The sequence below is a fragment of the Vibrio sp. 10N.286.51.C3 genome, from assembly GCF_003050065.1.
Taxonomy (GTDB): domain Bacteria; phylum Pseudomonadota; class Gammaproteobacteria; order Enterobacterales; family Vibrionaceae; genus Vibrio; species Vibrio crassostreae.
This window is the reverse complement of the sequence record NZ_PIGC01000016.1, coordinates 1-57,671: the sequence shown is the minus strand read 5'-3', so window position 1 is coordinate 57,671 and position 57,671 is coordinate 1. Positions and strand designations below refer to the sequence as shown.

47 protein-coding genes (1 of these 47 running past the window's edge) are annotated in these 57,671 nt (G+C 44.0%); 22 read left to right on the top strand and 25 right to left on the bottom strand.

The genetic code is table 11. The features are described 5' to 3' along the window. The 8 genes from CWO27_RS16955 to CWO27_RS16920 all read right to left on the bottom strand — a co-directional run. Positions 1-201, bottom strand: the 5' portion of a protein-coding gene (locus CWO27_RS16955) for a hypothetical protein (protein ID WP_102478494.1). 15 nt of this gene lie to the left of the window's left edge; the window shows 201 of its 216 coding nt (coding positions 1-201); the start codon lies at positions 199-201; its stop codon lies off the left edge, out of view. Positions 202-438: 237 nt separating this feature from the next. Further along, positions 439-912: a DUF2947 domain-containing protein gene (locus CWO27_RS16950; protein ID WP_102432738.1), complete on the bottom strand. Its 474-nt coding sequence runs from the start codon at positions 910-912 to the stop codon at positions 439-441. A gap of 138 nt (positions 913-1,050) precedes the next feature. Then, a complete protein-coding gene (rimJ, locus tag CWO27_RS16945; RefSeq protein ID WP_048658426.1) occupies positions 1,051-1,638 on the bottom strand; it encodes a ribosomal protein S5-alanine N-acetyltransferase in 588 nt (195 codons plus the stop codon). Between the two features lie 18 nt (positions 1,639-1,656). Beyond that, positions 1,657-3,201, bottom strand: a complete 1,545-nt coding sequence (gene tyrR / locus CWO27_RS16940; RefSeq protein ID WP_102478495.1) for a transcriptional regulator TyrR — start codon at positions 3,199-3,201, stop codon at positions 1,657-1,659. Between the two features lie 123 nt (positions 3,202-3,324). Next, a complete protein-coding gene (locus CWO27_RS16935; RefSeq protein WP_107899258.1) occupies positions 3,325-4,377 on the bottom strand; it encodes a YcjF family protein in 1,053 nt (350 codons plus the stop codon). A gap of 14 nt (positions 4,378-4,391) precedes the next feature. Further along, the gene (locus CWO27_RS16930; protein WP_107899257.1) at positions 4,392-5,765 is read right to left on the bottom strand and encodes a YcjX family protein; all 1,374 of its coding nucleotides are present in this window, start codon (positions 5,763-5,765) and stop codon (positions 4,392-4,394) included. Positions 5,766-5,982: 217 nt separating this feature from the next. Beyond that, the gene (locus CWO27_RS16925) at positions 5,983-6,168 is read right to left on the bottom strand and encodes a hypothetical protein (protein ID WP_004734731.1); all 186 of its coding nucleotides are present in this window, start codon (positions 6,166-6,168) and stop codon (positions 5,983-5,985) included. 163 nt (positions 6,169-6,331) lie between these two features. Then, entirely contained in the window at positions 6,332-7,849 is a 1,518-nt protein-coding gene (locus tag CWO27_RS16920) for a fumarate hydratase (protein ID WP_009847029.1), read from the bottom strand. Between the two features lie 244 nt (positions 7,850-8,093). Between CWO27_RS16920 and pabB the strand changes: the two genes are divergently transcribed. Further along, positions 8,094-9,473, top strand: coding sequence for an aminodeoxychorismate synthase component I (pabB, locus tag CWO27_RS16915; RefSeq protein ID WP_107899256.1), 1,380 nt, complete (start codon positions 8,094-8,096; stop codon positions 9,471-9,473). A 162-nt stretch (positions 9,474-9,635) separates the two neighbouring features. Here pabB and CWO27_RS16910 read toward each other — a convergent pair whose 3' ends face one another. Together CWO27_RS16910 and CWO27_RS16905 are read right to left on the bottom strand one after the other, a co-directional pair. Beyond that, positions 9,636-11,354: an ATP-binding protein gene (locus CWO27_RS16910; RefSeq protein WP_102432743.1), complete on the bottom strand. Its 1,719-nt coding sequence runs from the start codon at positions 11,352-11,354 to the stop codon at positions 9,636-9,638. Between the two features lies 1 nt (position 11,355). After that, a complete protein-coding gene (locus CWO27_RS16905; RefSeq protein ID WP_102432744.1) occupies positions 11,356-11,898 on the bottom strand; it encodes a heme NO-binding domain-containing protein in 543 nt (180 codons plus the stop codon). Between the two features lie 304 nt (positions 11,899-12,202). Here CWO27_RS16905 and CWO27_RS16900 point away from each other — a divergent pair, with 304 nt between their 5' ends. From CWO27_RS16900 to CWO27_RS16890, 3 genes are all read left to right on the top strand, one after another. Further along, positions 12,203-12,802 (top strand): CoA pyrophosphatase, encoded by a 600-nt coding sequence (locus tag CWO27_RS16900; protein ID WP_081228700.1) that lies wholly within the window; start codon positions 12,203-12,205, stop codon positions 12,800-12,802. Positions 12,803-13,111: 309 nt separating this feature from the next. Then, the gene (locus tag CWO27_RS16895; protein ID WP_048658418.1) at positions 13,112-14,365 is read left to right on the top strand and encodes an aromatic amino acid transport family protein; all 1,254 of its coding nucleotides are present in this window, start codon (positions 13,112-13,114) and stop codon (positions 14,363-14,365) included. Between the two features lie 120 nt (positions 14,366-14,485). Further along, entirely contained in the window at positions 14,486-15,847 is a 1,362-nt protein-coding gene (locus tag CWO27_RS16890; RefSeq protein WP_048609201.1) for an L-serine ammonia-lyase, read from the top strand. Between the two features lie 105 nt (positions 15,848-15,952). On the opposite strand, the gene CWO27_RS16885 is transcribed toward CWO27_RS16890, so the two are convergent. Together CWO27_RS16885 and CWO27_RS23495 are read right to left on the bottom strand one after the other, a co-directional pair. Then, a complete protein-coding gene (locus tag CWO27_RS16885) occupies positions 15,953-17,095 on the bottom strand; it encodes an amino acid permease (RefSeq protein ID WP_102432745.1) in 1,143 nt (380 codons plus the stop codon). Positions 17,096-17,176: 81 nt separating this feature from the next. Then, complete coding sequence (locus CWO27_RS23495) at positions 17,177-17,374, bottom strand: hypothetical protein (protein WP_123923953.1); 198 nt, start codon at positions 17,372-17,374, stop codon at positions 17,177-17,179. Positions 17,375-17,821: 447 nt separating this feature from the next. Between CWO27_RS23495 and CWO27_RS16880 the strand changes: the two genes are divergently transcribed. Next, the gene (locus CWO27_RS16880) at positions 17,822-19,444 is read left to right on the top strand and encodes a methyl-accepting chemotaxis protein (protein WP_048668647.1); all 1,623 of its coding nucleotides are present in this window, start codon (positions 17,822-17,824) and stop codon (positions 19,442-19,444) included. A gap of 88 nt (positions 19,445-19,532) precedes the next feature. Here the strand turns inward: CWO27_RS16880 and CWO27_RS16875 are convergent, their stop codons facing one another. Further along, complete coding sequence (locus CWO27_RS16875) at positions 19,533-21,023, bottom strand: SulP family inorganic anion transporter (RefSeq protein WP_107899255.1); 1,491 nt, start codon at positions 21,021-21,023, stop codon at positions 19,533-19,535. Positions 21,024-21,581: 558 nt separating this feature from the next. Between CWO27_RS16875 and asnS the strand changes: the two genes are divergently transcribed. Further along, complete coding sequence (gene asnS / locus CWO27_RS16870) at positions 21,582-22,982, top strand: asparagine--tRNA ligase (RefSeq protein ID WP_017060416.1); 1,401 nt, start codon at positions 21,582-21,584, stop codon at positions 22,980-22,982. Between the two features lie 138 nt (positions 22,983-23,120). Here the strand turns inward: asnS and CWO27_RS16865 are convergent, their stop codons facing one another. Beyond that, complete coding sequence (locus CWO27_RS16865) at positions 23,121-23,327, bottom strand: hypothetical protein (protein WP_107899254.1); 207 nt, start codon at positions 23,325-23,327, stop codon at positions 23,121-23,123. Positions 23,328-23,454: 127 nt separating this feature from the next. Continuing rightward, positions 23,455-24,858: an aminotransferase-like domain-containing protein gene (locus tag CWO27_RS16860; RefSeq protein WP_107899253.1), complete on the bottom strand. Its 1,404-nt coding sequence runs from the start codon at positions 24,856-24,858 to the stop codon at positions 23,455-23,457. A gap of 218 nt (positions 24,859-25,076) precedes the next feature. Between CWO27_RS16860 and CWO27_RS16855 the strand changes: the two genes are divergently transcribed. From CWO27_RS16855 to CWO27_RS16845, 3 genes are all read left to right on the top strand, one after another. Continuing rightward, positions 25,077-25,376 (top strand): hypothetical protein, encoded by a 300-nt coding sequence (locus tag CWO27_RS16855; RefSeq protein ID WP_017060414.1) that lies wholly within the window; start codon positions 25,077-25,079, stop codon positions 25,374-25,376. 275 nt (positions 25,377-25,651) lie between these two features. Beyond that, positions 25,652-27,154 (top strand): HD-GYP domain-containing protein, encoded by a 1,503-nt coding sequence (locus CWO27_RS16850; protein ID WP_107899252.1) that lies wholly within the window; start codon positions 25,652-25,654, stop codon positions 27,152-27,154. 202 nt (positions 27,155-27,356) lie between these two features. Continuing rightward, on the top strand, positions 27,357-28,547 hold the full coding sequence (locus CWO27_RS16845; RefSeq protein WP_102432748.1) for an amino acid aminotransferase: 1,191 nt from the start codon (positions 27,357-27,359) through the stop codon (positions 28,545-28,547). Positions 28,548-28,670: 123 nt separating this feature from the next. Here CWO27_RS16845 and CWO27_RS16840 read toward each other — a convergent pair whose 3' ends face one another. Beyond that, positions 28,671-29,312, bottom strand: coding sequence for an outer membrane beta-barrel protein (locus CWO27_RS16840; RefSeq protein ID WP_048664801.1), 642 nt, complete (start codon positions 29,310-29,312; stop codon positions 28,671-28,673). Between the two features lie 150 nt (positions 29,313-29,462). On the opposite strand from CWO27_RS16840, the gene CWO27_RS16835 reads away from it, so the two are divergent. After that, positions 29,463-31,352: a DUF294 nucleotidyltransferase-like domain-containing protein gene (locus CWO27_RS16835; protein ID WP_048658410.1), complete on the top strand. Its 1,890-nt coding sequence runs from the start codon at positions 29,463-29,465 to the stop codon at positions 31,350-31,352. A gap of 5 nt (positions 31,353-31,357) precedes the next feature. Continuing rightward, complete coding sequence (locus CWO27_RS16830) at positions 31,358-32,074, top strand: 3'-5' exonuclease (protein WP_048658409.1); 717 nt, start codon at positions 31,358-31,360, stop codon at positions 32,072-32,074. Between the two features lie 79 nt (positions 32,075-32,153). Here the strand turns inward: CWO27_RS16830 and CWO27_RS16825 are convergent, their stop codons facing one another. Further along, positions 32,154-32,846, bottom strand: coding sequence for an MOSC domain-containing protein (locus CWO27_RS16825; RefSeq protein ID WP_102432749.1), 693 nt, complete (start codon positions 32,844-32,846; stop codon positions 32,154-32,156). A 136-nt stretch (positions 32,847-32,982) separates the two neighbouring features. Between CWO27_RS16825 and CWO27_RS16820 the strand changes: the two genes are divergently transcribed. Beyond that, on the top strand, positions 32,983-33,795 hold the full coding sequence (locus CWO27_RS16820; protein WP_107899251.1) for an AraC family transcriptional regulator: 813 nt from the start codon (positions 32,983-32,985) through the stop codon (positions 33,793-33,795). A gap of 86 nt (positions 33,796-33,881) precedes the next feature. Here CWO27_RS16820 and serC read toward each other — a convergent pair whose 3' ends face one another. Together serC and CWO27_RS16810 are read right to left on the bottom strand one after the other, a co-directional pair. Then, complete coding sequence (serC, locus tag CWO27_RS16815) at positions 33,882-34,976, bottom strand: 3-phosphoserine/phosphohydroxythreonine transaminase (protein ID WP_102478241.1); 1,095 nt, start codon at positions 34,974-34,976, stop codon at positions 33,882-33,884. A gap of 163 nt (positions 34,977-35,139) precedes the next feature. Then, complete coding sequence (locus CWO27_RS16810) at positions 35,140-36,402, bottom strand: DUF945 family protein (RefSeq protein WP_048658405.1); 1,263 nt, start codon at positions 36,400-36,402, stop codon at positions 35,140-35,142. A 183-nt stretch (positions 36,403-36,585) separates the two neighbouring features. Here CWO27_RS16810 and CWO27_RS16805 point away from each other — a divergent pair, with 183 nt between their 5' ends. The 3 genes from CWO27_RS16805 (at position 36,586) to CWO27_RS16795 (ending at position 39,849) form a co-directional block, all read left to right on the top strand. Further along, a complete protein-coding gene (locus tag CWO27_RS16805) occupies positions 36,586-38,529 on the top strand; it encodes an ATP-binding protein (protein ID WP_102530233.1) in 1,944 nt (647 codons plus the stop codon). Continuing rightward, entirely contained in the window at positions 38,522-39,019 is a 498-nt protein-coding gene (locus CWO27_RS16800; protein WP_048664795.1) for a response regulator, read from the top strand. The genes CWO27_RS16805 and CWO27_RS16800 overlap by 8 nt, the downstream gene beginning before the upstream one ends. A gap of 287 nt (positions 39,020-39,306) precedes the next feature. Continuing rightward, complete coding sequence (locus tag CWO27_RS16795; RefSeq protein WP_019822601.1) at positions 39,307-39,849, top strand: hypothetical protein; 543 nt, start codon at positions 39,307-39,309, stop codon at positions 39,847-39,849. Positions 39,850-39,980: 131 nt separating this feature from the next. On the opposite strand, the gene CWO27_RS16790 is transcribed toward CWO27_RS16795, so the two are convergent. After that, the gene (locus CWO27_RS16790; RefSeq protein ID WP_017060401.1) at positions 39,981-40,562 is read right to left on the bottom strand and encodes a TfoX/Sxy family DNA transformation protein; all 582 of its coding nucleotides are present in this window, start codon (positions 40,560-40,562) and stop codon (positions 39,981-39,983) included. Between the two features lie 358 nt (positions 40,563-40,920). Here CWO27_RS16790 and CWO27_RS16785 point away from each other — a divergent pair, with 358 nt between their 5' ends. The 5 genes from CWO27_RS16785 to CWO27_RS16765 all read left to right on the top strand — a co-directional run bounded on the left by CWO27_RS16785 (position 40,921) and on the right by CWO27_RS16765 (position 46,480). Continuing rightward, complete coding sequence (locus tag CWO27_RS16785) at positions 40,921-41,841, top strand: HDOD domain-containing protein (RefSeq protein WP_048609215.1); 921 nt, start codon at positions 40,921-40,923, stop codon at positions 41,839-41,841. A 54-nt stretch (positions 41,842-41,895) separates the two neighbouring features. Then, complete coding sequence (locus CWO27_RS16780) at positions 41,896-42,801, top strand: lysine exporter LysO family protein (RefSeq protein ID WP_107899250.1); 906 nt, start codon at positions 41,896-41,898, stop codon at positions 42,799-42,801. Positions 42,802-42,975: 174 nt separating this feature from the next. Continuing rightward, the gene (locus CWO27_RS16775; protein ID WP_107899249.1) at positions 42,976-43,503 is read left to right on the top strand and encodes a hypothetical protein; all 528 of its coding nucleotides are present in this window, start codon (positions 42,976-42,978) and stop codon (positions 43,501-43,503) included. Positions 43,504-43,622: 119 nt separating this feature from the next. Next, complete coding sequence (gene panP / locus CWO27_RS16770) at positions 43,623-45,266, top strand: pyridoxal-dependent aspartate 1-decarboxylase PanP (protein WP_102480569.1); 1,644 nt, start codon at positions 43,623-43,625, stop codon at positions 45,264-45,266. A gap of 359 nt (positions 45,267-45,625) precedes the next feature. Then, positions 45,626-46,480, top strand: coding sequence for a MurR/RpiR family transcriptional regulator (locus CWO27_RS16765; RefSeq protein WP_004734686.1), 855 nt, complete (start codon positions 45,626-45,628; stop codon positions 46,478-46,480). Positions 46,481-46,608: 128 nt separating this feature from the next. Here the strand turns inward: CWO27_RS16765 and CWO27_RS16760 are convergent, their stop codons facing one another. Beyond that, the gene (locus CWO27_RS16760; protein ID WP_107899248.1) at positions 46,609-47,898 is read right to left on the bottom strand and encodes an iron-containing alcohol dehydrogenase; all 1,290 of its coding nucleotides are present in this window, start codon (positions 47,896-47,898) and stop codon (positions 46,609-46,611) included. A gap of 406 nt (positions 47,899-48,304) precedes the next feature. On the opposite strand from CWO27_RS16760, the gene CWO27_RS16755 reads away from it, so the two are divergent. Continuing rightward, positions 48,305-48,568 (top strand): GrxA family glutaredoxin, encoded by a 264-nt coding sequence (locus tag CWO27_RS16755; protein WP_009847069.1) that lies wholly within the window; start codon positions 48,305-48,307, stop codon positions 48,566-48,568. 250 nt (positions 48,569-48,818) lie between these two features. Beyond that, on the top strand, positions 48,819-50,501 hold the full coding sequence (locus CWO27_RS16750; protein WP_017630384.1) for an aspartate:alanine antiporter: 1,683 nt from the start codon (positions 48,819-48,821) through the stop codon (positions 50,499-50,501). A gap of 271 nt (positions 50,502-50,772) precedes the next feature. On the opposite strand, the gene fabV is transcribed toward CWO27_RS16750, so the two are convergent. The 4 genes from fabV to CWO27_RS16725 form a co-directional block, all read right to left on the bottom strand. Then, the gene (gene fabV / locus CWO27_RS16745) at positions 50,773-51,975 is read right to left on the bottom strand and encodes an enoyl-ACP reductase FabV (protein ID WP_102480572.1); all 1,203 of its coding nucleotides are present in this window, start codon (positions 51,973-51,975) and stop codon (positions 50,773-50,775) included. Positions 51,976-52,185: 210 nt separating this feature from the next. Next, positions 52,186-54,468: an acyl-CoA dehydrogenase gene (locus CWO27_RS16740; protein WP_107899247.1), complete on the bottom strand. Its 2,283-nt coding sequence runs from the start codon at positions 54,466-54,468 to the stop codon at positions 52,186-52,188. A 55-nt stretch (positions 54,469-54,523) separates the two neighbouring features. Beyond that, positions 54,524-55,153, bottom strand: a complete 630-nt coding sequence (locus tag CWO27_RS16735) for a TetR/AcrR family transcriptional regulator (RefSeq protein ID WP_017065403.1) — start codon at positions 55,151-55,153, stop codon at positions 54,524-54,526. A gap of 447 nt (positions 55,154-55,600) precedes the next feature. Beyond that, positions 55,601-57,671 (bottom strand): VCBS domain-containing protein (locus CWO27_RS16725; RefSeq protein ID WP_107899246.1); only part of this gene is annotated, 2,071 nt, incomplete at its 5' end.

The following is a 57,671-nucleotide window of genomic DNA, read 5'->3' as shown; positions in this document are numbered from 1 at the left end:
GGTTGGGTTAATTGGAAATTCGGTGTTTTCATAGATGTCTGATAACTTTTTCGGTTTCTTCTCTTTCTCTCCATTCTTAGATTGATTATGAGTTTCGCTTAAAAGCCATTGCTCATGCATTCTTGCCGAATCCAGAAAATCCGGATCCTCCATTGCTTCCTTGCGAAGTTTATTTACACGTTCGAGAGTATCCCAAATCATAATACTTCACCTCCACTAAGGCAGTACTATAAAGATAGCCCAACACCATAAAACTTCAACTAAGCCAATGAGATAGCGATCTCAATTTCGTGAATTTCCGTTTTTAAACGAGTAGGAATTCGATTCAATTTTCAGGTTCAAACAGTGGGTGTTTCGCAACGATCTTCAAAGATCCACCGACACAAAAAAAGCGAGCACTAGGCTCGCTTTTATACAGCTATACATACGTTCTAAAGCTTAAGCTCGGTTACCGATTTTCACCGTGCCATTTGTAGCAAACCAAAGTGCTTCTGAACGACGACGACCGAGTAGAATTGGACCGTCATCGTAGAACAAAAAGTTCTTCCAATGCTTCTTGAAAATCGCCCACTTTGTTTCAAGAACATTATATTTTTCGTAACAAAAATAAACAGTTACGTCATCTTGCCAATCGATAAAATTAAGAATCTCTTCTGGCATATCAGGCTCATCCGCTTCCCAATGCGCCATCCAGCTGATCTCTTCATTCCAGTTCGATGCTTTGCTTGGCCAGTCTTGCGAGCTTAGTCGTTCTGCGTCTGGGCTTTGAGGGCTCACGTTCTCTTTCCAGAACTGAGATGCTCTTGCCTGTGTCATTGGCTTAATCTTTTCCAAGTCCTCTGCTGGAAGCGGCATTGACTGGTGGGTGAAAATCCATTTTCTTTGGTATTCGTCCAAAGTTGTGTATGACATCAAAATTCCTCAAATATCTTCTCAGGCTGATGGATTACCATGCCTATCTGTTCTTTTTGATACAGCGGCGATTAGAGATCGCTTGATATTCGCTGCCTTTAAATTCGTTGTTAGCTTGTGCGCTTAAATACTATTTATTTAAACCGTGCGTCTGTCTTCCCAGTTTGGGTTAACCAACGCGGTCAGCACATGGTCTTCCCATTTACCGTTAATCTGTAGGTAGTCTTTGGCAAAGCCTTCTCGAACAAAACCAAGATGTTCTAATACACCCGCACTGCGTTCGTTGTGAGGCATGTAGCCCGCCATTAAGCGGTGCATGTTCTGCACATCAAACATGTAGTCCTTCGCCATGCTCAAGCCCCTGCGCATGTAACCGTGCCCCTGTGCACTTTGAGCCAATGAGTAACCGACATTACAAGCGTAGAACGGAAAACGAGACAAATTACTGAACGATATGGTGCCTAACATTTCATTAGAGTCAGCGTTAATCAGTAAACAGTAATAGCCTAGCCCCATTTTATGAAGCTCGTTTAACTTGATCAGTCGCTGCGCCCAACTCGCTCTATCAAAGAACGCATCTTCGCGAATCGGTTCCCAAGGTTTCAGGTACTCTCTGTTAACCTGAAAGTACTCGCTGATCATGCCAGCGTCATCAATTTCAGCCGTGCGTAGAATCAGATTACCATCATGCTTATAAATGCGCTCTGGTGTACTCAAATCTTCCATAATCTTGTTCTTATTCGATCAGTTCTTTCTGATACCGTAATCACGAAGCTTATTCGCAATTGAGGTGTGAGATACATTCAAACGCTTTGCAAGCTTACGGCTTGATGGGAAAGACTGATAAAGCTTCTCTAGAATCTGAGATTCATAGTCTTTCATGATCTCATCCAGAGAACCATCTAAGCTTAAGTTCGCCATTCCTGCTGTCATGGTTTCAAGCTTTGGCAAGTGGAATTGCTCAACCGTTAGCGTGTCTGAATCCAACTCTGTTAATGCGCGTAGAACCATGTTGTCTAACTGACGAATGTTGCCCGGCCATTGGTAATTACCAAGCTGGTCGATTAGTTCTTGAGTCAGTTTTGGTTTTAACATACCTAATTGCTGCGCGTACTTTGCAACGAACAGTTCCAACAGCGGCGCTACGTCGTTTGAGCGTTCACGCAATGCAGGGATAGACAGAGTCAGTACATTCAAGCGGTAGAACAAGTCTTCACGGAACGAGCCGGAGTCTGCTAATTCAGAAAGACGATGGCGCGTTGATGCAATAATACGAACATCCGCGTGCATCTCTTCTTCTTCACCCACACGACGGAATGAACCATCTTGTAGGAAACGCAGCAGTTTGATTTGTAGATGTGGGCTCATTTCGCCAATTTCATCTAAAAATACCGTGCCGCCATTCGCTTGCTCGAAAATGCCTTTATGCCCTTGTTCATGGTTAAACGAACCCGGTGCATGACCAAACAATTCGGTTTCCGCTACGTCATCAGGCATTGATGCACAGCTTAGAATCAAGAATGGGAAAGAAGAACGATTTGAACGGTTATGACACGCTTTTGCTAGCATCTCTTTACCCGTACCCGTATCGCCTTCAATTAATAGAGGCTGATCCAGCATAGCCAATTTCTTAGCTTGACTGATCAAAGCTTTATGGCGATTAGAGACACCAACAAAGTGTTCGAAACCTAGGTTGTTCTGTTCTGGAATTGAATCTGGCGAGTTCATCTCTTGATTACAAGAACGAATCGTCATTACTGCACTTGCCAGTACCGCTTCGTTGACATCACCACCAAGGTAAATTGGTAGGATTTCAATCGAGAAATCTAAACCATCCAACACGACAACTTCACGATGGCGCGTTACATCGCCTTCAATCCAACGAACAAAGTTAAAGCTAGGAACGAACGTCGCTAACGGTTCACCGATGACTTCGTCTTCTTGCTTGTTGAAGAGGTTCAGTGCAGCGTGGTTAGCCATGTCGACTGAGCCTTTAAGGTCAATCGCAATCACAGGGTCAGGCAGGTTTGCCAGCAGAGCAATCAGCTCTGTGTTATGCCTTTCGCTTGGCATAAATTGGATTTTACGTACATCCTTCACACCTGAAATTCGGCGAATTTCAGCCATAAGCTCACTAAAAGCATCAAAATCGATATCAGGGCAGTTTAGGTAGATAATGCCTTTAACATCAATTTCGATTCCTCTTAAATCAATGCTTTTTGAGGCCAAGATATCGAGCAACTCACGCGTTAAGCCGAGTCTGTCTTCACACAATACTTCAAGACGCACAAATAGTCCTATTATAGGTGTCAGGATAAGTTGACAGTAGTGTGGATTAAGCTCTGAGTTCAGTCAAGAAGAAGAGTAAACATATGTTTACTCTTCTTCTCAAACTATTGACCTTTCAATGCTTTATTTGAGAGTAATACGCTTTATTTCTGAAAGGACGGCTTTGCGGAGGTCTGCCAGTTTTACTTTTCGTTCGTTATGCCAAGGCATAGGACGCAGTAATGTCATGGCTTTTAAGCCCAGTCTCGCCGTAAGGATACCGACACCTAGCCCCTGCCCTGCTCGAGCTGAGACTTTGCCTGCAAGGTCCATCGAGACGAGATCCATGCTCGCATCAATCGCGAGTTCACTGGCTCCTGCAGCAGCCATGTTGATTAACACCAGTTTAAATAGCTTAATACGAGACCAGTAGCCAAGCTCGATACCATACACATCAGCAAGCTTGTCTATCATGGTGAAATTACGCCACGCCACCAGCAACATATCAGCAGCAGCCAATGGACTCACTGCAACCAAAGCCGCCGATTCGGTTGAGAACTTAGTGACGATTTGAGTAGCCACTTTATCTTGCTGAGCAACAACCAACGCATCGTACATATCCAACACTTCTGCATCACTGTGTGCTGGGTTAATGCTGTTTTGCCACTTATCGTACGAAGGTGACTCAGCAATAATACCGCCTTGCTTGGCGATGTTTTCACAGAACGCTTTACCCTTGCCGACACTTTGGCTTTGCAAGAGCTCTTCACTCTGCTCTTGCACACTAAAGTGGTCTTTAAGCGAGCGCAGTTTCCATAGCTCTTTGCCTATTGCGCCTAAACCCAATGAAGCAATGGCAGCAATAAAGCCTGCCCAACCTAATGCAAGCCACTCAGCAGTTTGAATCGCGGTAATGACCGAATCAATTGCTTGCCATCCAACGAGGCCAGAAAAAGCGATCAATAGACCCGTTCCAAACCACTTCTTCTTTTTACTCGGTCGAATCACTTGTTCCAATTGCTGTTCAGCTTCACCATCAAGGTCGGTTTCCACTTGTGGCGCGACGGGTACAAACTTCTCTTGTACCGTAAATAGCTTTTGAGCACCCAAATCAGGGGTAACTTCACTCTTATCAGGCTCGTCGAACGAGGTCTTCAACGGTTCATCAAAGACCTGCTTTGTTTTTAATTCACTCATTTTGATTGCCTCAATTACTTCAACTTGTCGCCAATGAGATACTCTAAAACCTTGTCGACTCTCAGATGCTGACAAGGCTCATCGGAGTGTTGCTCCATTGGCCTAAAGCTCGTGAAATCAAATTGGTTGGTTTCCCAATACTGTTTGTTCGGCAGTTTGCGCGGCACCTCACCCGGATACATGGTTTGAGGCTCGTTATTTAAAGTGACACCTTGCAGTGCTGGAACATTGTCTGAACCCGACGAAATATATCCCGCACTGGTCGCTTGAATAGACGCGATGCTCATACAACTCATGTCGATATGTTCAAACGCCGCCTGTTGCCAAGCAGGGTGTACCATCTGCTGTAACAGTGATACTAAGTTCGGATGTTGATCCGGTGTCACGTGATCGGCCTTGGTTGCGGCGAACAAAATCTTGTCGATCTTCGGCGCAAACAAGCGTCTTAGCATATTGCTTCGCCCGTACTTAAAGCTCTTCAATAACTGTTCTAACGCACCACGCATGTCCATGAAAGAGTCATAGCCTGCGTTAAGTGGTTGTAAGCAATCCACCAGCACGATTTGTCTGTCGAACGTGGCAAAGTGATTCTTATAGAACGCCTTTACGACCTTCTGTTGATACTCTTCATAACGCGCTTTTAAAACCGCATAGTTGCTGGTTTTCGAGAATTTACCCTCGGGCGCAGCACACGGGAAGAATTGCAGCACAGGCGCACCTTCAAGCTCACCCGGCAATACGAATCGACCCGGCTGTACCCAATGCAGTCCGTTACTTTTACAAGTATGAAGGTACTGGGTATAGCTATCGGCAATCGCGACCAGTTTCTTTTCGTCCGCTTCTGCTAGCAAATCGATATCACCACGCATTGCGTTCCACTGTTGCGAGTAGGTTTCTCTATCGCCTTTGAGTGCGGCGAATTGGGATTGGCTCCAAGTATCAAAGTCCATATCCAGCAAAGGTAAATCAAGTAGCCACTCACCTGGATAATCGACAATATCGAGATAAAGGGTGCTGTTTTTGCTCAGCAGCTTCTTTGCGCCTTTAGCTGGCTTATATTTGATGGCTAGACGAATCTCACTGACATCGCGCGTCGGCACTGGCCATTCTGGTGGCTGCGCATTCAAAGATTCCATCGCCTCATCATAAGAGAAGCGTGGGATCATCATGTTGTGTTGCGGGATGCGCTTTGCGCCAATAATTCTTCCATCTCTCGCTGATGCAAGTAGAGGCAGATTTTTGTGGGTAGACGTATGAAGAAGCTGATTAACCAGCGAAGTAATGAAGGCTGTCTTACCCGCACGAGAAAGTCCAGTGACCGCTACTCGAATGTGAGAATCCGTTCCTCTGCTTATAAAGTCACTCATTTCTTGAGTTAGGTGTTTCATTTGAACGACTCCGTGATAGTTAGGCTAGCTGATTATGATAATAGAGAGGCAAGCCTATGTTCTTTCCCTGTTGGGATAATATGTATGCTTTTGCTTTTGCTTGTTCTTTTACTAATAGTAATGAGTATGCAATACACATTCTTAATGCTAGATGAATAAAAGCCCCTGACTACATTCATAATCAGGGGCTTTAGAATTTTTCTGCGATATCCGACTCTTAATCGTCTTCAATCAACTTGTAGATAACAAACAGTGCAATCTCTGCGATTAGCCAAAGTGCACAGGTAATCGTCACGTATTTATTATCAAAGATACTGATCCCTTTCAAGATCAGGTCGTAGCCAACAAAAGCACCAATCACCACTGCCAAGATAATCTGTAGGATCTGAATAAAACGAGGCATTCCTCTCTCCTATATTCTTATATCAAACTATGTGTTTATCACTATATCATTGATAATATGACAAAAGTGCAGATAATGCTGCACTTTTGTCTTTAACTTTCTGTCAAAAATTGCAATTCAAACGCTGAAGCTAGCGCCTGTTACGACTTTTGACTTCGGTAAATTATGCTTTTTCAGCTTCAGCAATTTTCACTTTCCACGTGTCAGGGCCGATCTGGTGCGCGTTCACGCCGTTCGAGTCAACAGCAACCGTTACCGGCATGTCTTCAACTTCAAACTCGTAGATCGCTTCCATACCGAGATCTTCAAACGCAACCACACGTGCTTTTTTAATTGCTTTAGCCACTAAATAAGCTGCACCACCAACCGCCATCAGGTAAACCGATTTATGTTGTTTGATTGACTCAACCGTTGCAGGGCCGCGCTCTGCTTTACCAATCATGCCCATAATGCCGGTTTCTTCTAACATCATGTCGGTGAACTTATCCATACGAGTAGACGTTGTTGGGCCAGCAGGACCTACCGCTTCATCGCCTACTGCATCAACAGGGCCTACGTAGTAAATGAACTTACCTTTCAGGTCGACACCTTCTGGTAAACCTTCACCACTTTCAAGCATGCCTTGAATACGCTTATGCGCTGCATCACGACCGGTTAAGATCTTACCTGATAGAAGAACCGTTTCGCCGGTCTTCCACTCTTGAACGTCTTCTTTAGTAATTTCATCAAGGTTAACACGGCGAGTATTTGCACCTGCTTCCCAAGTAATATCTGGCCACTCTTCTAACTTAGGTGGTGTTAGCTCTGCAGGGCCGCTGCCGTCTAATGTGAAATGTACGTGACGTGTTGCTGCACAGTTCGGGATCAAGCAGACAGGCTTAGAGGCTGCGTGCGTTGGCGCTGTTTTGATTTTCACGTCAACCACAGTTGTTAGACCGCCAAGACCTTGTGCGCCAATACCCAGTTTGTTTACACGGTTGAAGATATCTAAACGAAGCTCTTCTTCAGCGTTCTCTGGACCTTTGTCGATAAGCTCTTGAATATCGATGTGCTCCATCAGAGATTCTTTTGCTAGTACTGCTGCTTTCTCTGCCGTACCGCCAATACCTATGCCTAGCATGCCCGGTGGACACCAGCCCGCACCCATGGTCGGTAAGGTCTTCTCTACCCACTCTGCAATATCGTCAGAAGGGTTCAGCATAACCATCTTAGTTTTGTTCTCAGAACCGCCGCCTTTCGCTGCGATTTGGATTTCAACTTTGTTGCCCGGAACCATATTAATGTGAACAACCGCTGGTGTGTTGTCTTTGGTATTAATACGCTTACCTGCAGGGTCCATTAGGACAGATGCACGCAATGGGTTATCTGGGTTGTTGTAAGCTTGACGAACGCCTTCATCAACCATCTGTTGTACTGTTTGATCCGTTTCCCACCTAACATCCATACCGATGTTCACGAAACAAGTAACAATACCCGTATCCTGACAAATTGGACGATGGCCTTCCGCAGACATACGCGAGTTGATAAGAATCTGAGCGATCGCATCTTTAGCTGCTTGGCTCTCTTCTTTCTCGTACGCTTTTTCTAGGGCTTGGACAAAGTCTAAAGGGTGATAATAAGAAATGTACTGAAGTGCGTCAGCGACACTGCTGATCACATCTTGCTTACGAATAACCGTCATTGCATGCCTCTTTATTGTTCTGGTTCCATGTGGGTTCACAGTTTGGCTATATATGCCAAATCGAATTAGGTGGTTTAGCTTTTTATTGTGTTGAGCTGTATTTAGTTGCTTTAGCAATCGCTTGCATAGCTTTAAACTAAACCACTTGGATTAATCAAGAACCCATTTTATTTTCAATTTATGATACTCTTGCTTCCTCTCACACGCCATGCAGTGATCGAACTCTTTGTCACAAATTAAACAAATGAATAACAACGAATTTCGCTCTATCCAAATCAAGCCGCTTGAATATCAATCAACTTTAGCTAAACAGCTGTTTTCCCATGTTGAAAATCTGCCGTGGGCAATGCTATTACGCTCCGCTTCAGAAAGCCACGTTGATAGTCGATACGATATTTTAGTTGCTCAACCCATCGCCACCTTCGAGACAATCGGTGCAAAAACGACCGTTAATGTTAATGAGACGTGCGAGGTTTCAGACTCTGATCCTTTCGAGCTACTCGACCAATATCAGCAACAATTATTGCCTGTGACTAAAGAGCATGCTGAGTTGCCATTCATTGGCGGCGCTTTAGGCTACTTTAGTTATGATTTAGGCCGCAGAGTCGAGACTCTGCCTTCACGCGCAAAGCGCGATATTGAAGCACCAGACATGGCGGTTGGCTTGTATGAATGGGCTGTTATCGTTGATCACCAACTGAAAACGGCGTGTATTGTCGGTAAAAATATCGATGAACATCATGATTGGCTGATGCAGAAAATGGGTCAATCACACCTAACACATGCGCCCTTTGGATTAACCACACCGTGGAAATCCAATATGAGCGAAGAGAGCTACGCCACCAAGTTCGATAGCGTTCAAGAATACCTGTTATCCGGGGACTGCTATCAGATCAACTTAGCTCAGCGCTTCAATGCTCAATACCAAGGCAGTGAATGGCTGGCTTATGACAAGTTAGAGCAGTACAACTCAGCACCCTTTTCGGGTTTCATCCGTTTGGCCGACTGCGCAATCATCAGTGTTTCGCCAGAGCGTTTCTTAGAACTCAAAGACAACGTCATTGAAACCAAGCCAATTAAAGGCACACGACCTCGTTCTGAGAACCCGATGATTGATGATGCTAACGCGCAAGATCTGGCAAGCGCCGATAAAGATCAGGCGGAAAACTTGATGATCGTCGACCTACTTCGTAATGACATTGGCCGAGTGGCAAAATCGGGCACAGTGCATGTACCAAAGTTGTTCGATATTGAGAGCTTCCCTGCCGTGCACCACTTGGTAAGCACGATACGAGCAGACCTTGATGAACAATATTCTGCGACTGACCTTCTGAGAGCGTGTTTCCCTGGCGGTTCGATTACTGGCGCACCAAAAGTTCGCGCGATGCAGATCATTGAAGAGTTAGAACCGCATCGACGTTCAGCGTACTGCGGCAGTATTGGCTACATCAGCCGAAATGGAAGAATGGATACCAGTATTACCATTCGTACATTAGTCGCCGAGAACAATACGCTTTATGCATGGGCTGGCGGTGGTGTGGTATTTGATAGTGATTGTGCTTCTGAATACCAAGAAACTCTGGATAAGCTGAGTCGAATTCTACCGGTACTTGAAGATTGCTAAACCTAGCGTCATTAACTGCGAGTTCCGCGATTTAATGACGAGTTCTGCGGCTTAACGCTCAGCAAAAACTCGATATAAAAAGAAACCGAAGGATCGCAAGATCACTTCGGTTTTTTAGTCTTTGAACTAGAGTGCATTGCTCACAACGCATTATTAGCGTGTTTAAGCGACCTTCACCGCAGAGACACCCCACTTCTTAAGCATCTCTTTAAGATCATTGGCGGTGTAAGGTTTACTCAAAATGTCATCCATTCCACACTGAATACAACGTTCCCGCTCTTCAAGTGTCGTTCCGGCGGTCAGTGCCACAATAGATTTAACGTAACCCTTCTCTCTTAGTTTCTCTGTCGCTTCAAAGCCGTCCATAACGGGCATTCTGCAATCCATGAATACAATGTCGTATTCATTGTCTGACGCGAGCTCAAACCCTTCGACACCATTACTTGCGATAGCCGGTTCAATCTCATGTTTACGAAGCATTTGCTGGATGATGATCTGGTTCATCTTAATATCATCAACCACCAACACTTTAAGTAGTGACAATTCCGCCTCAGACTCAAAGCCCTTGGTAACACTATCACTCTCAGCCGGAACATCGACAACTTGAAGAGGAATCGAGATGGTAAAAGTCGTGCCTGAGCCAACAACACTGGTCACGCTAATATCACCGTGCATCAAACCTACTAGCTTACGACAGATGGCGAGACCAAGCCCAGTCCCTTCGTAGTTTCGGCTACTTGAATTATCCGCTTGAGTAAAAGGTTCAAACAGCGTCTTATGAGAGGATTGAGCGATCCCAACTCCAGTGTCCTCTACGGAAAAAATAAATTGGTCTCTCAACCATTTAATCTCAACGCTCACATGTCCTTTATCCGTGAACTTGATGGCGTTTCCAATCAAGTTTACGAACAGTTGAGTAATACGCTCTAAGTCACCATAGAAATGGCTCGGTACACCTTTGTCTACATCAACATCAAACTTAAGCTGCTTTTCAAGTGCTCGATTGGTAAAGATACTATCGATAGTATTTCTCAAATCATGAAGCGCGAACTTCTTCGGTATTAACTCCAACATTCCCGCGTTGATTTTACTGTAATCCAATAGGTCATTAATGATGGTTCTGAGAAACTCTCCAGATTGACTTAAGTTGTTCACTATTTCACGTTGAGAACTATTCAGTTCGGTATCGCTAATCAATTCGGCACTACCTAGTAGGCCATTAAGCGGGGTTCTTAATTCATGGTTGATCATTGCGACAAAGTCACGCGTTGCTCTTTCAGATTCTTCTGCTCGTTTACGTGATTCAATGTTTCGATTGATAGCAAGCTGGTGGGTTAAGGCACTACAAATAAGGTCGGTAACTAACAACAGTTGGCTTTGGATGAATTCGAAATCTTGGTCTAATACCCTGACCTTCACAATTAACGCGCCGACTATGACCTTTTCAACCTCTAATGGTACGGTAAGGTGGTTGCCTTGCCAATGAGGCTCTTGAATATCTTGCTCTATCACCTCGACGGTTTCGTCACCATAGTCATAAGTGTGTAATTGAGGGAGCAGCTTGGGAGGCAAAATCAAACGACTGGCTTCAATCAGATAACTGTTGGTCACACTTGTCGTCAATTGTGACAACATGACGTCATCAAGATCATTACTCAGAAAAGCGCGTCCGAAATCAATCAACAGGTTGTCGATTTGTTCTTGGAATTCAATGCGACGTATGTTTGCATTGGAACGCTTCTCTAACTGACGCAGTGCAAGCTCGAGTTGGTGGTTGGCCTCAAAAAGTTCAAGGCTCTTTTGTTCCAACAAGGCTTCTGCTGCTTTTCGCGCAGCAATTTGGCGTTTAAGTTTTTTCTCTAGGGCTGAGGCCAGATCCATATCACTTTTCTACTTTGAGATTAAACCTAACCACGCTCTGGTCATCATTTTGTGGCGTCATCTCCACCGCAATAGATTCACCGTGGTATTCAGCGCACCCTTCGATAAGCCCTAAACAAACATGAGACATACATCTTGCGCTTTTGTAGTCAAAAACAAGTTGTGCTTCGGTCGTGGTGATAAAACTGAATTCAGGTGGCTCAGCATCTGGATAGAGCTTCTTCACTTCAACGTGAATGTAGCGCTCTACGTGCTGAATAAATTGAAAGGTGGTATTGCTGTGAGCAATGCTAGCTTTATTCGGCAATGAGGCTAATAAGTTCTTAAATACGGACTGCCCGAAAACGCGTTGCAAGCTTGCTGCATCTATATCGGTTTTTTTGCTCAGATTAATGATGAGTTTAACCAGATCTTTGTGGTCGTAACTTCCGACAGATGTGTAGATCCCTTCATCTTCTGACGTCTCTAGAACTTCTTCCAAAAGCTCTAACCCAAACTTGTCTTCAACAAGCTCTAAAAATTCGGTGAATATGATTCCTTTCATCTCATACCTTTTCTTCTATTTCTTTTTAGAATGGTTCACTAAGTCATTGTTATCAAATTCTTAAACACAAAATCTACGCTCCGTAACCCAATTTTATGACATGGGTAACGCTTACTCGCAGATGCGTACATATTGAATATAGCAAAAACCGGCATTTTAAGGATGTCAGTAACTACGTGGCCCTTAATTACGCCTAGTTAATAGCTAAACTAAAGGTAAGTAAATGAAGACACACTCAAAATTGGTAATCAGCCCACTGTTATGTCTATACTTAAAATCATAATAATCAATATATTGGCTTGATATGAATAAAGAAAACTTCCTTCAACAATTCCAACTAAACCCTACCGTTGGCTATCACCCAGAGTCAGTAGAGCGTGTTTCGCATATCAGTGGCGATCAATTACGTAAAGCGGCAGTGGTGGTAGGTTTAGTTGAAAGAGAAGATGGTTTACATGTCATTTTTACTAAAAGAGCCGCTCATTTAAAGCATCATCCTGGCCAAGTCAGTTTTCCTGGCGGTAAACATGAACTCTCTGACCCTTCTATGCAATTTACTGCACTTAGAGAGCTCCATGAAGAGGTAGGAATTCGATCGGATCAAGTTAAAATTGTTGGGCAATTACCCGCTTTGAGTACTATTAGTAAATTTTCTGTGACACCGATTGTTGCTCTGGTCGATCCTGACTATGAAGCCATCATCGATGAGAATGAAGTTGCCTCTATTTTTGAGGTGCCTGCCACCTATGTTTTAGACCAAGCCAAGTTACACAGCCACACTGTTAACTTCAAACAAATCAAGCATCGTGTTTTTGCGATGCCCTTCCAAGAGCACCTAATTTGGGGCGTTACGGCGCAAATTATCCAATCTCTGCAGCAGCATGTAGTGCAACAAATCACATAGCAACTACGTTTTGTTTAATCTCTGTTAACAAATCGCAAGCTTTGTATGGAACAGAATTATTAATGCAATTTTACGCAAACGTTTCCCTGGTATAAATCTGAACAACCCCGCCTTTCGCATAATAAAAACTAATACCTAGCATGAGCATAAATCACCTGTAGCACGCCAATTTCGTGATCAAAAATCCGTTTTTCGCATATCATGTGACACGCCGTTTCATTACATGATTTAGATCTATTTTTTGTAGAAGAAAATTCTGCAGAATTAGCCCCGACTTATTTCCTGTTCCCAAAAAATGAGTAATTTAACATGAACACAACAACTTCTTCGGCAAATGCCGTTAAAGATTCAAGCAAGTTTAACTATAAAGATTTTACCTGGTGTTTATCACTATTCGGTACAGCAGTTGGTGCTGGCGTACTATTTCTTCCAATCAAAGCTGGTGCGGGTGGTTTTTGGCCATTAGTTATCCTAGCTCTAATCGCGGCACCGATGACTTGGTTCGCACACAAATCTCTAGCTCGCTTCGTACTGTCAGCTAAAAACCCTGAAGCAGATATTACAGACACAGTTGAAGAGCACTTCGGTAAGACTGGCGCAAACATTATTACTTTTGCTTACTTCTTCGCTATCTACCCAATCGTTCTTATCTACGGTGTTGGTATCACAAACACGGTTGATTCTTTCCTAGTAAACCAAATGGGTATGGAATCTATTCCACGTCCTCTTCTTTCTGGTGCACTTATCCTTGCTATGACAGCAGGTGTTGTATTCGGTAAAGAGCTGATGCTTAAAGCAACGTCAGCGATGGTTTACCCACTAGTATTCATCCTACTAGCACTATCTTTCTACCTAGTTCCTGATTGGAACACTTCAATGATGGACGTAAGCCCAGAATGGTCAACAATGCCTTCTATTATCTGGCTTGCTATTCCAATCATCGTGTTCTCTTTCAACCACAGCCCAATCATTTCACAGTTCTCTAAAGAGCAACGTCGTGTATACGGTGAAGACGCAGTTAAGAAAACTGACCAAATCACTGGCGGCGCAGCAATGATGCTGATGGGCTTTGTAATGTTCTTCGTATTCTCTGTAGTACTTTCTCTATCTCCAGAGCAACTAGCAACAGCACAAGCACAGAACATCTCTGTTCTTTCTTACCTAGCTAACGTACATGAGTCTCCACTTATCTCTTACATGGGTCCTCTAGTAGCGTTCGCAGCGATTACTTCAAGCTACTTCGGTCACTTCCTAGGTGCTCACGAAGGTCTTGTTGGTCTAATCAAGTCTCGCTCTGGTTCTTCAATCTCTAAGATTGAGAAAGCTTCTCTAGCGTTCATCGTTGTTACAACTTGGATTGTTGCGGTAGTTAACCCAAGCATCCTAGGTATGATTGAAACAATGGGTGCTCCAATGATTGCAGCTATCCTGTTCCTAATGCCTGTATTCGCAATGAACAAAGTACCAGCAATGGCTAAGTACAAAACTTCAGCACCTGTACAAATCTTTACAGCTTTATGTGGTCTAGCGGCTATTAGTTCTGTAATCTACGGCGCTCTTTAATCTCAAGCCCTTTTTATAAGATGGCATCCATCTTATATCGCGAGATTAAACAAAAAATATAATGATAATAAATGAGCCTCCCTACTCCCCTTGGGAGGCTCTCTTTTTGAGGTAATCGCTATGATTAGTGTATTTGATATCTATAAAATCGGTGTTGGTCCATCGAGCTCACACACAGTTGGACCAATGAAAGCGGGTAAAGAGTTTATTGATGACCTACGTTCAATGGGAAAATTGCGCGACATCACTAAAATCACCGTGGACGTATATGGATCACTATCACTGACAGGGAAAGGTCACCACACAGATATCGCAATCATCATGGGTCTTGCTGGCAATACTCCTGAGCGTGTTGATATCGATTCTATTGCAGGCTTCATTGCTCGCGTAGAAGAAACTGAGCGCCTTCCTGTTGGCATGCACTGTCATACAGTATCGTTCCCACGCGATGGCGGTATGAACTTCCACACTAGCAACCTTTCTCTACACGAGAACGGCATGAGCATCCATGCATGGGTTGGTGACGAAGTTGCATACTCAAAAACGTACTACTCAATTGGTGGCGGTTTCATCGTTGACGAAGAAAACTTCGGCAAAGAAGAAGAAAACCCAATCAAAGCACCTTACGAATTCACTACAGCTGAAGAGCTGGTTAATCAGTGTAAAGAAAGCGGTCTTTCTATCAGTACACTGGTTATGAAAAACCAAGCAGCATTCCACTCAGACGAAGAGTCTCGCACTTACTTCGCTAACATCTGGAAAACGATGCGTGAGTGTATGGATCGCGGTATGAATACTGAAGGTATCCTGCCAGGTCCACTGCGTGTACCTCGTCGTGCAGCAGCACTTCGCCAACAGCTGATCACTTCAGAAAAAACAACTAACGATCCAATGACGGTTGTTGACTGGGTGAACATGTTTGCTTTCGCAGTAAACGAAGAAAACGCAGCGGGCGGTCGTGTAGTAACTGCACCAACAAACGGCGCATGTGGCATCATCCCTGCGGTATTGGCTTACTACGATAAGTTCATCCAAACAGTGACAGAGAAAGACTACATCCGTTACTTTGCAGCTTCTGGCGCGATCGGTGGTCTTTACAAGCGTAACGCTTCTATCTCTGGTGCCGAAGTTGGCTGTCAGGGTGAAGTTGGTGTGGCATGTTCTATGGCTGCTGCTGGTCTTGCTGAGCTTATGGGTGGTAGCCCTGAGCAAGTATGTATGGCTGCAGAAATCGGCATGGAGCACAACCTAGGTCTAACGTGTGACCCAGTAGCTGGCCAAGTACAAGTACCATGTATCGAGCGTAACGGTATTGCTGCAGTTAAAGCAATCAACTCGACTCGTATGGCACTTCGTCGTTCTTCTGCTCCTACTGTTTCTCTAGATAAAGTTATCGAAACAATGCTAGAAACAGGCAAAGACATGAACGCTAAATACCGTGAGACTTCTCAAGGTGGTTTGGCTGTTAAGGTTGTTTGTTAATCACTCTGAATTAATAAACCGATAATAAAAAAGGAACGCCGATGCGTTCCTTTTTTTGTAACTGAAATTGGTTGACTGATTTATTCACCCAACCAAATTGTTTTATTAAATCACTTGCGAGATAAGCAGGAAGCAACCAAACAACAATGAGAAAAGCATCATTGGCTTGCCACCTTCCGCGCTGTATCTATCTTCTGCTACTTTCATGAAGCGTTGCTTGTGAACCATCACCAGAGGAACGAACACAGCTAAGAACACTAAGATGATACCTGCGTAGTTCAACACTTGTAGGAACTTGTCTGCAGCAAGCAGTGAACCTGCCAACGGTAAGATAAAGCTAATACAGTACGTTACTGCCGTATTTTGGTTGAACATGTCTTTGTTCTGGTTGAACAACGCCATCGCCACGCCAAAGAAAGAGGTCAACAACGCCAACCCAGTGAAGGTAGACAGAACATTACCCACCCAAGGAGATTGAGCCTCAAACGCCGCCATCAAATCGGATACGTTCTTAAAGCTTCTGAATTGCTCTTCACTCAAGTTACCCACTACCGCAAACAACCAGCACAAGTAACACACTAAAGGGATCAGAGAACCGACGATCACCATGTTACGCAGCTGTTTGTCTGTCGCTTCGTGGTTGTAAGAAACTAAAGTTGGAATCACAACCATAAAGCCAAAGCTTGTAAACAGGATTGCACTGGTTTTGATTAAATCAACGTGGTCATGGCTGGTTACCTGCATCAAGTTTTCTTGAGTCATGCTCGGTGCCAAGAACGCCATGGTTGCAAACAAACTTGCAAGCATCACGAAGAACAATGCGCGGTTGAGTTTATCAATCACACCAGTACCACTTGCGACTACAGCGCCAGCAAGCAAGGTAAACACTATTTGGCTGGTAGTAGCGGTAATTTCGACGCCAAAGTTAGACAGTAACTTACTCAGCAAGTCACCTGCGCCCAGAATGTAAGCCATTAATAGACAAATTAATAACGCGTATAGCAAACCGTTGGTAAGCAACTGGCCTTGTTTACCCAAGGTTTTTCGGGCAATAGAGTTTAATCCTAGACCGCCACCCGCTTTGATGGTCGCTTCTAGAAGTAATAATGCTGCGTAAGTCGTACCGAAGCAGATCAGTACCATCAGCAGTGTGCCATAAAGCAATCCAAATTGAGCTAATACCATTGGGATCGCGAGCATACCAGCACCGAGAGCGGTACCAGCGATAATTAGGGAGCTACCCATCATTTTAATATTCATTATTTTTAACTTATTTGTTTAGTTTTTATAGGTGTGAGTCTTCGTGCATCAAGTGGATGACAAAGGAATTCAGATAGAAATAAAGTTATAAAACGAATAACAATAGGAGCGATAAGCGGTAAAGAAGCGTGCAGAGACGTTGTCGAACAGGGCGTTCAAAGGGGAGCTTGTCTTAAGAGAGGTAAAACGAGAAGCGTGAGTAAGCGTTAACTGATGTGGTGAACCTTCCGTAGGTTCAATAATCGGCGATGTAATCTTGAATTTCATGTATGTGTCCAATAATTGATTCACATTCCATAGTATTTGAAGCAGCGTATCCGTTGCTGCCCTACCTCTAGCATTAGAGACCTTCTCATCTTATCGAATGAGACTCGAAACACAACGCTATAACCACACTTTTTGCTATTAAATTGAACAAAATAGCTATCTGGATATAAGTTGACCACCAAACCTTCTAATACAATAATTTTCATTGATAAAAGACAAGCTGATAAATACATCTAGCCCATGGAACCCGAGACTCTCTCCTCTAACTAGAATCAAATTCACAACTCAACGTTATATTTTGACATAAGACATAACACAAACTTGCTACATCACAGAAACATAACCACAACCGGAGTATGGTCACACAATTCGCCATACCCCATAGGTGGTAGTGACTCTTACACGTACAGTATGCGCGTCATTAAAAAATAAAAAAATTAATACCTTATGCGCTCAACTATAACCTTCAAAATTCTAGTGGCCCTCGCTATTGTGTTCACTTTTTTGCTAGCAATATCGACCTACTTTCAATATTCGCAGCAAAAACAACTTGTTAACTCTGTATTGAGTGAACAGCTTCATGATAAGGCAAGTAACTATTTCGATAGCCTTAATATGATGATGCTGACTGGCACAATGGCGCAAAAAGAGACCCTGCGTCAAAAAGCGTTAGCACAAGAAGGCATTGAAGACGTTCGTGTTTTGCGCGCTGACGCTGTAAGCAAGTTATACGGTCCCGGTAATGACAATCAAATACCTGTTGATGATATCGACAAGCGAGCGCTAGCAGGTGAAACGGTTATCGAACCCTTTTCTGCCGATTGGGGTAAAGGCTTGGTTATTGCTCTACCCATGAAGTCGAGTGAAGATTACCGGGGTACCAATTGCGTCGCCTGTCATATGGCACCAGAAGGCGAAGTATTGGGGGCAATTCGCCTTGAATACAACCTTAGTCATGTCAACTCGCTGATCAACACTCAAACCATGACCGCTATTGGCATTATGACGGTGATCTCGTTTGCCGGATTTGTTCTTACGATGGGATTAATTCGCAAGATTATCGTGCGCCCTCTTCAACAGACTTCTCGCTTCATGACCCAAGTCAGCAGCGATAAAAACCTGTCCACTCGCCTGCCTGAACAAAGTAAGGATGAGATTGGCACGCTGGCTAACTCCATCAACTCGTTCATGGGCACCGTATCTGACAGCTTAGAAAAGGTACAGAATACTTCGCATAAACTGAATGCGTCTGCCAACCAACTGACTAGCGTCGCGCAAATTACCGAGCAAGCCGCCAGCGACCAGCAAAGCGAAACCGCAGAAGTGCAACACAATGTCGAAGGGATACAGGCGCAACAAGTCAATGTAGAACAAGCCACTTTAACCGCTTCAGAACTCATCAATCACACCGCCGATGTAGCGTGTAAGAGTGCCAACCAAGCACACGACGCAAGCAGTGAGATAAAGAACCTAGTCAGCAGTATAGAAGAAGTGAAGCACAAGATACTGACACTCAATGAGCAAACCGGTGAGGTCTCTTCAATATTGAGTGTTATTCGTGGCATTGCCGACCAAACCAACCTTCTTGCATTAAATGCAGCGATTGAAGCGGCTCGCGCCGGAGAACAAGGTCGAGGATTTGCAGTAGTTGCTGATGAAGTTCGTCACCTAGCATCAAGAACCGCCGAAGCAACAGGCAGCATTGAGTCAATCATTCATCAATTCCAGCAAGGCAGTGAAGAGTCTCTGACTTCGACCGATCGCGTTTGCGAACAAGCCCATCAAAGCTCCACCGACATCGACGCACTTTCAATAGAAATGAATGGGGTGGTTGAAGAGATGAAACAGGTGCTAGCCCACGCACAGAACATTCAGCAGCAAACGCAATCCACCACACAAGCGACTCAAGATGTTCAACAAAAGGTTGAAACCATCACTTCTCACGCCGACAACACATCGCAATCTGCGGCTGAAACCCGCGACATCAGCAATGACTTAGAAGAGCTGTCTGATCACCTTGAGTCACTGATTAATCAGTTTACTTTGTCGAGTACAAAGAAGAACCCATAGGTCGTCTACAACAAAAAAGCGCTCACAATGAGCGCTTTATCTTCCTAACAATGTCTAGTTCAGGCTTTCAAATAACCTTAGACAACGATTAGTGCGTAATGGAAACCGCGGTTAAGTCTTTATGCTTGTGGTACATCGCGTGTTTGAATATCAGATTCGCACTCACGGTATCCATTCCAGAAACCTCCACATAAGCCCCCTTTTTACGGAACTTGAACACAACCTTATCAAGCGCCTCAACCGAAGTGTTATCTAGGAACGAAGCATCCGATATATCGATCGTCACTAAAGAGGTCGCGTTGTCATAATCAAATAGATCGACAAACGCATCTGAAGAAGCAAAAAATACATGCCCTTTTACTCGGTGGATGGTGTGCATTTCGTTGGTCACCACTTCATCAGATATAAAGACCATCGACTTGCTAGCATGTGCATAAAACAGAGCCGATAACACCACGCCAACCGCCACCCCAATCGCTAAGTTATGACTAAACACCACCACCGCCACGGTCACTAACATGGTTACATTAGTTGGAAGTGTGTGGTCTTTAAGCTCAACAATAGAACGCCACGAGAATGTGCCGATAGAAACCATGATCATCACAGACACTAAAGCTGCCATCGGTATCAGCTTCAACCAATCAGAAACAAACACCACCATTAATAACAAAACAACCCCGGCGATCATGCTGGACAATCGGGTTAAGCCGCCTGATTTGATGTTAATGATTGACTGGCCAATCATCGCACAACCCGCCATACCACCAAAAAGGGAGGCCACTATATTGGCAACCCCCTGCCCTTTACACTCATTGTTTTTATTACTTTCAGTATCTGTCAGGTCATCGACGATGGTCGCTGTCATCAAGGATTCCAATAAGCCAACCAAAGATAGAGCAATCGAATATGGAAGGATGGTTGCAAGCGTATCGAACGTGAATGGAATATTGGGAATTAAAAACACAGGCAGTGAATCAGGAAACTTACCCATATCGCCAATCGTTCTCACATCTAATCCGAACAACAAACTAATGACTGTCAGGGCAACAATCGCGACTAATGGAGAAGGTATTGCACGACCAAACTTGGGGAAATAAGGAAGCAGATAAATGATCGCCAAACCCAAAGCGACTAATACATAAACGCTCGAAGGGACGTTGACCAATTCAGGGAGCTGGGCCATGAAGATTAGGATGGCGAGCGCGTTAACAAATCCAGTAATCACCGATTTGGAAACAAAGTTCATCAGGTTACCGAGCTTGAGATATCCCGCCGCGATTTGAATAACGCCTGCAAGAAATGAAGCAGCAAGCAAGTACTCCAATCCGTGCTCTCTCACTAAGGTGACCATTAACAGCGCCATTGCGCCTGTTGCTCCGGAAATCATTCCTGGGCGGCTGCCAACCAAAGCGGTTACGAAACAAATACAGAACGAAGCATATAGCCCTACTTTAGGGTCAACGCCTGCAATAATTGAAAATGCGATGGCTTCAGGGATCAATGCGAGTGCAACCACAACCCCAGATAATGAATCTCCTTTAACGTTTGATAACCAGTGTTTTTTTAAATAATTAAGCATGTAATTCTCTTTTACTTGTACAGCCAGTCCTGCCTTGTTGAGACATAATCTGATCGACTGTTTTTCTTGAATGAGCGAGCGCTCGAAAAGTGCGGGTGTAGAGAGAATGCAGGGGTTAAGGCGGCGTAATTAACACGTAGATATTAAACTCCTCTTGTTGCTTTAGTGGGAAATTAAGAAGGTGATCAAGTCCGATATGACTGAATCCGCGCCAATATAGAGCGAGTTTCAACACAATCACACTCCAATTATTGAAAACAAAGGTTTCGATTACGCCTTGTTCATTCGACGATTCACATTAGGCGGAACGTAAGGCGCACGCTAAGATCGAACAAAAAACACACCCTCAAACGTATTTATGGTCAGTAGACACAATATTTCTTTCACCAAGCAAGAATAAAGGTTGAAGCTGTCGGTATGACAGGTAATATGTTCAATCGATTTAAAAAGTTTATACAACTTAATGTTTCGGCTAATTATTGTGCAAATGTATGTTTATTTGCAGCAATGCCAGAGACTTTGAGTTGAATTTGTCCCTCAATGGAGAATGAAATCAACATGACTTACGCGCCTGTAACAGACGTACTTGGCGGCAAGCTAGCGGTAGACAGTGAAGTAACTGTTCGCGGCTGGATCCGTTCACGTCGTGATTCCAAAGCTGGAATCTCTTTCCTTGCCATTTATGACGGCTCTTGTTTCGACCCGATTCAGGCCGTGGTTCCTAATAATCTTAATAATTACGAAAACGAAGTATTAAAGCTAACAACTGGCTGCTCTGTTGAAGTAACAGGTAAGATTGTTGAGTCTCCTGCGAAAGGTCAAGACTTCGAACTAGCAGCAACTGACGTTAAAGTTGTGGGTTGGGTTGAAGATGCTGACACTTACCCAATGGCTAAGACACGTCACTCTATCGAATACCTTCGTGAAGTTGCTCACCTACGTCCACGTACAAACGTGATTGGCGCAGTAGCACGTGTACGTAACTGTCTATCTCAAGCGATTCACCGTTTCTACCACGAGCAAGGCTTCTTCTGGACTTCTGCTCCGCTTATCACTGCATCTGATGCAGAAGGCGCTGGTGAAATGTTCCGTGTTTCTACGCTAGACATGGAAAACCTACCACGCACTGAAAAAGGCGACGTAGACTTCAACGAAGATTTCTTCGGTAAAGAGACGTTCCTAACAGTATCTGGCCAACTTAATGCTGAAGCTTACGCTTGTGCACTAAGCAAGGTTTACACGTTCGGTCCTACGTTCCGTGCTGAAAACTCAAACACAAGCCGCCACCTAGCTGAGTTCTGGATGGTTGAGCCTGAAGTTGCGTTTGCAGACCTTAACGACGTAGCGAAACTGGCTGAAGACATGCTTAAGTACGTTTTCGCTGCTGTTCTTGAAGAGCGCCGCGACGACCTTGAGTTCTTCGCTTCTCGCATCGACAAGCAAGCAATTACTCGTCTAGAGCAATTCGTTGACGCTGACTTCGCACAAGTTGACTACACTGACGCAATCCAAATCCTACTAGACTCTGGTAAGAAATTTGAGTTTGACGTTGAGTGGGGCATCGACATGTCTTCTGAGCATGAGCGTTACCTAGCTGAAGAGCACTTCAAAGCGCCTGTTATCGTTAAGAACTACCCGAAAGACATCAAAGCTTTCTACATGCGCTTAAACGACGACGGCAAAACAGTTGCAGCAATGGACGTACTTGCACCAGGCATCGGTGAAATCATCGGTGGTGCACAACGTGAAGAGCGTCTAGACATTCTAGACGAGCGTATGATTGCTATGGGTATCGACCCTGAGCACATGAGCTGGTACCGCGACCTACGTAAATACGGCACAGTGCCGCACGCTGGCTTTGGTCTTGGTTTCGAGCGTCTAGTATCTTACGTAACAGGTATGGGCAACGTTCGTGACGTGATTCCATTCCCACGTACGCCACGCTCTGCAAACTTCTAATTCGAAAACCTATTCGATTTATAAGTTAAGAACAAATAAAACCTCCGCAATCGCGGAGGTTTTTTATGTTCTGAATAAAACAAAACGACGGCTGCTTCTGCTTCTGCTTATCACCATCAGAGACTAGTTATTCAAAAACTAATCAACATCTTGGTCTATAGCGTATTTTATTGCGAGACCGCAGATTGCCATCATAACGAACGGGATAGCCGCAGTGGTGTATTCCGCCCATGCCATATCAGCGAACGCTTTTGATAGCAGTACGTGGCCGAGAATAAGCAGAAGCGCACACACAATCGCGACGATAATCAACTTAACTTCATTTCCCATAGTCATTTTCAACATAACGGTATCTCCAATATTTGCTCTACCGTTATTGAACCATAACTCTCTGGTCAATTAGGCGTACAGTTACGCCACAAACAACCCGTACAGTTGGAATGATTGTCTTTTTTATGAGGGACTTAAGGTTTTACGAGTTCGTGAGTTGATGTGCAAGTTTACCAAGCAAGATAAGCGCTTGTCCTTTCTCTTCTGTCAATTCATAAGAGAAGTTCAATCGTATCGCGTTATCCACTCTGCCCTGCTCACTGAACAGATCGCCAGATGCGACGCTAATACCTTGCTCAATAGCCAGTTGATGAAATTGTTGGCTGTCGAATTTTTCAGAGAAACGAATCCATATAAAGTAGCCACCAGCTGGTTCTTCAATCTCGATTGAATGCGGGAAGTACTGCTTAATGACGTCTATAAATCGCTCTTTCCTGACTAGCAGGTTTTTACGTAGTTTACGAAGGTGATTGTCGTAGCTTTCATGCGTTAAAAAATGGGTGACGCCAAGTTGAACGGGAGCACTACTCGATAACGTAGAAAGAAGCTGCAACTTTTGAATCGCATCGTTAAAACGCTTGTTCACAACCCAACCTATTCGATAGCCCGGACATAAGCTTTTTGAATACGACCCACACAACAAAACAGAATCGGTCTTATCGAAAGCCTTTAGTGGTTTCGGTTTATGCCCTTCGTAATAAAGGTCGCCATACACGTCATCTTCAATAATGTAGGTTTCATGTTGTTCTGCAATATCTACCACACGGCGCTTCGCCTGTTCCGACAAACTGGTTCCCGTCGGGTTCTGAAAAGTCGTCATCAGCCAACACGCTTTGACATCTTGGTTTTGTAGTGCGTTTTCAAACTGCTCTATATTCAACCCATTAATTGGGCAAACATCCACTTCGATAGGGTTAAGCCCTAGCCTTTCGACAGCCTGTAGAGCACCATAGAATGCGGGAGATTCTATCACTACGTTATCACCCGACTTAGTGACCGTTTGCAGGCTCAAGTTAAGCGCTTCCATTGCACCTGACGTAATCACGATGTCTTGATGATTAACTGTAATGCCTTGCTGCAGATAACGCTGTGCGATTTGCCTTCTTAAAGACTCACTTCCAGGAGGCAGATTGTTAATCACACTGGCACCCGTCATCTTCCTGCCGGCACTGGCTAGATTTCGAGTCAAGGTAGGTAATGGGAAAAGATCGGGATCTGGAAATGCAGAACCGAAAGGAATCACACCCTCGGCTGAACTCGACTTCAAAAAATCAAATAAGCGGTCATTAATGGCTTTCTTTTCACGAACGAATGGCTCTACGTAATCAACGCCGTCCAGTCTCGGCGCGACAAAGTAGCCCGACTGAGGTTTAGCGATGATCCACCCTTCGCTTTCTAGCAACTGGTAGGCTTGTAAGACAGTACTATTGCTGACGTTGTAATTGCGACAACTCATGCGTACCGAAGGGATCTTCTCTCCGGAGCGCCACGTATTATTGGCTATCTGAGTCCGAATATCCTTTGCAAGCTCTTCATAACGCGCCATCTAATTGTACTACCTAGAGAAATTCTGTGAGCCGGTGATTTTATCACTTACGCCAACAACTATTGCTGCTATCCATATGATCGCACCTAATTTCCACAATAGTGTGAATTAGTTCACAGATAACTTTGTAAGCTTTGCTAAGTTTGTACCCAAGGTAGGAGCTAAGTTGACTTTCTACCTCAATAATTTGATGTAACCCAAAAACATGCGAGATAACAATGAAAAAAATAGAAGCAGACCAATTAAGTTATAAAGGAGAGTCAAACGGTGTTCACAGTTGGACAACACCGAGCGGACAGCCATATTACTGGCACCCAGATTGGCTCCATATTGCTGAAGATGCGACAGGCTCACATCCAAAGCAAAAGATCGATGTAGAACAAGACCAAGCACCAACAGAAAAACACGCAGTGTCTGCTATTCTGAAACACATCAACCAATGGGCTGCAGACAAACTAGCATCTCACCCTGAGATTGAAACAGGCTCTATTGAAGCTGAAATCAATCTGAAAAAGTAATTTGATTTAAAGTAGGTCGCGAACTCAATCACTCGCGACTTGAGTCAAATATACCGACTGAATAGCCTCGAACCTCGACCGAGGCTATTCAAGTATCTTCATAAAAATGCTGTAATAACCCTCACCTAGCTAACAAATCTCTAACACAAACCAGTTTCTTGTATCAATCCACGAAAGCTATCGATAGAATTTCCGGTCTTATTCACGTCAGTTATACTAATCATTCGTAATTCTAAAGTCGTGAATCTAATAAGAATGAGAACAAAGGCTTTTCGATGGATACTTCAAATTACAATCAATCGCTAACGACTAAGTTATACGTCATTGCTGGCGTACTGTTTGGCACCTACGGCAGCCGGGTATGCCCTATGCTCGAGAGCTTAACGACGTTAGAGATTTTCACACAAGTCAGTATTGTGTTTTCCTTATTATGGATCGCGCGTCGTTATTTATTAGCGCAACATACATTAGTTAAACAAGGTCGATTCGCGCAGCTTGATACCCTTCTATTTTTTGCCGCAAGTGTCCCGTTCGCGCTCTACTACAACTTAAGCTACGAATTCACTATAGATAGCAATTTGAAGGTGTTGTTTGGCATGAGTCTATTCGGCTTCTTTACCGGAAGCATTCTCCAATTGAACGCTAAGCTCAGCCAAATGGATAAAATGGAGACGACTGGACAATTTGACTTCCAACTGGTTGGTGAAAGGAGTTCGCTGGTCAAGCAAATGATTGGTTTAGTTATCGTGCTTCTGGTAACACTAACCACCATGCTAACTATGATTGCCGTCAAGGACATCTTTTGGCTAGAACATAACCCAGATCGCTTATTGGATGGCACAGGGAAGATCAGCGTGATCAAAGAGTTTATTTATTTGGCGGTGGTGCTGGGTGGATATGCGATTACCATCATGACGCTTTGGAGCAAACTAATTAAGCGCATTCTCCTAAGCCAAGAGTGTGCATTAAACAAGGTGACCAATGGCGAGCAAGGCGTTCGCTTACCTATTTTCGGCTACAACGAGCTTGGTTCAATGGCCTCAATGACCAACACTATGCTTGATAGCCTCGAAACCGCGCAAAACGAAGTTAAAACCACACGTGACGTTGCGATTGTTAGCCTATCTGCGCTTGCCGAATCGAGAGACAATGAAACGGGCGCACACATACTTAGAACTCAAGAATACGTTAAGGTGCTCGCACAAGAACTCAGCAAATCAGAAATCCACTCAAGCTTGTTAACACCAAACTACATCGAGTTGCTCTACAAATCTGCGCCTTTGCACGACGTAGGCAAAGTGGGTGTGCCTGATAGCGTGTTATTGAAACCGGGTAAATTGACGGACGAAGAGTTTGAGATAATGAAAGGTCACCCTGCTATTGGCGCCGAAGCGTTATCTATTGCAGAAAAGCAGTTGGGAAGTAGCTCTTTCTTAAGAGTCGCAAAGGAGATATCTCTGACTCACCACGAGAAATGGAATGGCAGTGGTTATCCCAATCAATTGTCTGGTGAAGATATCCCGTTATCTGGCCGTTTAATGGCATTGGCCGATGTTTATGATGCTCTCATTTCGAAGCGAGTCTATAAACCAGCCTTTACTCATGAGCAAGCTAAACAGATCATTTTAGAAGGCAATGGGACGCATTTTGATCCGCAAGTTGTTGACGCATTTCTAGCGGTTGAACAAGCGTTTGTTTCGATCGCTGCAACCTACAAAGATGGCAAAAATATCGCTAGTGAACTCGAACGCGAAAGCCTTGTTGCTCAGCCCGCATAATCTATTCAAAAACCACTAACTTCTTGCACCCTATAGGTTAATCCGTAGGGTGTTTTGTTATCAAATACCCTCTTTAGTCAATAAATCTGATTGAAATGGATTTTTTTTAGCCTTTCTGTTCACTTCGTATTGTCTTAAAAATTCCATACAGGTATAACTACCCATAGATACTATCCCCTCTCAATTGACATGGATGAAGATTATGTTTGAAAAAGTGTTAGCTGCTCCCGCCGATCCTATCCTCGGCCTTACTGAAGAGTTTAAAAAAGACTCTCGTGCAGAGAAAATCAACCTTGGTGTTGGCATCTACAAAAATGAAGATGGTCAAACGCCTGTACTTAAAACAGTAAAGAAAGCAGAAGCTGCACTTCTTGAAAACGAAAAAACCAAATCTTACCTAACGATTGAAGGTACCGCTGAATACGGTCTAGCGGTTCAGAAACTGCTTTTCGGTTCAGATGCAGAGATCGTAACGTCTCAACGAGCTAAAACAGCACAAGCGCCAGGTGGTACAGGTGCACTTCGCGTAGCGGGTGAATTCATTAAGCGCCAACTAGGTGATGTAAAAATCTGGATCAGTAACCCAACTTGGGCTAACCACAACGGTGTTTTCGCTGCTGCGGGTATCGAAACGGCTCAATACAGCTACTACAACGCTGAAACTAAAGACAAAGACTTCGCTGGCATGGTTGCTGACCTAGAGAAAGCTTCTGAAGGCGATATCGTTCTTCTTCACGGCTGCTGTCATAACCCAACAGGTATCGACCCAACAGCTGAAGAGTGGGAAGTACTGGCTAAGCTGGTTGCTGAAAAGAAACTACTTCCTCTATTCGACTTTGCTTACCAAGGTTTTGCGAAAGGCGTTGAAGAAGATGCTGCTGGCCTACGTGTTTTTGCTAAATACAACAAAGAAATCCTTGTTGCTAGCTCATTCTCTAAGAACTTCGGCTTGTACAACGAGCGTGTTGGTGCATTCACACTGGTTGCAGAATCTGCAGACGTAGCAACAACAGCATTCTCTCAAGTTAAAAGCATTATCCGCTCTATCTACTCTAACCCACCAGCGCACGGTAGTGCTGTCGTTACTCACATCCTTGGTGATGCTGATCTACGTGCTGAATGGGAAGCAGAAGTAGCAGAAATGCGTGACCGTATCCAAGAGATGCGTGAGCTATTCGTAACAACACTGAAATCTGAAGGTGTTGATGCAGACTTCACATTCATCGAACGTCAAAACGGCATGTTCTCTTTCTCTGGTCTAAGCAAAGAGCAAGTAACTCGCCTAAAAGACGAATTCGCAATCTACATTGTTGGTTCTGGACGTATCAGCGTTGCTGGTATGACTAAATCAAACATGGGCCCTCTATGTAAAGGCATCGCTGCGGTTCTTTAATCGTAAAGTGAAACCTGTATTTGCAGACCAGAAACCTGCACTTACAGACCGATAAGTATGCAAAAGCCAGCGATTAAGCTGGCTTTTTTGTGTCTCGACTTTCAGTTTTAGATACTTTGTAAGTTAATACTCTAAGAAAAACTCCACGCCCAGCTCATTGGTTCGTTCGCTACGAATCTTACCTTCTCCATCTCGATGTTGGTACGAGCCACCAATCGCAAACTTGTTGGTCACGAGATAACGTAAACCTAAGTGATAAATCTCTTCATCAAACAGATCACTTCGATTCACTTGCACACTACCGTTGGCAATCCAACGTTTCGCAAAACCATAGTTAAGCTCAGCTTTTACCCCTTGGATGAACTCAGTATCTGAAGATTCAGTTCGGTTGGTGTCATTATCTTCAACCTTACCTTTAGTGATACCAAGCAGGTAGTAAGCCACTATATCTAAATCTTTCTTGATGCTGTAACGGTAACCAACACCCGGCATAAGTGTATCAATTCGAGTCGTGGTGTCGTCAGGGTGAATGAAGCGTGCACTGTAGTCGCCCAGCAACAACCAATCATCCGTCATCGCGTAACTGACGCCTAATCCATACGACGAGGCATTGTTATTACTGCCTGCATCTTCATTTAAACTGCCCGAATGCGCCGTGGCATAAACGTGGTCATAATCAAGAATATCCACCGCGTTAGTGTCCGCCCACAAACTTGGAGAAAACGCTAAAACCGCAGAGACAAAACTAAGCTTCCACTTCGACATTCCTATCATCCTTAAACTGTCACTCCATTAATTGAAAGGTTAGTCTATCCATAAGACTTTAAAAAGGTTTTAGCTCACAGATTGATTTGTGACGGCAAAATATTATCAAATGTTGTACCATGAAATCATACAAACCAATGGATGATCATTATGGATGCTGAGTTATTAGAGATTCAAAACTTTCTGGCACAATACCCCCCTTTCACAGAACTCCCTGAAGAGATGTTGGCGAAAGTGACCAGTAGCGTGGAAATTTCTTATTACCGCCAAGATACCCCTATCATTCACTTTGGTGACCAAATTCATGATCTTTATATGGTTCGAAGCGGCGAAGTCGAAGTCTATCGTCGTAAAGGTGAACTATATAACCGCCTTGATGAAGGCCATCTCTTTGGTCAAATGGGCCTACTGACCAACAACAAGGTGCGTTTCCCAGTCAAAGCGACTGAAGACACCCTGCTCTACTGCATTCCTGAACCTATCTTCCAAGAGCTTTACGACAACTACGATTCATTCGCCGACTTTGTCGAAGTAGAAGATAATGCGCGACTGCGCCAAGCCAATTCAGACAGCAACGACGCTAACGACCTGACCACATCAAAGGTAAAAACGCTGCTCACCAGCGAAGCGCCAATGATCGAAAAAACGCGCACCATTCAACAAGCCGCGACCATGATGGCAGAAGACAACGTCTCGTCCCTACTGATTATCGATCCAGATATCGTTGAAGATGATGAAGATGACTCAACACCCGTGATCGGCATCATCACCGACCGAGATTTATGTACGCGTGTTCTCGCCGAAGGTCTCGATCCATCGGATGAAGTGTCCAGCGTGATGACACCCGAGGTTATCTCACTCGATCACAACGCCTATGTATATGAAGCCATGATGACCATGCTTCGCTACAACGTGCACCACTTACCTGTGCTTAAAGATAAGAAGCCTATCGGTATTATCGAAGCGACTGATATTGTCCGTTACGAATCTCAAAACTCGCTGTTGCTTGTAAGTAGTATCTTCCAGCAACAAAGCATTGAAGATCTAAAGGTGCTTTCTGAGCAAGTAAAAGACAGCTTTGTACGCTTAGTTAACGAAGACGCCAACGCCCACATGGTGGGTACTGCAATGTCGGTAATTGGCCGTAGCTTTAAGCAACGTATTATCGAACTGGGTGAAGAGAAATTGGGTAAGGCGCCTATTCCTTACTGTTTCCTCGCACTTGGCTCGATGGGGCGTGATGAGCAGCTGCTCGTTACTGACCAAGATAACGCCATTATTCTTGATGATACTTACGACGAGAAAAAACACGGTAAATACTTTGAAGAGCTATCGACCTTCATTTGTGATGGCTTAGACCAATGTGGCTATGTGTACTGTACTGGCGACATCATGGCGACTAACCCAACGTGGCGTATGACTCGTCGCCAGTGGGAAGAGTGCTTTGCCGATTGGATTGATGATCCAAACCCGAAAGCACTGTTGAATGCTTCAATCTTCTTCGACTTAGATGGCGTTTATGGTCGTCTGAAATGGGCTGAGCAATTGAACAGCTTTATTGTTCGACGCGCACGCAAGAACAACCGCTTCTTGGCGTGTCTTGCACGTAACGCACTCAACCGCACACCGCCGCTCGGTTTCTTCAAAGATTTCGTGATGGAGAAAGATGGCCGTCACAACAACTCAATCAACCTTAAGCGTCGTGGTACTGCGCCTCTCGCCGATTTGATTCGTGTTCACTCGTTGGCGGTTGGCTCTCGCTCTAAGAACTCATTCGAACGTTTGGATGACATTATCGACGCAGGTATTCTGCCAAAAGGCCGAGCTCAAGATTTGAAAGATGCGATGGAGTTTATCTCTCTAGTTCGTATTCGCCACCAAGCACACGATGTCGACAACAACATCGAGCCTGATAACAACATCGAGCCTGAGAACCTGTCTGACTTCGAGCGACGTAACCTAAAGGATGCATTCCAAATATTAAGTAATGCGCAAAACTTCCTTAAGTTCCGTTATCAAGCCAGCAACAAGTTTAAGTAGGGCCTATGAACAAACTATTCAGATCACCTGCGGTCGATTGGCCATTTAAGTTTGCTCAGAAGCTAGAACGAGCGAAAGACGAGCGCTTAAAGCACTTTTATAGCCAGCCTCTTCCAGCGCCTGATACGCCACTTTCAGAAGTGATGTTCTTGGCTGTCGACTTTGAGACAACGGGATTAAACCCAAACAAAGACGGCATTATTACTATTGGTTTAGTGCCATTTACGCTCAATCGCATCTACTTGCGACAAGCCAAACACTGGACGCTGAGACCAAAACAAAAGTTAGAAGAAGAATCTGTCGTTATTCATGGTATCACTCACAATGACATCATTGATGCGCCAGACCTTAGCGAAGTATTGGGCGAGATCTTAGAATCAATGGCGGGACATATCCCGGTGGTTCACTATCGTCGAATCGAGCGTGACTTCTTGGACAATGCATTGAAGGTGCGACTCGGAGAAGGCATTGAGTTCCCAGTTCTCGATACGCTCGAGATTGAATCCCAGATCCAGAACAAACTGGCCGGTGGCCTATGGAATAAGCTAAAAGGCAAAAAACCAGCATCAGTGAGGCTTGGGCAGAGCCGTCGTCGATACCACCTACCCGACTACACGCCGCATCATGCATTAACTGACGCGATCGCGACCGCTGAGCTTCTCCAAGCGCAGATTGCTCATCACTTTGACGCAGAGATGCCTTTGAAGAATTTCTGGCTCTAATTGAGTTTCGTAAGCTAAACATAAACACAAAGCCCACTAACTTCCATTAGTGGGCTTTGTTATTTTTTATCATCTAAGTTTATGCTGCTGTTGGCCCAACCAATCGCATTTCCCAATCTTCAACTTCACCCGTTTCTAGGCGTCGTTCAACCAACTTGCCCCAAGATTCTACGAGTGGCAGTTCAGCCATCTGGCTCAGTTCTTCTCGATCCAGGCTTCCCGTAAAAACGGCACTCATAATGCGCGCGAGCGACCAGTCTGGGTATGGTCTTTCACACAGAGTAATATCGTCGCCTTCACCAATGTCACCTTCCTCTAATACACGGAAGTACCAACCCGTTCGAAGCGTGTCTTGCAACCTTCTCGCCATGTCATTTTGGTCGAATCGTACGTTAAGCTTCCAACAAGGCATGCGTCCCTGTGAGACTTCCAACAATGTTGAGCCGATACGAATCTTATCTTTCAAGCAAATCGATTCTTCGGTTATGCCCATTGAGCTAATGTTCTCACCAAAGGCGCCTGCAGATTGGAAGATCGCTTTGTCGCCCAGTTCTTGTTTCCAAATTGGGTAGTGCTCACTTGGATAGATATGAAGCGCTTTTTGAATGCCACCATGAAAGCGAGGGTCGCCTTGTTCATCATTTGTGAAACCTAGCTCTGTGGCGTGCTGACGCTCTGAGAAAACCTGCTTATCAATGGCACTTTTTGCTCCATGTGCAAAAGTTACGGTCTTACCTGCCAAGACACTGTTTACTACGCCTAACTTCTTCATATCCCTTCCTTCTTATTGGACACTTTCTTACTGAGCTGCGTGAGATAAAACGACATCGCACTCGACTTCATTCACTATGCCAAGCATGATAGCCTAGTCCCGAAACGTCAGAATAGGGGCATAAAGACACTTAACCATGCTAACCCGCCAAATAGATTCTCACTCCGGAATCATCACCTCAAATGAGATGATGGTCGCTAATCCTAATTCACCAGCGTTAGTGAAGACCATCGATATGCCCAAGGGCTACGTCGATACAATGCACAAACATACGTGGCATCAAGTGATCTTCCCACTCAAAGGCCTATTGCAAACGAAAACCGAGCACTACCAGCATCTTGTGCCCCATACTTCTGCTTTGTTTGTGCCTGCAGGGATTCAACATGAATCTATCGCATTGAGCCATACGACGTTTGTCGGTATTTACCTTAATCCAGCCTTTGGTATTAAGTATGAGCCTCATGTGCGAACCATTACCCTGACGCCGTTTTTGAATGAGTTATTGCAGGAAATTCGCAGACAATGCGAAGGATTAGTGAGTGATGAAGAGGTATCGCGATTGCTCTCGGTATTGCACGATCAGATCATGAAAGACAACGTTCAGACCTATCAATTGTTGCTACCCGAAGACCGACGTTTGAAGCTGATATTCGAAGCGCTGACAGACACACCAAGATTAGATTATTCGCTAAAAGATTGGGGAGAAAAAGTCGGCGCATCGGAGCGAACGTTATCGCGCTTGTTCTCAAAAGAGTTCAACACGTCATTTCAGTTGTGGAGACAACAAATCCGACTGATTTATTCGTTATCTTTGCTTGATGAAGAGCTCTCGATCCAACGTATTGCTGACCAAGTTGGCTATCAAAACGACTCGTCTTACATTAAAGCCTTCAAGGCGTCTTTTGATGTAACGCCACAACAGTTTCGTTTTAATGGCCGAAGAAGGTAATTAGGTCTCTATATTTTCACCTTCTATGGGAAACAAAAAGAGGAGCCTAAGCTCCTCTTTTCATTGGTAAACATCGAACTCGCTTATTAAGCGTATTTCTCTTCGAAGTCTTTCATAAAGCTAACCAGTGCTTGAACGCCTTCCAAAGACATTGCGTTGTAAAGTGAAGCTCTCATTCCACCTACTGCTCTATGGCCTTTTAGTGATTTCAGACCTGCAGCATCAGCCAACTCTAAAAACTTACCATCTAACTCAGGTTTCACCAGTTGGAACGGCACGTTCATTCTAGAACGGTTTGCAGTGTGAACATCGTTTTTGTAGAAAGCTGAACTATCGATGGCGCCGTAAAGCAACGCTGCTTTCTCTTTATTCACCAATTCCATCGCTTCAACGCCACCTTGAGCTTTCAGCCACTTGAACACAAGGCCTGATAGGTACCAAGCGTACGTTGGCGGTGTGTTGAACATTGAGTCTTTTTCAGCAAGTACTTTGTAGTTGAGAATACTCGGCAACACATCGTTTGCGAGTTCAAGTAGGTCATCGCGCACGATGGCAATACAGATACCAGCCGGGCCGATATTCTTTTGCGCACCCGCATAGATAACACCGTACTGAGACACATCAATCTTACGAGACAGAATGTTAGATGACATATCCGCTACGATTGGCTTATCTGTTTGAGGAAGCTCGCTGATTTCAATGCCATCGATGGTTTCGTTTGGACAGAAATGTACATACGCTGCTTCTGGGTCAATTTTCCAATCTTTAGCCGGAACAACAGCCGCTTTGCCATCAACTGACGTCTTCGCGTTGAATACATCAATTTCGCAATATTTGCTCGCTTCAGTCACTGCGCTTTCTGCCCAGTAACCCGCATCGATGTAAGTCGCTTTTGTTGCGTCACCTAAAAGGTTTAGAGGAACAGCTGCGAATTGAGCACGAGCGCCCCCCTGACAAAAAAGAACTTTGTAGTTGTCTGGGATGTTCAGAAGATCACGTAAGTCCTGTTCGGACTCGTCAGCAACTTGAATAAATTCCTTACTGCGATGGCTGATTTCCATCACGGAAGTCCCTAAACCATTCCAATCAATGAAGTCCGCTTGAGCTTGTTTCATTACTGGTTTAGGCAGCGCAGCTGGGCCTGCACTGAAGTTGAATACGTTATCTAATGTAAGTTCCATGGGGATGATTGCTCCTGCTAAATAATAACTATGCAAGTAATACCATGTTTTACCCAACATAAAAACAACAAAAGAGGTCTTAAGACCTCTTTTGTTTTGTACCGTATAAAATGTTTAAGCTTAACCTGCTAAATCACCCTATCAGTATTCAAGCTTGCTCTGTTTATTGAACAAAAACCGGCATAAGTAGAGCGATTAATGGAATTTCTTGTCCATTTTCGAACACTAGGTTTCCATTTTCTAAGTCAGCGCTGATTTCATAACCACTTTCTGTTTCCTTGATCATTTCCATCACAAGCAATTCATCGATTCCTTCACGGATGAATGGGTACTCTTCAACAAGCTCATTTGAGAAGCTAGAGTGAACGTTGCCCGTTAATGCAGGCATGATCATCGAAGGGTTGCTGCTGATATTTTCTGTCCCTTCCGGTACGCTCACCAACCACTTAGATTCGAATTGGCCCTTACCCAGTTCTAGCGACATGTTGTTCATTGAAAGGTCAAAGCCTTTAGCAAACAGGATATCGATAAATGGAATGATCTCTGCGACGTCTTCTTGCGTCAACACTGGATTAGTTTGGTAAATCTCAAAGACTTTCTCGAACGATTCGCTATCGAGTTTCGATATTTCAAAATCAACGTTTAAGTTGTTCAACTGACCTTCATTAGTCTCGATATTTGCGATATCCAATTTGAGATTGCTGCGCAGACGCTTAGTCGCTTCATCTAGGTGCGATTCAAAATCGTACTTAGAGTTTTCAATGGTCATGAAAGGCTGCATTGCAGAATCTGAAACCAAGAAGCTATCGATAGTAAAATTCTGGGTTCCTAACCAGTAGCCTTTCGCTTGTTGGCCTGAACCTACACCTTTCAAGTTAGACAGCGTTACCTCTTCACCGGTTTCGAAATCAATTTGAACAGAAGGAATAGAAAGCTCGTAATCAACCTGCCCTAAAACAGTAGCATGGCCAGAAAGATTCGATTTAGTGATAGATACCGAAGTACCATTCTCATCAGAGCCTTGATGATTGAACTGGCTTAACTCGAAGTTGAAATCCGTGTTGCCGTTCAGCTCAGTGCTAGTCGTCAGAGTTAGAGGCAGAATATCGGTATTTTCAAACGTCGACAGAGCATTTAGGCTCACCAAGCCATGGCTAACCGCACTATTAATAACAAACTCACTCGGCAGCCCATCAATCGCAAGTTGCTCTTTCAGGTTTTCATCCGTCACAGTTACACGAGTGGTTACGTTGGAAGAGAGGTAACCTCTATCGTATTCCACGATCTCAGCTTGAATGCTTGAATTGTTAAGCTTTGCAACGCCATCAGTAATCGCATTTTGTCCAATCTGCCCTACCGCTAACGGCCAACAAAGCGCCAATGAGATTGCTCCGCCAATTGCACCAATTTTTCTTAACTGTTCCATGAGTTCTCTTTCTACACGAGTCTATTTTTTTTAGTCTAACCCATCAGTAGCAAACAAGAAACATTGAGTTAAATCAGTCTATTGCTCGATACTTCGATTGCCTCAACAAATTAACGGTTAGCTCTCATCCTTATTCAGCGGTTCTTGCTAGGCTAGAAGCGTCGCTACTATTAAGGTTAAGCTGTGAATCAATACGCTGTTATCTGTTTGGACAATAATCCGGTTAGCATTGAAAGAATACGTTCGGAGCTGGCTCCGTTGGCTTCTGTATTCGATATTTATACTGCCGAGAACATAGAAGACGCACATCACGCATTAGAAGATATCCATGATCACCACCAAACTGTTGCCTTGGTGATCACTCATCATCATTCTCAATTTAATGGTGTGCAATTTCTAATTGAACTTGAACAGCTGCCCCATAGTAATACCGCAAGAACGATATTAGTCAGCGCTTCGTCAGACATTCAATCCATTCTAACCGCAGTGAATGAAGGTCGACTCAATCACTGCCTAACCAAACCAGTTCAAGATCAGGTTCTATTCAAGTCAGCGCAAAAAGAGCTAACGTCTTTTGTCATTCAATACGACTCAGAAAACCTACTCTCTTACAGTGATGCATTGGATCAACAGCGCTTACTCAGAGCACACATCGAGCAAAAGATTCATTCGTTCCAGTCTGGTTTCATTCATGATTACCATCAGCTTTCTGATAATGCTCTTGCCGAGCGTGTCGTCAATGCATTGCAGGAGGTATTCTCTAAAGATGACAAATCCAAGGCCATTCGAGATTACTCGCCAGAACACTTACTAACGGTTGAAGGTGAAGACAATCGCTTCCTATGGTTAATCATTGAAGGTGAAGTGGCACTCTACAAAAAGGATGAATTGGGGCAACAAAGAGAGGTAGTGCGTCACTCTAAAGGAAACATTGTTGGTGGGATGTCATTCGTAACAGGCGAGCCTTCATTCTCTACTGGTATCACTCTTACCCAAACGCGAGTGATTAAGCTGGATAAGGACAGTTTTGCGCAGGTAATGCATTCCAACAATACCTTGCTGCCGCTATTCACCAATCTACTGCTCCGTCATTTCAATCGACGTTTGCAACGTAGCATCACCAATAAGATCAAACTTCAGCAAACACTCGAGTCACTGGAATCAGCCCACCAGCAATTGATCGAAAAAGAAAAGATGGCGATGTTAGGTCAGCTGGTAGCTGGCGTTGCTCACGAACTGAATAATCCGATTGCAGCTATATTGCGTAGTATTGAAACTCTATCTGAACACCTAGACCAGATACTTGAGAACTCGTCACTCCCTGAATCAAACAAAGGGACTGACGTATTAGCGCATTCAAAACTAGCGAAGCCGCTATCCACGGCACAAGAAAGACAGCTGGTAAAACACCTTACATCGACCATCGATGATCGTGCTCTGGCCAAAAAAGCGGTGAGGCTCAACCTAAGCCAAGACGCTGCGGTTTTAGATACCTTAAAAGACTCCCCTGTCGCAGGCAAAGAGCTGCTCAATGACTTAGAGCATTACCATTATGTGGGGAACTCTATCCGCTCAATTCAAGTGTGCAGCAAGCGTATTGCCGATATGGTCAAAAGCCTAAAAAGCTATGCCCGAGAAGATGAAGAAGTTCGCCACTACACAGATATCCACGAAGGGCTTGAAGATACTTTAGTGATCTTTGAAAACAGACTCAAACATCACCAACTCGAGAAGCATTACGACACCAACTTACCGCCTTTATTGTGCCAGTCACTCTCTCTGCAACAAGTGTGGACCAATCTTCTTTCCAATGCGCTCGATGCCCTTTCTGAACGAGGCAAAGTGTCCATTACTACCTCTCAACATACAAAAGGTGACGACACGTTTCTTGTGGTGCAAATCTCCGATACTGGCCACGGCATTGCCAAAGAAGACATCAACACCATTTTCAACCCAAATTTCACGACCAAAAAAGAAGGTAACTTTGGTTTAGGGATTGGGCTATCCATTTCTCAACAAATCGTTTCGGCTCATCAAGGATTTATTTTGGTGGAGTCAGAGGTAGGCAGTCATACAAACATGCAAGTGTGGCTTCCATTCAAACAAGAAGGAGCACCTCATGAATAAGTACCTAATTTTATGTGTCGATGATGAACCTGAAGTTCTCAATAGTGTCCTTCAGGACTTGGCGATATTTGAAGAGAACTTTCTGGTTGAAGGTGCTGAATCGGTCGATGAAGCCATGCAAGTAATCAAAGAAATGGGACAAGATGGTATTAAGCTCGCGTTAATCTTGTGCGACCACATCATGCCAGAAAAAACCGGCATCGATTTTCTGATCGAACTCAACCAACACGACGCGACCAAGCCAACGCGTAAACTGCTACTCACAGGGCAAGCTGGGCTTGAAGATACCGTCACGGCCATTAACAACGCTGCACTTGATTTCTATATTTCAAAACCTTGGCAAGGCGACCAACTGAGAGACACGATTACTCAACAATTGACTGACTATGTCATTGCCAACGACAAACAATTGCTTAACTGGACTTCCATCTTAGATACCGAGCGTATACTGACTTCCATGGCGGATAAACGCACCAGTTTTGGTGAATAACACTAATTGCTGAATAGATACTGAGAAAAGCGGCATCCGATATAAGAACCGTCCGAAAACATACAAATTTTGGATAATTCGTTCATCTATTTTTCTCATTCGCTCTAAAACATGAGATCTCCGTTACAGACTGATCCTTAATTTGCTTGTTTTTTAACTAAATGAGTAAGGTTTTACATTTTAAAGGATTACTTTTCCGTGAGTTAGATTAAACTGTCTCAATGTTTATGGTTTGCCGATTTGTCTCAAACCAAAGGAATTAACACTAATATAGGTTTACGGTCGTTATGCGCAAAATTCTACTTACTACCGCTATGCTATTGGCTTCTGGTCAAGCACTAGCTGTTGATGAACAACCACAGGTAATGAGCAACTTTAACTATGATTACTTTGAAGCACGCATCGGTGCTAGCCCAGTAACATTTGGTGGTGCGTTCAGTAAGTCAATTCACCCGAACGCTCATGCTGTAGCACGTATCGATTCAGAATTTGAAGGCGATTACGACTCAGCTGTAGGTCTTGGTTTCCACGCTCCACTAAACAACTGGGCAGACCTAACAGGTGAAATGCTAGCTCGTATCGTTCAGCCAGAGAACTCAAGCTCTACTGATATCGGTATGGAAATCAACGTTGGTGTTCGCCAATGGCTTGGTCCACAACTAGAAGTTGGTGGTAAAGGTGGTTACGTTTCTATCGATGACAACGATGATTGGACAGGTTCTGTTTACGCGCGTTTCCACTCTACAGAGCTTTTCTCTCTAGGTGCTGAAGCTCGTATTAACGACTTCTACGGTGACCAACTTATGTTCACTGCTCGTTTCAAGTACTAGTACTTAACGTTAAAGCCCGAACAGATAAGCTCTTAGCCTCTCAAACTTGCTAAGACAAAAACAAAAAAACCGAGGACATTCCTCGGTTTTTATTTATTAACAGTAATCTTAAGCATATAAGGCAAACTTCTTTAGTGGCAGCTCTTTAGTAATTGCTGCTTGCGTGGCTCTTGTAATAGTTTCCAGTGAATACCATCAATTGCACCCGCAAATTTCCAAAGTAGTTTTAGGTCAACATCGTTTCCGTACGCTTCGCGAACCTTATTAAACACTTCAGGCGCGCCCAACTGCATAAACATTGAAACATCATCCACACCCGCCTTTTTAACCATGCGTTCTAACGTAAGTTGCATGTTTGGTAGATCTCTTAATCTGCGGCTAGCTGATGATTTCTTGAAGCTACGTTGCTGAATTGAGTTATCGATTGAAGTACGAATAATACTATCCAATTCAGGATGTTCACATGTAAACAGATCCGTAATATCGTAGTAATTTACGGTAGCTGTTGTCTGTTTTTTTACATGACGATACTTTTCACAATCAAGATCGGTCAGTTTTTTATCTAATGATTTTCCACCTCTAATGAATAAACAACCTTCACTCAATAAAGCGAACATAGCGTCATTTTGAAAGAGGCCAATACCTCCGAACATAGAACGTTTTTGATGCTCACCAAATTGATTCACGTAATTAATAAATGCTGTCTCGGTCATATCCGTTGATCCTTAATCAAATTACCCCGATTAGGTTGATCACCAGACAAGCAGCTTGTTATGCGAAAAATTTTAAATCTATTTTGTTATTCTATAGGTGAATATTATGGTTTTGTTTTCCACCTTTAAATAAATCATACTTCGAAAAGAAAAATAAGTCTGGACATAGTTCACATCAATCAATTGAGTATTCTGGTTTTTCATGATTGACGTCACAGTAAACTATCAAACCATGCTTGAATTTGGACACCTAGTGATACACCGGTTCAAATTATTAAAGGTTATGTGGACGGATGAGTATTGCCTCGCAGCATCGTGGCTTGTAAAATGGCAGGACATACATGTTTTTACTTTTTATATGAATCATTTATCGTTTTTCTGGCTACCACAAAATAAGACTCTTCTCTTAAAGGGTCTAGAATCAGAGTTTGCCCAACTTGTTGGCCATTCTATCTCAGCGGGAAAAATAACACTTCCTCCTATCCCTAACGTTGTACTGAAAATTCAAAAGCTCTGTACCCTTGAGTCAACCGGGATTGCCGAAGTTGCCGAGTGCCTACTCGAAGATCCAGGCCTCACTGCTATCGTCATTCGTGTGGCTAACTCTGTCGTCTTTAACCGACGCAATATTACTTGTGTTGATATCATGACAGCCGTGTCCCGCCTTGGCATATTAAGAGTTCGTGACATCGTGACAGCTCAAGCCATAGAGCAACTCAAACATTCAGTGAACCTAAGCAGAGAATGTAATGAGTTATTGGTTAATAGCGCTTCTGTATCCAAAGAGCTGGGCGCCACTATGGTATTGGTTACCAACGGCTTCAAAGAGCTCTCCCCTATTGAATACCGCTACCTTGAACATGAAAAATCACTGCTTGTTGGATTGCTGGCAGATATTGGCTTGTTCTGTTTGGTTAGCGAATACCACCTCTACCTCGAAAATGGCAATTACCTAGACCACGACATTGCTCTACAAATCTTCCAAGGCCAATGTTCTGCTACCAGTAAATTGGTGCTTAATCGTTGGGGCTTCGACAGCGACTTTATTGATGTGTGCAGCAATACCATCAATAACCTCGAACAACGTGAAGTGTCTTACTTAGATATCGCTCGAATCGCTAACCACCTACTGATGTTCAGAAACAAGGATGAGAATATCGATGAACACGAAGTTGAACTTAATGTGACAGGTGCAGAGGTGCTCTATAAATTAAGCAACTTGAGCAAACATGATTTTAATGCAAAGCTAAGCGACGTGATCAATACTAGCGGCTTCTAAGTCACTGTTAAGTGACAAGTAAATGTAATATGAAGTAAATGCAATGGGGAAAGCATGTTTACAGGGATGATCTTTATATTTGCGCCACTCGTCGTGGGGTATCTTTTTTCTATTTCGAACGCTCAGACGCTAGAATTCATCAACCGCTCGACATCGCGGTTGATCTACGTGATTCTGGCGTTAATGGGACTCAGCTTAGCCGCTCTCGATAACTTAGGCAGTAATCTACAGACAATTCTTCTTTACACCGCCACTTTCTTCGTCTGTTTAAGCGTTTGTAACCTGATGGCGCTGCCCGCTATTGATAAGTTACTGCCACTCAAGACTGACAGCAGTAACAAGAAGCTTCCCCTTTCTTCTATGGCAATGGAATCTGCCAAGCTGATCCTAGTGGTGGGTTCAGGCCTTATCGCTGGCTTAGTACTGCCTATTGGCCTCGATTGGGTTGATACCGCAAGCGAATGGATTCTGTTTGTTCTTCTCTTCTTTATCGGTATTCAACTGCGTAATAGCGGGCTGACACTTCGTCAGATCCTGCTCAACAAACACGGCATGGTTATCGCAATCACGATCATCACGACCTCAATGTTAGGCGGTGTTATCGCTGCTTACATCCTTGATATCCCTCTTTTCAAAGCCCTAGCTATGTCTTCTGGATTTGGCTGGTACTCGCTGGCAGGTATCTTGATGGGTGACGCCTTTGGCCCTGTCTATGGCGGCGCATCGTTCATGCTTGAGCTATTAAGAGAGTTGGTTGCTTTGGTACTGATTCCAGTGCTGATCCGCAGCTATCCATGTACCTCTATTGGTTATGCTGGTGCTACTGCGATGGACTTCACCTTACCGGTTATTCAAACAACAGGCGGCGTTCGATGTGTGCCTATCGCTATCGTCAGTGGCTTTATCCTAAGCTTGTTTGTTCCGATATTGATGTTGTTCTTTGTATCTCTTGCTAACTAGATCGCAGGAATAGCGTTTGTTTTAGATTAGAATGCAACTCGAATACCAATGCCCAAGACACCGATACAGTTACCGAAATAAAAAGACACTAAGTGTCATTGCTCAACAAATAATGATCACGGCAATCTGTAACGACAAAGTTATAAAAAGAATAAACTTACAAAAGGAACCACTATGAAACGCCTTTGCGTCGCATTACTGCTAGCTTCAACTTCTACCTTCTCTTTTGCAGCAGATTCAATGTCTGAGACAAACCAATGCCAAGCAAAAAAATATGATGCGTACATTGATGCATCTTTGAATTGGTATGCCGACCTTGCTGCATTAACCTCTGAACAATATCCAGAGCTAACAGTAGTCAGTGAGTGGTTCCTAGAAGGCCGTAAACACCACTTTGAGCTTAACCGTGCAGCGGTAAACTACTACCTAGTGAACGATTCAAGTAAAGTAGCAACTGAACAACCGGTGGAAGCTTGGCTGCAACTTGAGCAACACGACATTAAAACGTTATCAACACGTGATGATGAGCTTGGAAAAATCGCGAAAACAACGTTCGACGACCGCCAATCAACGCCTCATTCTCAAAACTACGAGCTACGTTCTGCGTTTGCAGAGCTGCTTAGCCACCCTAAGCAAATCGACACAGCGCTGCAGCGTTACAACCAGTCGATTAGTAAACTTGAAGCGATTAAGTGTAAATAACCCTTGGTTTAATGCGCTTTTATGAGAAGTTGGATTTCATAATTAAGACGGGACATTGTTCCCGTTTTCGTTTAGATTGTCCCGCTCGCGTCAATATAAAAAAAAATAACTCGCTTGCTATGGTTACGGAACAAAAAACAGCAGATGTTAGCTTCGACAGTCTTTTACGTATCTTCACGGTACCGGAAGGCCCAGATTCAACACTCACTCAAATTGAAGACAAACTTTCACGAAACCTGAATCAATTCTTACGTGAACACATTGTGGCTGAAGAAAAGCCACTGCGTGAAATTGAGAAAGATTTTTCAAATGCTCATATCCCAGAGCAGCCTGAGTTTGTTTCTGAACATACTGAGCATCTCCTCGATTCTCTCGTGTCTCATTCGGTTCATACGTCTTCGCCAAGTTTTATTGGTCACATGACGTCTGCCCTGCCGTACTTTCTGATGCCGCTTTCTAAGATCATGATTGCGTTGAATCAGAATCTAGTAAAAATCGAGACTTCCAAAGCTTTCACTCCCTTAGAACGTCAAGTTCTGGGCATGTTACATCGCCTGATTTATCAAGATAGCGACCAGTTTTATTCTCGTTGGATGCACAGTGCAAACCACTCATTAGGTGCGTTTTGTTCTGGTGGTACCATTGCGAACATTACCGCGCTGTGGGTTGCACGCAACAATGCCCTAAAAGCCCAAGGTTCGTTCAAAGGTGTAGAAAAAGAGGGCTTGTTTAAAGCCATGAAGCACTACGACTACGAAGGCCTAGCCATCTTAGTCTCTGAACGTGGTCACTACTCTTTGAAAAAAGCCGCAGATGTCCTTGGCATTGGTCAAGAAGGTCTAGTGTCTGTTAAAACGGATAACGACAACCGCATTTGCACTGACGATCTAAGACTCAAAATCGAGCAGCTTAAGCAGAACAAGATTAAGCCTTTCGCCGTGATCGGTGTGGCTGGTACAACCGAAACCGGTAATATCGACCCGTTAAGGGACATTGCAAAGGTGTGTGCCGAAACAGATTGTCATTTCCACGTTGATGCAGCTTGGGGCGGTGCGACCTTGATGTCTAACAATCACCGTCACCTACTTGATGGTATTGAGCTAGCCGATTCAGTCACCATTGACGCACACAAACAGCTTTATATCCCTATGGGTGCGGGCATGGTTCTGTTTAAGAAGCCAGATGCGATGACAGCGATTGAACATCACGCTCAATACATACTTCGTAAAGGCTCAAAAGATTTAGGCAGTCATACGCTTGAAGGCTCTCGTTCAGGCATGGCAATGCTGGTTTACGCCGCAATGCACATCATTAGCCGTCCAGGCTATGAACTACTGATCGATCAGAGCATCAACAAAGCGCGCTACTTCGCCGACCTAATTAAAGATCAGAGCGACTTCGAACTGGTTTCTGAACCTGAGCTTTGCCTACTGACCTATCGCTACGTTCCTGAAGCTGTAAAGGCAGCATTGCTTAAGGCTGATCCTGAACAACGCGTAGAGCTAAATGAACTTCTTAACGAACTCACTAAGTTTATTCAGAAAAAACAGCGTGAAACGGGTAAGTCGTTCGTATCTCGTACTCGCTTAAACCCTGAAGCGTGGGCACATCAGCCAATCATCGTTTTCCGCGTGGTGTTAGCAAACCCACTAACGGGCAATGATATTCTCTCTTCAGTGCTTGAAGAACAGCGTGAGATCTCTAAACTAGCACCTAACTTGATGGGCAAAATCACCAAACTGGTTACGCAAATCAACGCATAGTCATTCAATTTTAGTTGCATCAAATTGAAAATTTCTTTCTTTTTGATGTAACTAAGCTGTCAGTTCATACTCAATTTGCATTCTTTTTGCTCAAACCCTCTTCCAGTTCTGTAGTTTTCTAAAATTTTGTTGAGGTTTGTCATATTCTTAAGCATTCATGCCGTGTTTTTGTATTAGTAAATAGTATGTTGGGTTTATACTGACTCTATGGTGCTAGTTAGCTTGATATCTATTTGATGCAGCAGTATTTACGATACCCAATCTAAGTTTGGTTTTGTACTTATTGATATTTGTTTCAGCCATACCCCCTGGTAAAAGATATTAACTAGCAAGTTGTTCTCTATACCCTTGTGAACACTATGAATACATTAGAAAAAATACAAAAAAACCTGGAAAATTTCAGCAAGTCTGAGCGTAAGGTAGCCGAAGTAATCATGGCTTCCCCTCAAACTGCAATTCATTCTAGCATTGCTACCTTAGCTAAAATGGCTGACGTGAGTGAGCCTACAGTTAACCGCTTCTGTCGTCGTTTAGACACAAAGGGCTTTCCTGACTTCAAACTTCACCTAGCTCAAAGCTTGGCGAACGGTACACCTTACGTGAACCGTAATGTTGAAGAAGATGATGGTCCGGATGCTTATACGCATAAGATTTTCGAATCAACTATGGCATGTCTAGACGTTGCAAAAAACAGTCTAGATGCGATGCAAGTGAACCGAGCGGTTGACTTGCTGACTCAAGCAAAACGCATTTCATTCTTCGGACTGGGTGCCTCTTCTGCTGTCGCCAAAGACGCTCAAAACAAGTTTATTCGTTTTAATATCCCAATCACGTGTTTCGAAGACATCGTGATGCAACGAATGAGCTGCATTAACTGCAGTGATAATGACGTTATTGTTCTTATCTCTCACACTGGTCGCACTAAGAGCCAAGTAGAGATTGCAAACCTAGCGCGTGAAAACGGCGCAACGGTTATCGCTATCACAGCAAAAGACTCTCCATTAGATAAAGCAAGTTCGCTTTCTATCTCATTGGATGTACCGGAAGACACAGACGTTTATATGCCAATGGCAAGCCGAGTTGTTCAAATGACGGTGATTGATGTGTTAGCGACAGGCTTTACACTGCGTCGTGGTTCTGGTTTCAGAGAGAACCTAAAGCGTGTTAAAGAGTCTCTTCGTGATTCACGTTACGAGAAATACTCTCAGTTCTAACCTTCTAGGGTTCGAACAAAGAGCCCTTAGGATACGAACCAAAATATAGCTATTAAAAAACGGAGCCTAGTGCTCCGTTTTTGTTTGTCTGTTTTAAATGCTTTATGCAGCGAACAGGTCGAAAGCCGTTAAATAGTCCAACTGTTGCCTTTCTCTACCACGCTGTTCTCGGACGCATAAGAGTTGATAATGGTAAAGCTAGACTCCACTGCAGATTCTTCAAATTGGTTTATTGAAGCCGCCTCATGCTCCCCTTCTCCACAACTGCACTCCTCGCAAACCTGTTTCAGAATATGCACTAACCTCTCTTGGTTTAACGGCAAAGGGTTTCCTTTGATAGCCACTGACTTGAGCGCATCGGCAGAAACCTCATCAAACTGAGCTTCACAGACGCCAAATTCCTGCAAATTGGGTAACTTAAGCGTATCCAGCACTTCAGATAACCAAGAAATCGCCTCTTCTTCTTTTGCTTCGGAGTTACCTATCACTATCTGAGCGATTTGCTGATAACGCGCTAAGATGTCTAATCTTTTCTCTTCTCTCGCAACCGCAATATTTTCCAGCATCACGAACGGGGCTAAGCGCGCGGTAATCACACTGTGAGGCGCTGAAATCTTGCCTCCTAATGCAGAAGCCAAACCATGGGCAGCACCAAGCTTGGCGTTTGTTATCGCCATACCACCAAGCATAGAAGCAAAAGCAAGATCAGAACGTGCTTGAGGCTCGTCATAAACACACGCCCGAACCACAGAACTACTCAACTTGCGCAGCCCTTCTTCACAGATCATATCGGTTAACGGGTTGGGTTCACCACACACGTAGGCTTCCATTAGATGAGTAAATGCATCCATCGCACCTCGTCCAGATAGATACAGATTAGTTCCATGAGTTAGGGTTGGGTCGACAATCGCAACGTCAGCCAGCATGTCTGGGTTTCTAAGGCTTACTTTCACTTGGTCTTGCCCTGATTTCAGCACCGCGTTTTTAGTGACCTCCGCGCCGCTGCTCGCAGTGGTTGGAATAGCAATAAATGGCAGAGGTTTAGTTTTAAGAGGTACATTACGCCCGACGACTTCAACATAGTCGTATAAATTGCCTTGATTAGGTAAAACCGCAGCTAACGCTTTTCCCATATCGATGGCACTGCCTCCACCCATCGCGACTACCATATCTGGCTTAAATCGACGGGCAGAAATAGCGGCCTCTTCGACCATTTTAATATTAGGTTCTCCGGAAACGGCAATGTGTTGATAACGCATACTCTGCGCATCGAGATAGTCAGTAACAACTGAAGTGCGCTCTAATGTATTGCCTGTAACCAATAGCACGCTATAGCCGTATTGATTAAAGAGAGACAATGAAGCGGAAAGTGCTCCATCACCAAAGATGATCTTTGTAGATGTCATAAATTGAAACATGGTGCCTCCTGCGCCTATGACTGAACAAAACTGCGAACTCTTGGTTGTTGGAATTTAGTCTTTGTATCGTGCATCAGTATTAAGATGCCTCGTTCTGTATGAGCTTTTTTTGACGAGGTGCAACTTGTCGCATTAAAGATGGATTAAAGTCGTATTCTTAGGGGTAATTCACACTCTTAAATTAAGGGTAATCAATCTAGATACCTATCAGAAATCAACATGGATCCTTTTTGTGACCATTATTTGCTCTGATAGACAAAACCTATTGTATTAAGAGGTAATTCCATCTTTATTTCCCCATGGCATTGAGGCATAGTTGGTTTTAAGAAATTTTGAGTGGCATTCACTAAAGAATAGTTAACATAATCGAGTTAACGAGCCTCATCCCGTATTTAGGAGAAATTAAATGTTTGTAGTTATTTTTGGTCGCCCTGCTTGCCCATTCTGTGTTCGTGCAAAAGAGCATGCTGAAACTCTTAAAGCTAAACGCGATGACTTCAACTACCGTTACGTTGACATCCACGCTGAAGGCATCAGCAAAGCTGACCTAGAAAAGACTGTTGGTAAGCCTGTAGACACAGTGCCACAAATCTTCATCGACCAAGACCACATCGGCGGCTGCACAGAATTTGAAGCATACGCAAAAGAAAACCTAGGTCTTTTCGACTAAGCTAGGATTTCTCACAAGAGAATCGAGGCTAAGACCTTAAACAACTGACCAATTTATGCGTTGGACTGTACGATTTATAGAAAGCCCGCTCATTGTAGCGGGCTTTTTTTATGACCAGTTTTCATACGGAATAAGAATAAGGTCAAAATCAAGTAAATTAGCAAAATATCGCTTATAATTTATTTATATTTAGATACAATTCACCTCTCAAACTTACCCTGTGTTTCACGCCAATTATTGAGCGACCACTGTGAATATCGACGTTGTTTTTCTGTTAGAACAAAACCCCATTCTCCTCATCTTTGTTGTTTTATCGATTGGATTAGCCATTGGTAAAATTCGTTTCGGTAGTCTCCAACTCGGCAATTCAATCGGTGTTCTGATTACTTCCCTCGTTATGGGACATCTTGGCTTCTCTTTTAATGCAGATGCACTCACCATTGGCTTCATGCTGTTTATTTACTGTGTTGGAATTGAAGCGGGTCCAAACTTCTTCGGTATCTTCTTCAGAGACGGTAAGCACTACCTCATTCTGAGCCTTGTGGTACTTTCTACAGCGATTGCCCTAACCTATTTCAGTAGTCATTACCTTGGTTTAGGCTTTGGCTTGTCTGCCGGCATGATGGCGGGTGCGCTTACAGCAACCCCAATTTTGGTAGGCGCACAAGACGCGCTCAACTCAGGCTTAGCAGAAGTACCAAGAAATATGGATTTGAGCCTGATTATCGAAAACCTATCGGTGGGTTACGCGATGGCTTACTTGGTTGGCTTAATCAGCATGATCATGTTCGCTCGCCTGATTCCAAAGCTGCAAAAAGTAAACCTGCACGACTCAGCTGAACAGATTGCTCAAGAACGCGGTTTAGGTGCTTCTGGTCAACGTAAGGTTTACCTTCCTATCATTCGTGCTTATCGTGTGGGACCAGAGCTTATCTCTTGGACTGACGGTAAGAACCTGCGTGAATTGGGTATCTATCGCCAAACAGGTTGTTACATCGAGCGTATTCGTCGTAATGGTATTCTTGCCCACCCAGATGGTGATGCTATTCTGCAAGAAGGCGATGAGATCGCATTGGTTGGTTTCCCAGATAGCCACGCTCGTCTAGACCCAAGCTTCCGTAACGGGAAAGAGGTTTTCGACCGTAACTTACTCGATCTACGCATAGTGGAAGAAGAGATTGTCGTTAAAAGTGACAGTATCGCAGGTAAACGCCTTTCAGACTTAAACCTGTCTGAGTACGGCTGTTTTCTTAACCGCGTAGTACGTGCTCAGATTGAAATGCCGATGGACTTAAACATTGTGCTTTCTAAAGGTGATGTACTGCAAGTGAGTGGCGAAAAGAGCCGTGTCCACGGCCTAGCAGAAAAAATTGGTTTCATCTCAATTCACAGTCAAATGGCAGATTTGATGGCCTTCTGTAGCTTCTTCATTCTGGGTATTTTGTTTGGTTTGATCACCATGACATTCGGTCAGGTTTCATTTGGACTAGGTAACGCAGTTGGCCTGCTTCTATCGGGTATCATGCTGGGCTTCTTACGAGCAAACCACCCTACTTTCGGTTATGTACCTCAGGGTGCGTTGAATATGGTCAAAGACCTCGGCTTGATGTTCTTTATGGTCGGTATCGGATTAAGCGCCGGTGGTAAGATATTCGAGCACTTAACCCAAGTCGGCCCTCAGGTCATTGGTATTGCTCTCGTAGTGAGTGTGCTGCCTGTATTCTTCGCTTACTTGGTTGGTGCTTATGTTTTGAAGATGAACCGAGCGCTGCTGTTTGGTGCAATCATTGGTGCGCGAACCTGTGCTCCAGCAATGGACATCGTAAACGACCACGCTCGCTCAACCATTCCAGCACTAGGTTATGCGGGTACTTACGCGATAGCCAATATATTGATGACCCTAGCAGGTACTTTCATCATCATAATTAGCTAGCGCCTACTGCATTAAAAGCAGCCAAGCTTAGATATTTCGAATGCACTAATTCATCTTTGGATTAGTGCATTTTTTGTTAGTTCTTCTCTTCCGCTTGCTCTTAAATCTCTTCGAAACCGATACTCGCTTCTCGTATCCCGTATCCGCTCTTCAAACTCTTCGAATACCGCCACTCATATCCTGCATCTGCTCTTAATTTCTTCACTCAAATAACAGACAAAAAAATAGGCGCTCAATGAGCGCCTATTTCGTTTTGATTCGATTGTTTGAATTAGATGTCAGCTACATCAAATTCAACAGCTGGGTTAACGTCAGCTTCGTAATCAACGCCTTCAACACCGAAACCGAACAGCTTCAAGAACTCTTCTTTGTACTCTACGTAGTCAGTCAGTTCTTTTAGGTTCTCAGTTGTGATTTGAGGCCATAGGTTACGACAATGCTCTTGAATGTCGTCACGAAGTTCTAGGTCGTCTAGACGTAGACGGTTCACTTCATCGACTTCTGCTGCGCTGCCATCTTCTTTGTATAGACGTTGGCTGAACATACGGAAGATCTGTTCCATACAACCTTCATGAATACCTTCTTCACGCATCTTCTTGAACACCATAGCGATGTAAAGAGGCATAACAGGGATTGCAGAGCTTGCTTGAGTCACAACAGACTTAAGAACAGCAACGTTTGCAGTACCGCCAGTTTGACCTAGTTTCTCGTTAAGCGCTGACGCTGCACGGTCTAGATCCATCTTAGCTTTACCTAACGCGCCATCCCAGTAGATTGGCCACGTTAGCTCTGTACCGATGTAGCTGTAAGCAACTGTCTTACAACCATCAGCTAGAACACCGGCTTCAGATAGAGCGTTGATCCAAAGTTCCCAATCTTCACCGCCCATTACAGTAACAGTGTCTTTGATCTCTTCTTCAGATGCAGGCTCAACACTTGCTTCGATGATCATGTCTTTGTTTGTATCAACAGCTGTTGATGTGTACGTTTCACCGATAGGTTTCAGAGCTGAACGAATAACTTCGCCAGTCTCTGGCATTTTACGCACTGGAGACGCCAGTGAGTACACAACCATATCGATTTGACCTAGATCTTCTTTGATCAGGTCAATCGTTTTCTGTTTCGCTTCGTTAGAGAAAGCATCGCCGTTCAGGCTTTTTGAATACAGGCCTTCTTCTTTAGCTAGCTTGTCGAACGCTGCTGAGTTGTAAAAACCAGCTGTGCCCGGCTTTTTCTCAGTACCGGCTTTCTCGAAGAAAACACCGATAGTTGAAGCGCCGCCACCAAATGCAGCCGCAATACGTGAAGACAAGCCGTAGCCACTTGAAGAGCCAACAACTAGTACACGTTTAGGTGCGTTTGCGATTGGGCCTTGAGCTTTTGTGTAAGCAATTTGTTCTTTTACATTAGCTTCACAACCGACTGGATGTGTTGTAGTACAGATGAATCCGCGAATTCGAGGTTTGATGATCATATTCAACTTCCTTAAAAAATCAGGTTAAGGATAAAAGTTTCGTACGCAAATGGCATCTAATTTCTGTAAAAATGTGGTGAAAATGCAAGTGGTTGGAGCACTGAGCGAATATTTGCTGACTAAGTCACCATTTGTTAACGCGTCTATTGCGACTTCTACGACAAAAACAAAAAAAGGCACCTTATTAGGTGCCTTTTGTCATTTCTTTATCTAAGCAACGCTATTTAGCTTAGGTTTTAACTCTTTTCGCGTCAAAGTTTCGCTGAAGTCATGACTGAAGTGATCAACTTGAATCGCTGCGTAGCGTAGTTTGTCTGCTGCAATGATTTGGTCAACTTCGTCTTGAGTAAGAACATCTGCCGCCAGAGCTTGAGCAAGTTTATCTTGCAATAAGCCTTTACGAGCTACTTTGCCCTCTTTCACTGCTTTGAAGATCTTACGTTCAAGAGGCTTAATGCTGTACATCGCATTGAACGCATTCTCCATTAGGCCAACGCTATCATCTTCTTCTTTACCGATGTAGCAAAGGTGAGTCAGACGTTCACGGTGTGCACCCGGAGTCATCAAGCTTTCCGCCAGTTGTACCGTTAGGTTGTCACTTGGTTTTTCAAAGTGGTTACCTACAGGGAACACTAGACCTTTAAGTACTTTACCAACCATCTTGTTCGGGAAATTTCTGTACGCTTCTTGTAGCGATTTCGCCGCGTTATGGAAACAGTGTTGAACCGCGTAGTGTACGTAGTCTAGGTCAGCTTGTTGACGACCTTCGTCTTCATACTTTTTAAGTGCAGCAGAAGCCATGTAAAGGTAACTTAGACCATCACCTAAACGTGCAGAGATAAGCTCTTTACGTTTCAGTTCGCCACCTAGCGTCAGCATTGCGAAATCCGCACTTACTGCAAGCGCACGGCTCAAACGAGTCAGGTCTTGGTAGTACGGCTTTGTTGGACCGCTCATATCGGCTTTAATGAACTTAGAGCCAGTCAGTGCTGCGCCAAACGCGCCGAACGTGTTCTTAGTCGCGTGACCAATATGCTTGAACAACAAATTATCGAAGTCCTTCGCACCTTGCTTCTCGTCTGGGTTTGCAGCCGCTTCCATCTCGCTTAGTACGTATGGGTGACAGCGTGTCGCACCTTGCCCGAAGATCATCAGGTTACGAGTTAAGATGTTCGCACCTTCTACTGTGATAGCAACTGGAATACCTAGGTAAGGCGCAGCCAAGTAGTTCATTGGACCATCTTGAATTGCACGACCTGAGTGGATATCCATTGAGTCATTCAGAATAGTACGCGCCATCTCTGTCATATGATATTTCGCGATAGCCGTTACGATACCCGGCTTCTCCTTCATATCAAGTGAAGTAGTTGTCAGTGTACGAGTTGCTTCTAGTAGATATGTTAAGCCACCAATACGGCCTAAACTCTCTGCAACACCTTCAAATTTACCAATCGACATGCCGAACTGCTTACGAACATAAGCATACGCGCCAGTTGTTTTCGCAGTTAGGTGACCCATCGCTGTACCTAGGGCTGGTAGTGAAATACCACGACCTGCAGACAGACACTCCACCAGCATACGCCAGCCTTTACCTGCGTAATCTGCACCGCCAATTAGCCATTCCATAGGGATGAATACATCATGACCGCGTGTCGGACCATTCATGAATGCAAGGCCAAGTGGATCATGACGCTCACCAATCACAACACCTTCGTGGTCAGCAGGGATTAGCGCACAAGTGATGCCGATGTCTTCTTTGTCGCCAAGTAGTTTCTCAGGATCGTGCAGTTTGAAAGCCAAACCAAGTACCGTCGCCACTGGCGCTAGCGTGATGTAACGCTTGTTCCAGTTCAGCTTAATACCTAGCGTCTCTTTACCTTCATGAATACCCATACATACTGTACCAACATCAGGAATACCGCCTGCATCAGAACCCGCTTCTGGGCCTGTAAGTGCGAAACATGGGATATCGGTACCGTCAGCAAGACGAGGTAGCCAGTAGTCTTTTTGATCTTGAGTTCCGTAGTGAGAAAGCAGCTCACCAGGACCAAGAGAGTTTGGAACCATTACTGAAACCGCAGTACTGATACTACGCGTCGCAATCTTAGTTACGATAGTTGAGTTAGCGTGTGCTGAGAATTCACGACCGCCGTACTCTTTCGCAATAATAAGAGAAAAGAAACGCTCTTTACGTAAGAAGTTCCACACTTCTTCAGGAAGGTCTCGGTCTTCTTTTACAATTTGGTGGTCATCAAGCATAGCCAGCAAAGTTTCAAGCTCATTATCCATGAACGATTGCTCTTCTGCTGTCAGCTGAGGTTTAGGGTATTGGTGCAGCTTAGTGAAATCTGGTTTGCCAGAAAACAGCTCTCCGTCCCACCACACGCTACCTGCTTCCATCGCTTCTTTCTCGGTGCTAGATAGTGGTGGTAGTACTTTTTTAAAGAGTTTAAAAGCTGGGTCACTTACCCATTTTTGTCTTAGAGAGCTCATAGTTCAGATCCTTTTGTTCACTATATTGGTTGTGAATGTTTCGCTTTTTATTGTTTTATTCTTCTGCTGACATGCCAGCGGCTAAATATGGAATAAGAATATCGACCACTGCCTTAGCATCTATCTTTCTGTCATAGTCATTCTCTGCAATTTCTACCAGAGCCTGACTTGATGCCATGGTGAATACACAAGTCCCTAGGGTGAAGTGTAATCGCCAAAATAACTGTTCTTGAGTGAGGTTCGGATTCGCCTTCATTACTGACGTTGTAAACAAAGAAAGTACTTCGCTATAACGGGTAGTAATGAACCAACGCAAGTGTCCTTGCACATCCGTATAGCCTCTGCCGATAAGTAACATGAACCGGCTTGTACCATTTGGCCTAACATCATTAAGTGCTCTTAGTGGCTGTCTCAAAGACTCAAACACGTCACTCATAGAATACGTTTCGTTCAAGTTTAAGTTCACTAATGCATCTTGCAGTGCTGGCATAAATGCTTCTAAGTAACGATTGAGTACCGCACGAACCAGAGTCTTCTTATCGCCAAAGTGATAGTTCACTGAAGCTAAGTTGACATTCGCTTTACTCGTAATCGTGCGTAAAGAGGTGTCATTAAAACCGTGCTCAGCAAATAAGCCTTCAGCCACATCTAAGATTTTGTCTTTGGTTGTACTTCTTGGTGCCATTTCAATCACTCGTATTAAACAACTGTTTGAAATATACGCTTAGTACATTTATTTAACAAGCAAGCAACATCACATTTTCACAAATTGGTCGTACCAGTTAGTAAAACTCAGCACTAACCGATTGAATCGCTGTGTGTTTACAAAAAAAGAAAAAAATAATGAATTTTCTTGGAACTGAAATGGAAATGGAGGGTCATAAATTAGGTAGAAAACAGCGTATTTAGAAGTTTAACAGGCCGTCAAACTTGTTCTTCTCACTGCTTTCTTAATTACTGCATTTTCCTTATTAACTCCTATACTTGTATCCGCCCAAACCACGTTGGTTTGGGCTTTTTTTTGTGTGTTATTCCGATACCTTTTCTTTGGCTGGTATTCGATACAAAAAAAGCCCCCGAAAAATCGAGGGCTTTGCTTACATTGAGTGCTAGAACCTTTCACTTTATCTAATTAAGCTGCGTCATTTTTTATCAGCTCTCCCAGCACTGCTAGGTCATTACCTAGGTCAACCGAACCACCCAGTTCAGTCGCAATCCCCTCAACAACGATAGTTTGAACATCATCCCCTCCATTGATTAGAATGGACAACGCGATATCTTCTCCGTCGACAGAGACCTCTATCGCATCAAGTAACTCTGCCATTTGAGTCTCGTCTTGAGGATCTTCGACCAAATCATTGAGATCAATCAGGTCCCCAGAACCAGCAGTATAAAGCTCGAAATCTTTAATAATATCAGTACCGTTGTCGAGCGCGGAGTCTAGCCAAGTGAAGATATTATCTCCGCTATCTCCAATCAGCAGATCGTTACCTGACTGTGCATACAAGGGTTCATTACTCGCCGCGCTAACAACGTTATATTGCTGCGGATCTTCGATATCTATAGTGACCGTCTCTACCGTGCTTTCTGCACCATTAGAATCGACCGCGACATAATCAAACTGCGGGTCTTCGGTTACTGCCTCGTTACCTTGGACATAGCGTAACTCCCAACTGCCCCCTGTCGATGACAGCTCCATCCCAACAATCGGGTTGTCTGGTGAAGAATAACTAAAATCATACAGAATTTGGCTATTCCCCGTATCCCCTGGATCTTTTTGATATTGCTCCGTCTGAGTCGTGCCATCAGCAAAGGTATAGAGCACTTCAACATAAACATTACTATCAGTGTTAAATGAACCACCCAAACCATCTAAACCAAAATCAACAACCTCTAATGGATTATTAGTAAAGTCGAGGACCAAGGTCTCCTGGCTGTTCATACCTCTACCATCAGTATCACCAATACCAAAACCAACATGAGATTGTTCGCCTTGATACTGTTTCAACGGTTTATCATTGTTATCTTCGATCGTTACTGTAATCGTATTACCGTTATCTAGCGTAATAAGTCTCTCTGTTGGTGAAACTTCTTCCCCCCAATTATAGAAACCATCAACAAGATCTGGCATATCCTCAGGATCACCACTGAAGCCCATTTCAAACATCTCTCCAGGTCCAGCAACAAAACTGATATTGTTCGGAACAAACAACACACCGTTATCAACATCAGACTGAACGATTTCTCTCGTGACGCCATTTTCGTCGGTATACAAAAGGCTGCCGTTGGTTGGCAAGCTTTCTATCCTAATATTAAGTGGAATGTCATCATGGTCATCTTCTATATCTGAGATGTAATCAGGCATACCACCATCTTCAGAATCGAAAAGGATTGGTATGACTGCGTCCTCATCATTGACGACCGTAAAGCTCGTCGCTTCAGGTGCATCATTGACACCATTGATTGTTATCTCGATAACATGTTCAACACCATCGATAGCGGTTACGACATATCGCTCTATAACTACGTCATCATCGTTCAAGTATTGAACCGCATCGTTATCAACGACATAACTCCATGCCCCCTCCGGAGTAATCGTTAACATACCCAGAGCAAGAGCATAAGTAGACCCAATCGGGGTAAACACACCATTAGGTTTAAAGGCTGGCATGTCACTCGTGTCGACATCAGTAATCGTTAAAGTACCTGACGCTGAAAGTTCGTTGGTATCAGGATCAACATCGACATCTTCCGTCACCTCACCCATATCAGAGTCACCTTCACCAACGGTGATCTCAGACGGATCATCGGCACCGTTAATGGTGATGGTCACTTCACTGGTGGTTCCGTCTATCGCAGTAACCGTGTAAACCTCGGTAACGAGCTCATCGTCATCAAGATATTGCACATCATCGTTGTCTACGACATACGTCCATGCTCCATCATCGGTTATGGTCAACATACCCAATGCGGTCTCATTGGTTGAGCCTTCTGGATTAAACGTACCATTGGGTTGAAAAGCAGCGACATCGTTAGCATCTACATCGGTTATTGTCAGTGTTCCCGTCGCCATAAAGTCATTACTCTCAGGATCAACATCGACATCTTCCGTCACCTCACCCATGTCAGAATCACCTTCACCAACGGTTATCTCAGACGGATCATCGGCACCGTTGATGGTGATGGTCACTTCACTTGTGGTT

Excerpts from the sequence above, each read along its gene's own strand:
- CWO27_RS16950 (WP_102432738.1), bottom strand. The coding sequence starts at position 912 with ATGTCATACACAACTTTGGACGAATACCAAAGAAAATGGATTTTCACC.
- rimJ (WP_048658426.1), bottom strand. The coding sequence starts at position 1,638 with ATGGAAGATTTGAGTACACCAGAGCGCATTTATAAGCATGATGGTAAT.
- CWO27_RS16935 (WP_107899258.1), bottom strand. The coding sequence starts at position 4,377 with ATGAGTGAATTAAAAACAAAGCAGGTCTTTGATGAACCGTTGAAGACC.
- CWO27_RS16930 (WP_107899257.1), bottom strand. The coding sequence starts at position 5,765 with ATGAAACACCTAACTCAAGAAATGAGTGACTTTATAAGCAGAGGAACG.
- CWO27_RS16925 (WP_004734731.1), bottom strand. The coding sequence starts at position 6,168 with ATGCCTCGTTTTATTCAGATCCTACAGATTATCTTGGCAGTGGTGATT.
- CWO27_RS16920 (WP_009847029.1), bottom strand. The coding sequence starts at position 7,849 with ATGACGGTTATTCGTAAGCAAGATGTGATCAGCAGTGTCGCTGACGCA.
- pabB (WP_107899256.1), top strand. The coding sequence starts at position 8,094 with ATGAATAACAACGAATTTCGCTCTATCCAAATCAAGCCGCTTGAATAT.
- CWO27_RS16910 (WP_102432743.1), bottom strand. The coding sequence starts at position 11,354 with ATGGATCTGGCCTCAGCCCTAGAGAAAAAACTTAAACGCCAAATTGCT.
- CWO27_RS16905 (WP_102432744.1), bottom strand. The coding sequence starts at position 11,898 with ATGAAAGGAATCATATTCACCGAATTTTTAGAGCTTGTTGAAGACAAG.
- CWO27_RS16900 (WP_081228700.1), top strand. The coding sequence starts at position 12,203 with ATGAATAAAGAAAACTTCCTTCAACAATTCCAACTAAACCCTACCGTT.
- CWO27_RS16895 (WP_048658418.1), top strand. The coding sequence starts at position 13,112 with ATGAACACAACAACTTCTTCGGCAAATGCCGTTAAAGATTCAAGCAAG.
- CWO27_RS16890 (WP_048609201.1), top strand. The coding sequence starts at position 14,486 with ATGATTAGTGTATTTGATATCTATAAAATCGGTGTTGGTCCATCGAGC.
- CWO27_RS16885 (WP_102432745.1), bottom strand. The coding sequence starts at position 17,095 with ATGATGGGTAGCTCCCTAATTATCGCTGGTACCGCTCTCGGTGCTGGT.
- CWO27_RS23495 (WP_123923953.1), bottom strand. The coding sequence starts at position 17,374 with ATGAAATTCAAGATTACATCGCCGATTATTGAACCTACGGAAGGTTCA.
- CWO27_RS16880 (WP_048668647.1), top strand. The coding sequence starts at position 17,822 with ATGCGCTCAACTATAACCTTCAAAATTCTAGTGGCCCTCGCTATTGTG.
- CWO27_RS16875 (WP_107899255.1), bottom strand. The coding sequence starts at position 21,023 with ATGCTTAATTATTTAAAAAAACACTGGTTATCAAACGTTAAAGGAGAT.
- asnS (WP_017060416.1), top strand. The coding sequence starts at position 21,582 with ATGACTTACGCGCCTGTAACAGACGTACTTGGCGGCAAGCTAGCGGTA.
- CWO27_RS16865 (WP_107899254.1), bottom strand. The coding sequence starts at position 23,327 with ATGTTGAAAATGACTATGGGAAATGAAGTTAAGTTGATTATCGTCGCG.
- CWO27_RS16860 (WP_107899253.1), bottom strand. The coding sequence starts at position 24,858 with ATGGCGCGTTATGAAGAGCTTGCAAAGGATATTCGGACTCAGATAGCC.
- CWO27_RS16855 (WP_017060414.1), top strand. The coding sequence starts at position 25,077 with ATGAAAAAAATAGAAGCAGACCAATTAAGTTATAAAGGAGAGTCAAAC.
- CWO27_RS16850 (WP_107899252.1), top strand. The coding sequence starts at position 25,652 with ATGGATACTTCAAATTACAATCAATCGCTAACGACTAAGTTATACGTC.
- CWO27_RS16845 (WP_102432748.1), top strand. The coding sequence starts at position 27,357 with ATGTTTGAAAAAGTGTTAGCTGCTCCCGCCGATCCTATCCTCGGCCTT.
- CWO27_RS16840 (WP_048664801.1), bottom strand. The coding sequence starts at position 29,312 with ATGTCGAAGTGGAAGCTTAGTTTTGTCTCTGCGGTTTTAGCGTTTTCT.
- CWO27_RS16835 (WP_048658410.1), top strand. The coding sequence starts at position 29,463 with ATGGATGCTGAGTTATTAGAGATTCAAAACTTTCTGGCACAATACCCC.
- CWO27_RS16830 (WP_048658409.1), top strand. The coding sequence starts at position 31,358 with ATGAACAAACTATTCAGATCACCTGCGGTCGATTGGCCATTTAAGTTT.
- CWO27_RS16825 (WP_102432749.1), bottom strand. The coding sequence starts at position 32,846 with ATGAAGAAGTTAGGCGTAGTAAACAGTGTCTTGGCAGGTAAGACCGTA.
- CWO27_RS16820 (WP_107899251.1), top strand. The coding sequence starts at position 32,983 with ATGCTAACCCGCCAAATAGATTCTCACTCCGGAATCATCACCTCAAAT.
- serC (WP_102478241.1), bottom strand. The coding sequence starts at position 34,976 with ATGGAACTTACATTAGATAACGTATTCAACTTCAGTGCAGGCCCAGCT.
- CWO27_RS16810 (WP_048658405.1), bottom strand. The coding sequence starts at position 36,402 with ATGGAACAGTTAAGAAAAATTGGTGCAATTGGCGGAGCAATCTCATTG.
- CWO27_RS16800 (WP_048664795.1), top strand. The coding sequence starts at position 38,522 with ATGAATAAGTACCTAATTTTATGTGTCGATGATGAACCTGAAGTTCTC.
- CWO27_RS16795 (WP_019822601.1), top strand. The coding sequence starts at position 39,307 with ATGCGCAAAATTCTACTTACTACCGCTATGCTATTGGCTTCTGGTCAA.
- CWO27_RS16790 (WP_017060401.1), bottom strand. The coding sequence starts at position 40,562 with ATGACCGAGACAGCATTTATTAATTACGTGAATCAATTTGGTGAGCAT.
- CWO27_RS16785 (WP_048609215.1), top strand. The coding sequence starts at position 40,921 with ATGAATCATTTATCGTTTTTCTGGCTACCACAAAATAAGACTCTTCTC.
- CWO27_RS16780 (WP_107899250.1), top strand. The coding sequence starts at position 41,896 with ATGTTTACAGGGATGATCTTTATATTTGCGCCACTCGTCGTGGGGTAT.
- CWO27_RS16775 (WP_107899249.1), top strand. The coding sequence starts at position 42,976 with ATGAAACGCCTTTGCGTCGCATTACTGCTAGCTTCAACTTCTACCTTC.
- panP (WP_102480569.1), top strand. The coding sequence starts at position 43,623 with ATGGTTACGGAACAAAAAACAGCAGATGTTAGCTTCGACAGTCTTTTA.
- CWO27_RS16765 (WP_004734686.1), top strand. The coding sequence starts at position 45,626 with ATGAATACATTAGAAAAAATACAAAAAAACCTGGAAAATTTCAGCAAG.
- CWO27_RS16760 (WP_107899248.1), bottom strand. The coding sequence starts at position 47,898 with ATGTTTCAATTTATGACATCTACAAAGATCATCTTTGGTGATGGAGCA.
- CWO27_RS16755 (WP_009847069.1), top strand. The coding sequence starts at position 48,305 with ATGTTTGTAGTTATTTTTGGTCGCCCTGCTTGCCCATTCTGTGTTCGT.
- fabV (WP_102480572.1), bottom strand. The coding sequence starts at position 51,975 with ATGATCATCAAACCTCGAATTCGCGGATTCATCTGTACTACAACACAT.
- CWO27_RS16740 (WP_107899247.1), bottom strand. The coding sequence starts at position 54,468 with ATGAGCTCTCTAAGACAAAAATGGGTAAGTGACCCAGCTTTTAAACTC.
- CWO27_RS16735 (WP_017065403.1), bottom strand. The coding sequence starts at position 55,153 with ATGGCACCAAGAAGTACAACCAAAGACAAAATCTTAGATGTGGCTGAA.